Here is a 56,575-nt window from a genome sequence, read left to right on the forward strand (position 1 = left end):
AACCACGGCCAGAATATTGGCGATGCGGCGGGAGAGATCCTCGTAAGTGTGCATCTTGTGGGTATTGAGGAAGGGGGACAGTTCGTCCTTGGTGTCTTCGTCCTCTTCCAAAGTGGCATCCGCGTCAGGACCGGTCCCGTGGCTGTCTTCCGCAGCTTTGGCGCGCCATTGTTCCAATAAGCGCTGGCGGTGGAAAAAGCGTTCGATCAGATAACCGACGATGCCGTAAACCACGATGACTGTCAGCAGCACCAGATAGAAACCGGTGATCAAGGGCAGGCCAAGGGGTTGGGCCTCTATCAGGCGGTAGGTCATTTCCGCCCAAGCGATGAAGAAATAGGCGATCACCAGCGGCGCCCAAGCCTGTGATGCGATTCTGGTGGGCAGCGAGGCATCTTCATACCGTTCGCCGTTCAGAATTGCCTCGGACACCGCCTTGCGATTCACCAGCACCATCGCCACGTTCAAGAACACAACGAACAGCGTCAGGGTCGAGGTCAGCAGCGCGTGGATGTCATAGCTAAGGCCCAGTTCTTTCATCCATCCGCAGAAGTTCACGACAATGGCCGAAACCGACGCCACATTCAAAAGCCAGTAGAACAGCTTGCGCGCATCCTTGTCGGAAAAATGGGGGATGCGGTATTGTTCCAGATAGGGCGACAGGATCATCCGCCACAGGAACACCACAGAACGGGTGACAATATAGGTGAGGTAAATATAGGCCACAGTCAGGCGCACGGTGCCGTCTTCGGACTCCCCGAAAATGGCGATTCCAACACCGTAGGAAATCATCACCACCAGCGCGAGCCCAACCATTGCAAGCACAGTGCGCAGCAACAGGATCGGCAGTTTGTCAGTGTATCCTATCGGATTTGGGGTTTGTAGGTTGATAAACCACGGCCCGACCAGACGTTTGCCGTAGGTTTCCCGCACGATAAGTTCGGACAGGATCAGGCTGATCATCGTGGTTAGCAGAATGAAAAAGTAGATCGAATAATGCCCCGTAGGACTTTGCCCGTTCAAGATAAAGACGATCTCTTCAATCGCCTCGGGCGCACGGGCCACACGGTTGCGCAGGGTGGTGCGGAACGTATAGGCGCGCTCCTGCGTTTTCATCAACAAAGAGCCTTCGTATTGCTCTGCCTCGGTCAGTTCGTCTGATTTGGCCGGACCGTCGGGATTGATGACGATCACCTGCATCCCCGAATCCGTGGCGGATTTGATAATCTCGTCCATCGGATTGGACGCCGAGCTGCCGATGGATTGGGCCTGTGCAAATCCTGCCAATAAGGCAAACAGCGCAGTGATCAGGCACAGACGAAGGAAGTGGAGGATGGTCATAAGTGACCCTTTGTTATGAGCGTAACTGACCTTAGAGCGGTTTGGCGCACTGGGGAAGGGCGGAACCTGTTTCGATCCGACCGTCCGCCAATTTCCGCAAGGGCAAGTGAACCTAGTCTAACAGCGGATCTTGTAACACTGTCTCAAGTCACTGTGAGTCTTGGAATTTGCCACTGTTCTTTCGCGCACCCGTTGTTAAGTGCGCAAGTGTATCGCGGGGCATCTGGGTGCATTGGGGCTCTTGCCCTTTGCGCACGGGGGCTTTTACATGGAAAAACGTGGCGGAAGCCGGAAAAGGCGCGTAAATGTTTATTTGCAGGCTATATTTAGGTGCCACATGCAACAGATAGACGCAAAGGTCGGGTTAATATGAGTTCTGATGGATCGCGGCCTACAGAGTTGGGTCGGCGTGCGCCGCGCGTGTTGCTTTACAGCCATGATACTTTTGGTCTGGGCCACTTGCGCCGCTCGCGTACCATTGCTGGGGCTTTGACGGAACTTGATCCCAACCTCTCGGCGCTGATCCTGACCGGATCGCCTGTTGCGGGCCGGTTCACCTTTCCTGACAGGGTTGATCACATTCGCCTTCCCGGTGTGACGAAACTGACTGACGGATCCTATGCCTCGGAAGCGCTGGGTCTTGATATTGACGAAACCACAGCGTTGCGGGCCGGTCTGATCCGTGCGGCAGCCGAGAATTTTGAACCCGATCTGGTGATCGTCGACAAGGAACCCAACGGATTTCGCGGCGAGCTGATGGAAACGCTGGCATGGTTGCGGGCGAACACAAACGCAAAACTTGTGCTTGGTCTGCGGGACGTTCTGGACGAGGGCGAGACACTGGCCGCGGAATGGGACCGCAAAGGCGCCGTTGCTGCGATGCGGGATTTTTACCACGACATCTGGGTTTACGGGCTGGAGTCGATCTATAATCCGTTGCAGGGCGTGTCTTATCCCAAAGAAATTAACCACCGTATGCATTACACTGGATACCTGCGTCGCGAGACTTGGGACCACGGGCCGGATGTGGATGTAGAGCCTTATATACTTGTCACGCCCGGTGGCGGCGGGGATGGTGCAAAACTGGTGGATCAGGTGTTGCGCGCCTATGAGGCCGATCCGACACTCTCGCCCAAAGCCCATATTATCTACGGGCCGTTCCTGTCCGGCGATACCCGCACCCAGTTTGAAGATCGGGTTGCGAAGCTGGAGGGTCGGGTGATTTCGCTCGGGTTTGACAGCAAGATGGAAAACCTGATCGACAATGCGGTCGGAGTCATCGCTATGGGCGGATATAACACTTTCTGCGAAATCCTGTCCTTTGACAAACGGGCGATTATCATGCCCCGCAAGGTGCCCCGTCTGGAGCAATACATCCGCGCGGCACGGGCTGAACAGCTGGGGCTGGTGCGTATGCTTGACCCTGATCGTGACGGGCCGGGAACGGACGTAATGATAAACGCCATCCGCGCCCTGCCAGACCAACCGCTGCCCTCTACAGGGGAATATCCTGACCTTTTGGAAGGGTTGGATCATATCACTGCACGGGTCCGTGACCTGCTGAAGACATCGGACATAAAGGCCGCAGAATGAGCGAAGAAGACCCGAAACTGGCGGTTGTCGTCAAAGGCTGGCCACGGCTGTCTGAAACTTTCATTGCACAAGAACTCGTCGCGCTGGAGCGGGCAGGGCACAGCTTTGACATCTGGTCGTTGCGCTTTCCGACCGATAAGAAACGCCACCCCTTGCATGAAGAAACCCGCGCAAGGGTGCGCTATCTGCCGGAGTATCTGCACCACGAAAAGGCCCGTGTCGTGCGGGGCTGGACCAAAGCGCGCAAGATGCCGGGGTTCAAGAAGGCCCATCAGGTCTGGATGCAGGACCTGCGCCGTGATCTGACCCGCAACAGGGTGCGCCGCTTCGGTCAGGCCTGTGTGCTGGCGGCAGAATTGCCAGCGGGGACCAAGGGTCTATACGCTCATTTCCTGCACACACCGTCTTCTGTCGCGCGTTATGCCGCGCTGATCCGTGGGATCGACTGGTCCTTTTCCGCCCATGCCAAAGACATCTGGACCTCGCCTGATTGGGAAATTCGCGAAAAACTGGCGAATGACGGAACCGGGGCCGCCTTTGGTGTGACCTGCACAGGGTTCGGTGCCGCGCATTTGCAACAGATGGCGGAACCATCGGACCGTGTCAGCCTGCTCTATCACGGGCTGGATCTGGACCGCTTTCCGTTGCCCCCTGCGCAACGCCCTGATGACGGCGTGTTCCGGATGCTGTCAGTTGGACGTCTGGTGGAAAAGAAGGGGTTTGACCGGCTCGTCAAAGCGTTGTCGTTGCTTCCTGGCGATCTGGTCTGGCACTGGACCCATATCGGGGGTGGTGATCTGAAAGACGATCTGCAAGCGATGGCCAAGGCCGAGGATATCGACGATCGCATCACATGGAAGGGTGCGTGCGACCAACCCGAAGTGGTTGAGGCAATGCGCAGCCATGATTTGTTCGTGCTGCCCTCGCGGATTGCCGATGATGGCGACCGTGACGGCCTGCCCAACGTGTTAATGGAAGCGGCCTCGCAAAAGCTGGCGATCCTGTCCACACCCGTCAGCGCCATTCCCGAATTCATTACCTCCGGCGTTCATGGCCTGCTGGTCGAAGACACTCCGGAAACCCTGACTTTCGCGATTATGGATTTGGCCCGCAATCCAAAGCAGCGGACAAAATACGCAGAAGCAGCTTATGACCGGTTGGTGGCGGATTTCGGCGTGGATGCCGGAATTACGCAACTGTCCGCGCGTCTGAATACGCTGATCTCATGACCAAGGGGCACGCCCCGCGCATCGCCTTTTACGCGCCGCTGAAACCGCCAAACCACGATACACCAAGCGGGGACCGTACGATTGCGCGGGCATTGATGCACGCGCTAAAGGGGCTGGGCGCGGTGGAACTGGTCAGCAGCTTTCGCAGCCGCGAACCCGCCGGAGACGCCGCGGCGCAAGCCGCACTGGTGGCCAAAGCGGATCGTATCGCGAAAGATCTGATTGCCAAAGGTCCGGTGTGGGACGCTTGGATCACCTATCACAATTACTACAAAGCGCCCGACCTGATCGGCCCGAAGGTGTGCGCAGCGCGCGGCATCCCTTATCATTTGGTAGAGGCAAGCCGCGCTCCGAAACGGTTGCTGGGACCATGGGCAGATTTCGCCCGCCGTGCGGATGCCGCAAGCGACGCGGCGGCGGTTATTTTCTACTTCACCGGACGGGATTTGCCGGAACTGGAAAAGGCCCGTCCCGTGCCCCAAAAGCTGGTGCATCTGCGCCCGTTTCTGGACCGCGACACCCTGCCGGAAGAGTCTAAAAAGCCAGCGGGTAAGACACTGCTGGCGGTTGGTATGTTGCGCAAAGGCGATAAACTGGCGTCCTATCGAAACCTCGCAGCGGCGTTGCATTTCGTAAAGACAGACGGTTGGAGCCTGCGCATCGTTGGTGGTGGCCCTGCACAGGCAGAGGTGCGCGCTTTGTTTGCCCCCTTCGACGCGCGCATTACATATGTCGGGGCGCTGGACGCAGCAGGCGTTGCCGCCGAAATGGCGGCTGCGGATGTCTTCGTCTGGCCCGGCGTGAACGAGGCATTCGGTATGGTTTACATAGAGGCACAAGCTGCCGGTCTGGTGGTCGTCGCCGAGAATCGGGCAGGCGTGCGGGATGTGGTCGGCCCTGCGGGATTTCTGACGCCTCCGGATGATGCCAAAGCCTTCGGTGCGGCGATTGATCAGGCGTTTCACAGGGGTCCACAAGACACTTCTGTACGCCGTTATGCCCAACAGCATCTACGGGGCGCAGCGATAAAGACACTCGCCGGAGCGGTTCAATTCAAAGAGGCAACACAATGATCAGACTGGCGATTATCCGTCACGGACACACACCTTGGAACCGCGCAGGGCAGATACAGGGGCGCACAGATATTGCCTTGGAAAAACAGGCGGCGGCTGACCTTGCCGCGCTGAAACTGCCCCAAGGGTGGGCAAAGGCCGATCTGGTGGCGAGCCCGCTGAAAAGGGCGACCCAAACGGCTCGTCTGATCGCGGATCGTGACGCAACAGAAGTTCCGGCACTAACTGAAATGGATTGGGGTGATTGGGAAGGCAAAAAGGGTCTGGACCTAAAGGCCGATCCAAATTCCGGCTTTCAGGACATAGAACATTGGGGCTGGGATTATCGTCCGCCAAACGGGGAAAGCCCGCGCGATGTTGCTGCGCGCTTGAACCCCTTTGTGCAAGCGTTGCAACGGGACACGATTGCAGTCTGCCACATCGGTATCATGCGGGTTCTACTGGCACAGGCGACAGGCTGGGATTTCGACGGCCCCGCCCCGTTCCAGATTAAACGCAACCGGCTCTATGTGATGGACTGGGATAGAAGCACCCTGTCTGTTTCCGGCGATCCAATCCGGCTGGAGGCCCGTTAACCATGCGTGTGATGATCCTTGTGACCCATCTGCTCGGCACCGGCCATCTTAGCCGCGCCCTGACACTCGGCCGCGCTTTTGGTGGTGCAGGGCATGACGCCCATGTGGTTTCCGGCGGTGTGCCGGTTGAAAACCTGTCGGCCAAGGGGATCACTCTGCACCAGCTTCCGCCTGTAAAGTCGGACGGGATTAATTTCACCACGCTACTAACGGAACAGGGTGGGATTGCCGATGCAGACTACCTTGCCGACCGTAAGGCGGCTTTGTTGTCATGTCTGGAACAGATCGAGCCGGATGTGATTATCACAGAACTTTACCCGTTCGGGCGACGGGTTCTGAAGGGGGAATTTCAGGCCCTGCTGAACCGCGCACAAGAAGCGGTAGACCCGCCGCTGGTGTTCAGTTCCATCCGTGATATTCTTGCGCCCCCGTCGAAACCCGAAAAAGCACTGGAAACAGAGGCGGTTGCCGCCGTGTACTATGACGGGGTGCTGGTCCACTCGGACGCTAAACTCACCCCGTTGGAGGCAAGCTGGCCGGTTGGCGCAATGCTCGCCGATAAACTGCAATACACCGGATATGTGGCCCCGCCTGCCGCGGGTGAACATCCAGACGGGACGGGTTCGGGCGAGGTTTTGGTCACTGCAGGCGGTGGATCTGTGGGTCAAAACTTATTCGAGGCGGCTGTGAAAGCAGCCGCGTTAGACACTGAAAACCACTGGCGTTTGCTGGTGGGCGGGGCCGATAAAGCGCGTGTTATCGCTGAGTTACAGTCTAGAGTGAAGTGCAGCAACGTAACCATCGAACCCACCCGTCCCGATTTCCGGCAGATGCTGACAGGCGCTAGGATCGCTGTCTGTATGTGTGGCTACAACACGGCGATGGACCTGCTGCAATCCCGCACCCCTGCGGTTTTCGTGCCCTTCGATGCTGGTGGCGAGGTGGAACAGACCCTACGGGCAGAAAGCCTTGCAAAACAGACAGGCTTTACCGTTGTTCGGGCAGCTGATGCCACCCCCGAAGCCCTGCTAGAGGCGGTCCAAAGTCTGGCGGGGGCGGAGGTCCAGCCGCTTGACCCGAAACAGTTCGAAGGCGCAACGCAAGCTGTTGAAATCGTAGAGCAGTTTTTTGAGAAACACATAGGTCAGGAGCAAAGCGCATGAGCGATATTTGGGCGCCGTTAGACACTGAATTCGACGCATGGCGCGCCGCTGATATGCGTTTGCCGTTCTGGTGGCGGGATGATGATGCCTATCATGTAACGCCGGAGCTGGATCAGTTGAACGCCCTGTCTGAGCGGACCGGTGTGGATGTCTATCTGGCTGTAATTCCAAGTAAATTGCAGACGGATTTAACGGCTTATGTGACAGATCACCAAAACCTTATTCCGGTTACGCATGGCTATGCCCATCAGGATCACACGCCTGTGGGAGTGAAGAAATGCGAATTTGCCTCTGATCGGGATGCTGGTGCGGTCACACGAGAGCTGGAAGAGGGAAAACAGATTATGGAGGAGGGGTTCGGGACGGATTTTGTGCCGATGTTCGTGCCCCCGTGGAACCGTTTCGGGAATGACCACAAGTTTAAGCTGAAGGCTCTTGGTTACAAAGGGTTCTCCACATACGGCCCACGCAGCAACCGCTGGTCAAAGCGCGGGATGGAGCAGGTTAATACTCACGTGGACCCGATCAACTGGCGCGGCAGCCGTTCGCTGGACGAACCGACACAGATCATCGCACGGATGGTGGAGCAATTGACGGCGCGGCGGACAGGGCAGGCCGACAATTCTGAACCCTATGGCTATCTCACCCACCACAAGGCTCATGATGTTGATATCTGGGCTTTTTCCGAACAACTCCTGATGAAATTCAAAAGCGGACCCGCCGACTTATGGTCCGCGCAAGACATGGCAAAGAGGTAACAAGATGAGCAGATTAGACAGTATGCTGCGCCGGTTCACAGCACAGCGGGACGGGTTGAACTGGGCCGCGAAACTGGTGGAAAGCCACGCGGGTGACGGGCTGGATATGGGGCTTGGTAACGGGCGGACCTATGATCACATGCGCGAAACCATGCCGGACCGCCGCATCTGGGTGATGGACCGCGTTTTGCAGTGTCATCCGTCCTGTGTGCCACCGGAACTGGATTTCCTGCAGGGAGAGGCGGAAGAGGGTCTTGCGCGATTGGTGGAAATGGATGCGAAAATTGTGCTCGCCCATTATGATTTCGGCTACGGCGTAAAAGAAGAAGACGTTGCCGAGGCTGCGCGGCTCAGTCCGCTGATCGCCAAGATCATGGTGCGCGGTGGGATGATCGTGTCGGGGCAACCTCTGGCGGGGTTTGATCAGGTAGAAGGACCGGACCACATCGCGCCGGACCGGTATTATTTCTACCGGACCTGAAGGGGTTAGCCTGCGAGGTTAAGGAGCACACCGCCACAGGCCGCGAACGCGACCACGGCCCAAGGCGGTGTCTTCCAGATCATCAGCAACACGAAACACCCTACAGCCAGCGCCAGATCGGGCATCCCGCTGATCGCGCTGGTGAAGACGGGCGAATAGAGTGCCGCGCCTAATATTCCGACCACCGCTGCATTGGCCCCTTGCATCATATTTCGAACGCTCGGCCTGCTGCGTAGGCTTTGCCAGAACGGTAGCACGCCTGTCAGCAACAGAAAACCGGGCAGAAACAGGGCCGTTTGCGCGATTATTGCGCCTGTGATGCCGTTTGGCTGGGGGTTTAGCACAGCGCCCAGATAGGCCGCGAAGGTGAACAACGGGCCGGGAACAGCCTGTGCTGCGCCATATCCTGCCAGAAACGTATCCGCCGAGACCCATCCGCTTTGCACGACCTCTGCTTCCAGCAAGGGCAGCACAACGTGGCCGCCACCAAATACCAAGGCTCCTGCACGGTAGAAACTGTCAAACACGCTTAGGCTTGGGGCTAGGGGCGCGAGTAGGGGGAGTAAGCCCAGCAATCCGGCTGCGAGGATCAGGCAGGATATGGCTGTGGTGCGCGATACTGGCAAGTCGGGCGCTGTGGCTTGGCGTGCTGTGCTGTGGCAGAACAGACGCCCCGTTACCGCACCAAACAGGATTGCACCCACCATGCCGATTGCACCGGAGAACAGGGCAAGCATGCCGATAGCGCCGACTGCAATACTTGCGCGGGCGCGATCGGGACAAAGCGTGCGCGCCATGCCCCAGACAGCTTGGGCGACAATGGCAACGGCGACTATTTTCAAACCATGCAACGCGCCGGTTCCGACTGGGCCGGATAAGGTAGCTGCACCCAGCGCGAAGGTGAAAAGGAAAAGGACCGATGGGAAGGTGAAACCGGCGAAGGCTGCAAATGCACCGGCCCAGCCCGCCCGCATCAGGCCAAGCGCAAAGCCCACCTGACTGGACGCAGGGCCAGGCAGAAACTGGCAGAGCGCCACCAGATCAGCGTAATCTGTATCGCTCAGCCAGCGCCGCCACGTCACCAGTTCATCGCGGAAATATCCCAAGTGGGCCACCGGTCCGCCAAAGGATGTCAGACCCAGTTTTAGGAACACCGCAAACACTTCACCGGCATTGCTGTTTAAGGGCTTTGAGGAGGGGTTTGGCGTTGCGTCTGTCATGCAGTTAACTCGATACAAAAAAGGGGGCAGGCCAAACAGCCTGTCCCCCGATAGCATGGGCCCGTAACGGTATCATTAAAGGCCGCCGGTCAACGCCCGACGCTTACATAGGTCAGGCCGGATTTTGCAGCCTCTTCAGGGTCATAGACGTTCCTCAGGTCGGCCATTTTAGGTGTCTTCATGATGCTAACCAAGCGGTCTAAATCCAGCGCACGGAATTCGTTCCACTCTGTCATCAGGATCACCGCTTCTGCATCAGTCATCGCAGCATAGGCATCTTCTTCCCATGTCACGCCGGGCAGCAGATCCTTGCCTTCCTTATAGCCTTGGGGATCAACCACATGCACCGTGGCACCAGCCCCAACCAGAGCAGGCACGATGGTCAGCGACGGGCTGTCGCGCATATCGTCGGTGTTCGGTTTGAAGGTTACGCCAAGAACAGCGATTTTCTTGCCGTTCACGGTATCGCCGCAAAGTTCCATAATCTTGTCGATCATCCGCCGTTTTGTGGCTTCGTTAATGTCGATTACGGATTCAACGATTTCCATCGGGCTGGCATATTCCTGACCGATCCGCGCAAGCGCTTTGGTATCTTTGGGAAAACAGGAGCCGCCGTAACCGGGGCCAGCGTTCAGGAACTTGGACCCAATCCGGTTGTCCATGCCCATGCCTTTAGACACGGATTTCACGTCAGCACCAACTTTTTCGCACAAAGCGGCGATTTCGTTGATGAAGGTGATCTTGGTCGCCAGAAATGCGTTGGCGGCGTATTTGATCATCTCGGCAGATTCCAGATCGGTATAGACAATCGGGGCTTCGCGCAGGGCCAACGGGCGATAGATCTTGGCCATCACATCGCGGGCCTTATCGGTTTCTACGCCGACAACCACACGGTCAGGGCGCATGAAATCTTCAATCGCGGCCCCTTCGCGCAGGAACTCGGGATTGGACGCCACATCAAATTCCGCCTCGGGATTTTCTTCGCGAATGATCTCTTCAATCCGGCGGTTGGTACCAACGGGCACGGTGGATTTGGTCACAACAACGGTGTAACCGTCCATCGCGCGGGCGATTTCGCGGGCGGCGTCATAGACGTAGGTAAGATCGGCGTGGCCGTCACCGCGGCGTGTGGGGGTGCCAACGCCGATAAATACGGCATCTGCTTTGGAAACAGCTCCGGCGAAATCCAACGTGAACCCGAGACGCCCAGCCGCCACGTTGCGTGCCATCAAATCTTCCAGTCCCGGCTCAAAGATTGGAACGATGCCGTTTTCTAAAGCTTCAATCTTTTCAGGTAGCTTGTCGACGCAAATCACGTCATGGCCGAAATCGGAAAAACAAACCCCTGAAACGAGCCCGACATAGCCGGTGCCAATCATTGTTAACTGCATATTAAAGCCTTTTACTGGAAGATGACGCCCCTGATAATCGGTGGTTCTATCGAAAACGGGGCTTGGATCAAGCGAATTAGCCTGATTGCAGAGCCCGCTTGCGACAGGTAAGGGTTGGGTGTTTCTGCAAAAAGGCAAGTCATGGCAAAAATACTGATTACAGGCAGTGCAGGGTTTATCGGTTTCCATCTCGCACAGGTGATGCTGGATAAAGGGTGGCAGGTTCTGGGCGTCGATGCGATGACCGATTACTATGACGTAAATCTAAAACGCCGCCGTCATGCAATGTTGTCCCAGAACGAAGGCTTCAGCGCGCTTGAAGTGGACATTCTGGACTTTGCGGAACTGCAACCGCCGGTGATGGAATTTGCACCCGATGTGATTGTCCATCTCGCAGCGCAAGCCGGAGTGCGGTATTCGATTGAAAACCCCCGCGCCTACATCGAAACCAATTTGGTGGGCACTTTCAACATCATGGAGCTGGCCCGTGAACTGGCAGTGGACCATTTGCTGATGGCCTCTACGTCCAGCGTTTACGGCGCCAACGAGGTGATGCCTTTCACCGAAGTGGAAAAGACCGACACGCAGATGACGCTTTATGCAGCGACCAAAAAAGCCAATGAAAACATGGGGCATTCCTATGCGCATCTGTGGAAACTGCCTACTACCATGTTCCGCTTCTTCACGGTGTACGGCCCTTGGGGGCGTCCTGACATGGCGCTGTTCAAATTTGTTAAGGCGGGGCTGAATGGTGATCCGATTGATGTTTACAATCACGGCGATATGGAGCGGGATTTCACCTATGTGGTGGACTTGGTGCGCGCAATCAGCCTGCTTGTCGATGCGCCCCCGCCACTGCTAGAGGCCCGCGCGGACTGGACTCCGCTGGAAAATGACAGCCTGTCACCTGCTGCGCCCTTTCGTGTGATCAATATCGGCAATTCGGACAAAGTGCGCCTGCTCGACTTTGTGGAAGAGATCGAAACGGCAATCGGGCAAAAGATCGAGCGGAATTACATGGATATGCAACCCGGTGACGTGCCTGCCACATGGGCGGATTGCGAATTGCTCAAGCAGCTTGTGGGGTATACGCCCGAAACAAATGTTCACGATGGCGTGCGGGCCTTTGTCGATTGGTACCGGGACTATTATTCTGTGTGATGCACAGAAGGAAGCATTGCTATGTTGGATATGAAATCAGCCCGAATCGCCGTGATCGGTCTTGGCTACGTCGGGTTGCCGCTCGCGGTGGAGTTCGGCCGCCTGTTTCCCACGGTGGGCTTTGATTTAAATCCTGAACGGATCAGCGCGCTGCGCAAAGGTGAGGATTTCACCCGAGAGGTCACACCCGATGAACTGTCACAAGCGCAGCATCTGCAATTTGTCGATAATGTTAAGGATATTCGTGACTGCAATGTTTACGTGGTGACGGTGCCAACCCCTGTCGATGCCCACAAGCGTCCTGACCTAGGCCCATTGCTCGCGGCCAGCCGGTCAGTCGGCGGAGTGCTGTCGAAAGGCGATGTGGTGATCTTTGAAAGCACGGTCTATCCCGGCGCCACCGAAGAAGACTGCGTGCCTGTGATCGAAGACGCCTCCGGTCTGGTGTTCAACCGCGATTTCTTTGTGGGCTACAGCCCTGAACGGATCAACCCCGGCGACATGCAGCGCCGTTTGCCGAGCATTGTTAAAGTCACCTCCGGCAGCACGCCCGAAGCGGCGGATTTTGTGGACAGCCTCTATGCCGCGATCGTGCCGGTTGGCACCCATAAGGCCCCCTCTATCGCGGTGGCTGAGGCGGCAAAGGTGATCGAAAACACACAACGCGATCTGAATATTGCGCTGGTAAACGAGCTGGCGATGATTTTTCACCGGCTCGGGATTGATACCGCTGACGTGTTGGAAGCTGCCGGAACGAAATGGAATTTTCTGCCCTTCAAACCGGGTCTGGTGGGCGGCCACTGCATCGGCGTTGATCCTTACTACCTGACCCACAAGGCGCAGGCGGTGGGCTACAACCCCGAAGTGATCCTTGCGGGGCGGCGGATCAACGATGCGATGGGCAAAGTGGTTGCGTCTGAGTTGATCAAGGCGATGATCCGCAAAGGGGTCGCGATTGAAGGCTCAGAGATCCTTGTGATGGGGCTGACGTTTAAGGAAAACTGTCCAGACCTGCGCAACACCCGCGTGGTGGATGTGATTGCAGAGCTTCAGGATTACGGGGTGACGGTGCATGTGCATGACCCTTGGGCCGATCCCGAACAGGCCCGCGCGATCTATGGAATTGATCTGGTCGCAGCGCCGGAAAATGGCCGGTATGACGCGGTTGTGCTGGCTGTCGCGCACGACGAATTTTCCAAAGACGATCCAGCAAAAATAAGCGCGCTCTGTGCTTCCCCTAGCGTCATCTACGATCTGAAGCATATTTTGCCCAAATCAGCAGTCGATTTGCGTCTGTAACCCACCGCAGTCCTTGTTTTTTTCCTGCACCACGCGTTAACTGGAGCCGAGGCCTTGGGAGAGGCCGTGATCAAACGGGACACCAGAATGAACGCCGACACCGCGCCGCTCTTGCAGGTTAACGACCTGTCGATCGGGTTTGGAGACCAGCCCCCGATTATTACGGATGTTAACTTTTCGATTAATCGGGGCGAAACGCTTGCTCTGGTCGGGGAAAGCGGATCCGGTAAGACAATCACGTGCCGCTCGCTGTTGCGGGTGCTGCCCCGTGCTGCGGTGATCCATTCCGGCACGGCTGTATTTGATCCAAAGGCCTCTGCGCCGGTGGATTTGTTCAACCTCTCTGAAAAAGATTTACGCGATGTGCGCGGTGACCGGATTTCGATGATCTTTCAGGAACCGATGCACAGCCTGTCGCCGTTGCACCGTATCGGACATCAGGTGGCAGAAGTGCTGACCCTGCATCGTGGCCATTCCCGTACCAGTGCGAAGGTCGAGGTGTTAGAGAAATTCCGCCGTGTCGGCTTTGTTGATCCGGAACGGGCCTTCGCGGCCTATCCGTTCGAGCTTTCGGGCGGTATGCGCCAGCGGGCGATGATTGCGATGGCGATGATTGCGCGGCCCGAATTGTTGATCGCGGATGAACCGACTACAGCTCTTGATGTGACCACACAGGCGCAGGTGCTGGAGCTGATCAAGGGGTTGCAGGAAGAAACCGGTATGGCGGTGATCTTCGTGACCCATGATCTGGGGGTGGTGGCAAATATCGCCGATCAGGTCTGTGTGCTGCGCAAAGGGCGCGTGATGGAGAGCGGGCCGACCGACATCGTGATCGGCGCACCGGCCCATGGGTACACGAAAAAGCTTCTGGCGGCGGCCCCTGCCATTCCGCACAGCGCGGAACCCTCTAAGGCGCGGCCCGTCGTGGACCCGATCCTCCAGCTTGAGGGGATCAACAAAACCTTTGTGTCCCGCGCTGGCACGTTCTTTGGTAAAAACCGTGCGGTTCAGGCCGTTCAGAACGTAAGCCTGACGGTTGAGCGGGGTAAAACCTTTGCTATCGTGGGCGAAAGCGGGTCGGGCAAGTCCACCGTGGCCAACATCGCGCTGGGCGCAACGTCGGCAGATGCGGGCGGAGAAATCCGGTATTGGGCCGAGAAAGGCGCCTTGCCGGTAGATGTTGCACATCTGGATGCGTCAGAGCGGCGGTCCTTTCAGCGGGAAGCGCAGATGGTGTTTCAAGACCCGTTTAGTTCCCTGTCCCCCCGAATGCAGATCATCGATATCCTGACGGAACCGCTGCGGATTCACGGGATCGGGACACGCAAGGAACAAAAGGAACGTGCGGCGGAACTGCTAGAGAAAGTCGGGCTGGATAAAAATATGCTGCGCCGGTTCCCCCATGCCTTTTCCGGTGGCCAGCGCCAGCGCCTGTCTATCGCGCGGGCGCTCGCGCTTAATCCCAGCTTGCTGGTCTGTGACGAACCCACCAGTGCGCTCGACCTGTCGGTTCAGATGCAAGTGCTGGAATTGCTGGAAAAAATTCGGGACGATTTCGGACTGAGCTATCTGTTTATCAGTCACGATCTGGCCGTTGTGGCGCGGATCGCGGATGAGGTGGCCGTGATGCGGCAGGGACAGATTGTGGAGCAGGCCGCCCCCGATGTGCTGTTCACAGCGCCGCGTCATCCCTACACAAAGGCGCTTATCGCTGCCTGTCTAGAGGCCGACGTCAGCCAGAAAATTAACCTTCAAACTGTGGCGCTGGGCGCGGGTGATCCCCACACATGGCCCGAAGACTATGCGATGCAGGGCAGCAGCCTGCCGCCCCTGATCGAAACGGAGCCGGGCCATCTGGTTCGGGTGAACCCATGATGCTGAAGCCTGTTATTCGATCCCTATGTCTTGTCGCTTCACTGATCGCAGCGCCTTTGACGGCTATGGCAGACGACATTGTTATGCAGGAAACCGGATTTTGGGAAACAGAGGTCAAATCCGGCGCGCTCGACCCGATTGGCACGCGGATGCCGCGCAATCCGGTCGTGGTGGACATGGCCGCAAAAGGGCGGGCGTTCGGCCAGCACGGCGGCAACCTGCGGACGATGATCACGCGATCCAAAGATGTCCGTCAGATGGTCGTTTACGGCTACGGTCGGCTGGTCGGTTATGATGCGAAATATGACCTTGTGCCCGACATTCTTGAGGATGTGAAAGTCGCTGAGGAACGGATTTTCGTTCTGAAACTTCGCGAGGGCCACCGCTGGTCTGATGGTGCGCCTTTTACCTCGGATGATTTCCGCTACTGGTGGTATGACGTTGCGAATAATCCTGAACTCTCCCCCAGCGGGCCGCCGTCTTTTCTGCGGGTGGATGGGGAATATCCGCGCGTATTGTTCCCTGATGAGACCACCGTCATCTTTCGCTGGTCCAAACCCAACCCCGGATTTCTGCCACGTCTTGCACAGGCCAGACCGCCGTTTATCTATCGCCCCTCGGGTTACCTGAAACAGTTCCACGAAAAATATGCCGATCCGGCAAAGCTGGCCAAAGCTGTGGCAAAGAAAAAGGTTCGCGGGTGGGCGGCGCTGCACAACAAGCGCGACAATATGTATAAGTTCGACAACCCCAGCCTGCCGACTTTGCAGCCGTGGATACCGGCGGACACTGGCATGGACAGCCGCCGTCTTTTCGTGCGCAATCCCTATTACCACCGCATCGACAGTCGCGGTTTGCAACTGCCCTACATCGACACCGTCGAAATGAGCATCGTCGGTTCCGGTCTGGTGGCCGCAAAAACCAACGCCGGAGAGGTCGACCTTCAGGCACGGGGGCTCGATTTTAATGATGTGGCGGTGTTGAAGAAGGGTGAATCCGAAGGACAGGATTACACGGTGCATCTGTGGCCCAATGGCACGGCGAGCCAGATTGCGATTTACCTGAACCTCAACCACGCTGATCCGGTCTGGCGCGAAATACTGCGGGATGTACAGTTCCGTCGTGCGCTGTCCCTTGGGATTGACCGGCGGATGATCAACCGCGCGCTCTATTTCGGGCTGGCCTCGGAAGGGAATATGACAGCACTGCCCGCCAGCCCGTTTTTCAGCGAGGCAAACCTGAACAGTTATGCCCAATATGATCCGGAGCGGGCGAGCAGGCTTCTGGATGATCTGGGGTATACGAAACGCAGAGGGGACGGTATCCGCGTTCTGGAGGATGGCCGCCCCATGCGCATTCTGGTGGAAACCGCGGGCGAGCGTCAGGAAGTCGAAAACGCCCTGCAAATCATCGCTGACACATGGCGCGATATCGGGGTGGAACTGGTGATGCGTCCGCTTGACCGCGATATTCTGCGCCAGCATGTCTATTCCGGCCAGTCTATGGCTGCGGTCTGGTTTGGCTGGGACAATGGCATCCCCACACCCAACACCTCTCCGGGGTATCTTGCGCCGCGTGCGCAGGACTTTTTCGCTTGGCCGAAATGGGGGCAGTATTATCAGACGAACGCCGAAGCGGGGGAGCCTGTGGATATGCCCAAAGCGGCCCGCCTGATGGATTTGGCGGCGGAATGGGAAAGAACGGACAATCGCACGCGACGGGTGGCGATCTGGCAGGAGATGTTAAAAATCCACGCAGAAGAAAAATACGCTATCGGCATTCTGGCGGAAGCACCCCAACCGGTTGTCGTGTCTAACAAATTGAAGAACGTGCCGGACGCGGGGCTGTGGGCCTGGGATCCGGGGGCGCATTTCGGGATACACCGGATGGATGAGTTCTTCTTCGCGCCAGAGGTCACCAACTGATGCTAATACTGCGCTATTCGATCTATCGTTTCATCACGATGCTCGCGACCCTTGTGGTGGTGTCGGCTCTGGTGTTCTTCATAATGAACCTGCCGCCGGGGGATTACCTGTCGAACCTGATTGCCGAATTGCGGGCAACAGGGCAGGCGGACGGGATTTCCAAGGTGGAGTTCTTGCGGGTGGAATACTCGCTCGATCAGCCATTGTGGAAGCAATACCTGATCTGGATGGGCTTCTGGCCTGGCCCGCACGGGTTTTCCGGCATCATCCAAGGGGATTTTGGTTGGTCATTTGAATTCGACCGCCCCGTTGCGGAAATTGTCGGCGGGGCTCTGTGGTTGACGGTTTTGGTGAACGTGGCAGCGGTGCTGTTCGTTTATCTGGTGGCCCTGCCGCTGGGCGTTCTGGCGGCGGCGAAATCGAAAACATGGGTGGATTACACGTCGGCTTTTGTGGGGTATCTGGGACTGGCCACGCCGAACTTCTTGCTGGCGCTGATCCTGTTCTATTACGGGCACAAATATCTGAACCTGCCCATCGGCGGTTTGATGGCACCGGAGTTTGAGGGCCAACCCATGTCCCCCGAGAAGATAAAATCGGTCCTGCTGCACCTGATCATCCCAACCTTTGTGATTGGTACATCGGGCGCGGCAGCGATGATGCAGCGGTTGCGGGCCAATCTGCTGGACGAGCTGTCGAAACCCTATGTGGATACGGCAAGGGCCAAGGGGGTGCCGCCGGTGAAGGCCATTCTGAAGTATCCGTTCCGCGTTTCACTGAACCCGCTTGTTGCGGATATCGGTAATCTGCTGCCCTCTCTTATTTCCGGCTCGGTGCTTGTTTCCGTCGTGCTCGGCTTGCAGACGATCGGTCCGGCGCTGCTGACGGCGCTGAAATCGCAGGACCAGTTCCTCGCCGGTTTTATCCTGCTGTTTGTCGCGGCGTTAACCCTTGTTGGGACAATGATTTCTGACGTGTTGCTGGTGCTTCTTGATCCGCGCATCCGGTTTGGAGGGCGCGGAAAATGACCAACTTGCCAAACAACCACTACGTCGATGATGCGCCTTATGATCCGAACGAGGATATTAAATCCATCGACCGCCCTGATCTGGACGCGCCAAGCTGGCAGCTGATCTGGCGCAAATTCAAACGGCACAAGCTGGGTTTGTGGTCCGGTATTTTCCTGCTGGTGGCCTATCTTAGCCTGCCGTTCGTGGGGTTTCTCGTGCCCTACACCCCGAACGAGCGGAACGCGGATCACCTTTATGCGGCGCCCCAAATGGTGCGGCTGTTCCATGAAGGCGCGTTCATCGGGCCCTATGTCTATCCGATTACCGCCGAGGCGGATCTTGAAAACTTCCGCTGGAATTACGCACAAGACCGCGAAAATCCGGCGCGGCTGGAGTATTTCTGCAAAGGGGATGACTATAACTTCCTTGGCTTGTTCCGCGCCGATACCCATCTGTTCTGCGCACCCGAAGGCGCGACAGTGTTCTTGTGGGGGGCGGACCGGCTGGGGCGGGATATCTTCTCTCGTATCTTTTACGGCGCACAACTTTCCCTGACGGTGGGTCTGATCGGGATCACCGTGTCATTTATCCTAGGGATCACTATCGGGGGGCTTGCAGGGTACTTTGGTGGGCGCACAGATTGGGGCGTGCAGCGGGTGATTGAAGTTTTGCGATCCCTGCCGGAGCTGCCTTTGTGGCTGGCCCTGTCTGCGGCGGTGCCGAGCCACTGGGGGCCGGTGGCGGTGTTCTTTGTGATTTCGATCATTCTGGGGCTGCTGGACTGGCCCGGACTGGCGCGGGCGGTGCGGTCCAAATTTCTTGCCCTGCGGGAAGAGGAATTCGTGCGCGCGGCTGAAATGATGGGAGCGAAGCCGAACCGGATTATCCGAAAGCATCTGCTGCCCAATTTCGCCAGCCATTTGATCGCCAGCGCCATGCTGTCGATTCCGGCGATGATCCTTGGTGAAACGGCATTGTCGTTTCTTGGTCTGGGGCTGCGGGCTCCGGCGGTGAGTTGGGGGGTGATGCTGAACGATGCGCAGAACCTTGCCTCGATCGAGATTTATCCCTGGACTGCAATCCCGATGCTGCCGGTTATTATCGTGGTGCTGGCGTTCAACTTTTTAGGGGACGGTTTGCGGGATTCCCTCGATCCGTACTCGGACCACTAAAGACGGGGCGGTAGCCGGGGGCGCTGCCCCCGGACCCCCGGGATATTGTTCGCCAGAAGAAGCCTCAGGCGATGAGGGCTGTACGCTCCAACACCCAGTATGTGGCCATGATTGCGATCGCGGCCGAGGCGGGGACGACGATGCGGCTGTGATACCACTGTTTGTTGCGGAACCAGATGCCCACTGCAAGGAAACAGATGGCGATCACAGCGAGCTGGCCGATTTCGACACCAATGTTAAAGGCGATCAGTGCGGGGATGAATTGCGCTGTGGGCAGGCCGAAGTCGCCCAGAACAGATGCAAAGCCGAGCCCGTGCAGCAAGCCAAAGCCGAATATCAGGAAGGGCCGCCACGCGGTGAGCTTTTCGGTAAAGATGTTTTCCACCGCGACAAAGACGATAGAGGCGGCGATCAGCGGTTCGACGATGGAGCCGGGCACATTAACCCAGCCAAGTGCGCCAAGGGCCAGCGTGATGGTATGGGCCAGCGTAAACATGGTGACTTGCATCAGCAGCGGGCGCAGGTGGGCGGAAAGCAGAAACAGGCCGATTACGAACAGGATATGGTCGAGACCTTTGGGGATGATATGATCAAAGCCTGCCACGATATAATCCCAGACGACCTCTCCGGTGGATTGGGGGGCGATGTTGTCCAGATCAACGGTCGCTGTCGCACCGCTTGCCACATAGTCTGCGATCACCGGATCGACAGTATCTGGTAGCGACACCCGCAGGACGCTATCGCCGTAATCCGCAGGAAAATCCCATGTCAGCGTGCCGGAGGCCGAGGGCAGGGTCGCGCTGTAAGTCAGGGTGGAGACACGGGCGATGTCAGGGTCGCCGACTGGAGGAATGGTGTGATCCACATAACGCAGGTCCACCGGTGTTCCATCCAACGAGAGCCTGAGCGTTGGGTCAAAGGCAGGGCGCAAAGCGGCATATGCCTGTGCAAGTTCTTCAGGCGTGGTTTCGCGCAGGCGAAGGTATTCTTCCTCCCCTGCTTCGGCGTTCTCTGTGTTCGACTCATCCGCAACTCCGGCGATGATGGCTTCCAGATTTGTGTTGATCGACAGGGTTACTTCACTGCCGTTCAGGGCCATGTCGATGATCGACGGCGTGGCTTCATGGGCCCGTAAAGGACTGAGAGAGATAAAAAATGCGGCGAGCGTGGCTAAGAGGAGCAACGCACTATATGGTTTGGGAAAGGTCATGAGGGGATTTCTGTTATGAATTGGTTGAAGGCTTGTGTTGTGTCTATGGTATTTGGACTGTCGGGTCCATCACTGGCACATGAGTACTGGATCGAGCCACTGGATTTTACCGTGCCAGTGGACGGGCGTATGATGGCCTTTCTCAAGGTGGGGTCCGAGTTGAAAGGGTCCACATTTCCCTATATTCCTGCGCAGTTCCAGTCCTTTACTATTACGAATGGTAAGGGGACTTTGGATCACAAAGGGACCGTCGGGGACAGCCCAGCCTTGCAAGTTGCAGCGCCTGAGAACGGGTTGAACATCCTTGCCTATCATTCCAACGCGAACCGTTTAACCTATCGCGATCCCGACCTTCTGGAGAAATATCTAAAGGCCGAGGGGCTGGATTTTGTGCTTGAAGAGCATCGCGCCAATGGATGGCCCGAGATCAATATCACCGAGACCTACACGCGCAATGCAAAGGCGCTGGTGCAGGTCGGCCCTTATGACGGGGGCAGTGATCAAGTGCTCGGCTTGCCGTTTGAACTGGTGGTCGAAGGCTCTCCCTATGCACCCGATACAGATCGCGTGCGGGTGCAACTGCTTTGGCAGGGGGCGCCGGTGGCAGACTATCCGATCAATGTGTTTATGAAGGACGGCGAAGTCACCACTGGGCGGGTCCATACGGATGAGGCCGGATATGCCGAAGTAGCCGTCCCCGAGAGCGGTTTTGTCTTATTGAATTCCGTTCACATCGCGCGGCCAGACACCGGAGACGCACCGTTTTACGAAAGTTTCTGGGCTTCAATGACTTTCGGGCGCTGATCAGCTACCGCGCTTTAGAAGCTGGAGCAGGAACAACAATATCACAGCGCCAATCGTGGCGCTGATGATAGAGCCAAGCAATCCGCCGCCGACGGGCAGACCTATGGCGGGCAGCAGCAGTGTGGCGATGAAAGCGCCCAGGATACCGATCACGATGTTTCCGATCAGGCCAAAGCCGGAGCCTTTGACGATTTTTCCGGCCAGCCAGCCGGCGACCGCGCCGACGATCAAAAGAACAAAGACACTTGTGATACCCATGAAGCTATCCTTTTTTGTTGCAACCACCGTGACGTGGTTTCTGCCCTAACACAAGATATATGGCGCGGATTGCGGCCTTGGCAATTATGCTTCAACTCTGTCCGGTCAGAACTGCCATTGGGGCGGTAAAGCACCACAACAGACCGTCCGCCGCAAACTCGCGCTGCGTTTCACCTGATGTGGTAGTTTCCAGCAAAAGGCCTGTCACTTGCGACCCGAACCCAGATCCAGTGGGTGGCGTGACGGGGGGACCGCCGGTTTCATGCCAACACATTTTCAGATCAGGTTTTTCACCGCTGGTGATTTCCCATGACAGCTCTACCCTGCCGCTTTCTTGCGAGAGCGCGCCGTATTTCGCAGCATTCGTCACCAGTTCGAAAATCGCCATACCCACCGCCTGCGAGACAGATTCGTCCAGATGCACAGTTGGACCGGAGAGGCTGGTCTGGGTGTCAGCTACGTCGACAAGATGGGTAAACTGGGCCCGCGCCAGCTCTTCAAGATCTACATAAACGCTGCCGCTATTAAGTAGAATATCCTGATTGGACGCCAGACTCCGCAGCCGGTTGGAAAAGATCGGGAGAAAAGCTTCCCCGTGATAGCGCCTGCCGGTCTGGCGGGCGATCACTTCGACGATGGTCAGCAGATTTTTCGAACGGTGATTGATTTCGTGAAGCAGGGTTTGGATTTTCTTTTCGGATTCTTTGCGCACCGTGATGTCACTGTACATGGTGACAAATCCGGTATGGGTCCGGTTTTCATCCCGAATGGCAGCAAAGCTGCGTTCTACGTTAATTTTCTGGCCGTTCTTGTGCAGCCTGAAGGACTCACTGCGCAAAACTTCCCCCGCTATGACATCTGGAATACGCGCATCAAGGGCCGGCAATTCTTCGGCTGGCAGCAAAAGCTGATTGAACCGTTGGCCCAGTACTTCTTCTCTGGTGTAGCCGAACAAACGCTCTGCGGCGGGGTTCCAGGCGTGGATTTTAAAGTCCTTATCAGACGATACAATCGCATGGGGTGAGGATTCCACGAGACTTCTGAACTCGTCGCTGTCCCGCCTCCGGTCCACCAGTTCCCGTTCAAAGGCTTGGCGTTGCTCGTTCTTGAAGATGCAGAAGTAGGCTTCGCTCAACTCGCCGTCTGTGCGAACTGCACGCGCATTGACATAGACGCCGAAACGGGTGCCATCCGGTCTTTCCAAATCCAGCGATATTTCCGTGAACTCGCCTTCCAGCAAAAGGAGTGGGCGCAAATGGGTTTCAAAAAAAATGCGGCTTGCCCGTGTCAGGATGTCCACGACGCGGGTTTCCCCGTCGAGCGACACCTTATCCCGTTCCAACCAGGACCGCAGGGTTGCGTTCGTTGTGGTGATCACCCCGTCGCCGTTTATTACCATAAGACCACCGGGCCAGAGGTCCAGATCGGTGGGGGGGCGGATATTGTGGATCATTGCGCTGCGGTTGGCTGCAAAAAGGCCGAGATTGCGCGGGTGGTTTGGGCTGGAAAGCTCATGTGGGGGCAGTGGCCTGTCGCATCCAGCAGGACCTGTTCGCCCCGTTGCAGGTTTTCCTCAAGCCATGCACGCACCGTGTCTGGCACAAGGATGTCATCGCTGCACTGAAGCACCAGTGTGGGCTGCGCGACTTGCTTCACATCCTCACGGTGATCAGTCAAGAAGGTCACTTTGGCAAAGTGTTTCGCAATGTCGGGATCGGTCTGGCAAAAGCTCTCGGTAAGTTCTGCGCCCAGATCGGGACGATCGGGCGTACCCATGATCGCAGGGGCCATATCGCTGGCCCAACCCAAATAATTGACCTCTAGTATGTCAAGCAGCCCAAGCAGGTCGCTTTCCTCAAACCCGCCGGAATAATCGCCGTCATTCATGTAGCTCGGGGAGGGGCAGATCATGACATTCTTTGCGATCAGATCGCGGCGGCGGTTTGCAGCCAAAGCGACAGTCATCGCGCTGACCGAGTGGCCGACTGCAATCACATCGCTTAGTTCGAGTTCGTCAAGAATATCTATCAAATCGTCCGCATGACCGTCTAGCGTGGCATATCGCGCGCGGTCGTAGTGCTCAATTGCAGACTGTCCATAGCCCATCAGATCGTAGGTGATGACTTTGAAACGGGACTCAAACGTGGGGGCCATCTTGCGCCACATGCCGCTGTCACATCCATAACCGTGAAGAAAGATGATTGCGCTCTCGCCGGTGCCGGTCACTTTAACGGCGCAACGCTCAACTTTTGACATCTCACTCTCCCTTATTGGTCGTACAATTGATAAGTGATCGCATTTGGTCCCACCAGTCCGGTTGCATCTGACGACACAGGTCCACAATTGTTAAGCCTTCCCAATGCTCATCTTCCGATTGTGGGTGGCCAAGAGCGGTTTTCCGCCCGAATCTTTACCAGATTAGAAAAAAACTGTTGTGAATTTCAAGAATTAACCTTGGCTCACGGTTTGTTGAAACGATACGGCGCGCTTCGCGTAATCACCGGTTCAGAAGTTCCCAGAATTCAAGCGCTGGCCCGCGCAAGCTGTCCGGTTCCTGTTTGATCTTGCGCAACTCCCGCTGGCTTGGTGATTGTGCGGGCACGAAGAACTCTACCCCGTCGGGTTGGTTGCGCACAGCGTCGAAAGGCAGAATGCTGGCGCCGAAACCGCGTCTGACAAAGGACAGAATGGCGGTGGTGTTGCGTGCTTCCAGTACACTGGCCACGCGCAGCGCCTCAACCGTTGGATCGTTTACCAGATCACACAACGGGTTAGAGATTAGCGGCTCAAGTTGCAGCAAGTCCCAGCCGGAGGCCCCTTGCGTGTCGGAATGGGCCCGATGGATGGCGCCGTCTTCGGCACAAACAATCCCAAGATCATCTGATAGGATACGAACGCCCTCTAACGGATCGCCGGGCCTTGCAGAGACAATACCGATGTCGGCCTCGTCGCGGTGCAGTCGCGCGCGCACAGCGGCACTGTCCACATCGCTGATTTCAATGCGTACTTGGGGTCGCATTTTTCGAAAGGCGTCGATCACATCTGGCAGCAGCGCCACGGTGGCTGAAGGCACGGCAGCAATGCGAACGATACCCGCGGTGGACAAGGCGTGCCGCCGGATCGCATCAACACTGTTGTCAAAGGCTTCGGTGGCGCGCCGGGCCTCGTCCAGCACCAGTTGGCCAAGGGGGGTCAGACGGCTTTTGCGGTCGGTTTCAAACAGGGGGGCGCCGACCTCTTGTTCGAACTGGGCCAGCATCATGGAAATGGCTGATGGCGTGCGGCCCAGCACGGCTGAGGCACCGGATAAAGTGCCTTGCGCGGCGACAGTTGCAAACGTGCGGAGCATCTCAAGTTTTACTGACATTCAATTTTCCTGAAAGCAACTTCAATTTATTCATAGTGACTGAAATCCCCCTGTGGGTCTAGACCAGAGCCAAGCAAATAGGAGATTGTCATGACTGATCGTACGCAACTTTATATTGATGGTTCCTGGACCGACGGGGCGAGCGAAATAGAAAACCGCAACCCTTCTGATACATCCGATTTGATCGGCATGTATGCACAGGCGGATGCCGGACAGTTGGACGCAGCGCTTGCTGCGGCGCGTCGTGCCCAGCCCGCATGGTGGGTCGCTGGTATCCAGAAGCGTCATGATGTGCTGATGGCAATCGGTACAGAGCTGATGGCCCGCGCCGAAGAAATCGGCCGCATGTTGTCCCGCGAAGAAGGCAAACCGCTGGCTGAAGGCAAGGGCGAGGTTTACCGCGCCGGACAGTTCTTCACCTATTACGCCGCTGAATGCCTGCGCCAACATGGTGATCTGGCCGAAAGCGTGCGTCCCGGTATCGAAATCGACGTGCGCCGCGAAGCTGTCGGCGTGGTGGCGATCATTTCACCTTGGAATTTCCCAGTGGCAACGCCCGCATGGAAAATCGCCCCTGCGCTGGCATTCGGCAATGCGGTTGTGTGGAAACCGGCCAATGTGACACCGGCCAGTGCCATAGCCCTTACCGAAATCATCGCCCGTCAGGACATCCCCAAAGGTCTGTTCAACCTTGTGGCCGGTCCGGGCCGCGATGTGGGCCAGCGTCTGGTGGAAGGCGGGCAGGTGGATGCGATCAGCTTCACCGGTTCGGTTCCCGTGGGCCGTGGCATTGCCGCTGCTGCTGTGCAGAATATGACCAAGGTTCAGATGGAAATGGGATCGAAGAATCCGCTGATCGTGATGGATGATGCGGACCTTGATCTTGCCGTGACCCATGCTGCGGGATCGGCCTTTGGCGGGACAGGGCAGAAATGCACTGCGGCCAGCCGCCTGATCGTTCACAGCAGCCTGCACGATGCGTTCGTTGAGAAACTGGTCGCAGCCGCAAAGGCACTGAAGGTCGGTCACGCGCTGGAAGACGGCACGCAAATCGGTCCTGTCGTCAGCGAAAGCCAGTTGAACCAGAACCTCGAATATATCGAAACCGGCAAGGGCGAAGGGGCAGAATTGCTCTGTGGTGGTGAGCGTCTGGAGATGGCGACGCAGGGCTACTATCAAGCGCCTGCGGTATTTGCCAACACCCGCAACGACATGCGGATCAACCGTGAAGAAATGTTCGGTCCAATTACCGCCGTGCAAAAGGTGGACAGCTACGAAGAGGCGCTGTCGGTTGCCAATGACAGCCAGTTCGGCCTGACCGCTGGTATCATGACAACTTCACTGGCCCGTGCCAGCCACTTCCGCGCCAACATGCGGGCGGGAACCGTGATGGTGAACCTGCCAACAGCGGGCACCGATTACCACGTCCCCTTCGGCGGTCGTGGCGCGTCGAGCTTTGGTCCGCGCGAACAAGGCACCTATGCGGCCGAGTTCTACACCACTGTGAAAACGGCCTATGTTTCGGCCGGAGAGCCAGCATGACCTATCTGATCGACGGTCTGCAATATGCTAACTGGTCAGAGAAGATCTTTCGCGAGATGCGGGCAGGGGGCGTGGATGCTGTCCACGTCACCATCACCTATCACGAAACATTCCGCGAAACGGTTCTGGTAATAGAACAATGGAACCGCTGGTTTGAACAGTTCCCCGACCTGATCTTTCAGGGCCGCACCGCAGACGATGTGCGCCGCGCCCGTGAAACCGGCCGCACGGCAATCTTCTTCGGATCGCAAAATCCGTCCTGCATCGAAGATGACATCGGATTGGTTGAGGTGCTGCACACGCTCGGCCTGCGGTTTATGCAACTGACGTACAACAACCAATCGCTGCTGGCCTCTGGCTGTTATGAGGACGAGGACACCGGTCTGACCCGCATGGGGCGTCAGGTGGTGGCCGAGATGAACCGTGTCGGTCTGGTGGTGGACATGAGCCATTCGGGTGAGCGGTCGACCTTTGAGGCGATTGAACACTCGTCCCGACCCATCACCATCAGCCATGCAAATCCTGCAAGCTGGCACGCCGCCCTGCGCAACAAATCCGATGATCTGCTGCGCGCGCTGGGCGAAAGCGGCGGGTTTCTGGGGCTGTCGATCTATCCCCACCATCTGAAAGACGGTGGCCAATGTTCGCTGCAATCATGGTGCGATATGGCAGCGCTGGCGGTTGATCTGGTGGGCGCAGGGCAGGTCGGGATTGGCACGGATCTGTGTCAGGACCAGCCTGACAGTATCGTTGAATGGATGCGGGTCGGACGCTGGACCAAGGCCATCGACTATGGCGAGGGCAGCGCGGATAACGCCGGTTTCCCGCCCATGCCTGTCTGGTTCCATGACAACCGCGATCTGGCAGGTATCCGCGCCGGTTTGCGGGCCGCAGGACTGGACGAGGCCACAACAGACGGGGTGATGGGCGACAGCTGGTACGCCTTTTTTGATACAAGCTTCGGGGTGCAATCCGTCCCTTAAGACAATTATTTCGCGGCCAGCAGGCCATGTGCAATCGCTTTGTGGAGGACTATGATGAGCGATATAAACAGAACAACAGGCCAGCCAACCGGCCGGATAGACAAGGCGCTTTTCGCCATCACGGGAGGGTTCATCGCGCTGTTTTGCGCCTATGCTTTCTTTAATATCGACGGGCTGTCCGCGCTGGTAGACAGCAGCTTTGCCTTCTCGGCCAAGTATTTCGGGCTCTACTGGCAGATCCTTCTTCTGGCGACCTTTCTGATCGGTCTGGTGCTTTGCGTGTTGCCAGGATCAAAGACGGTCATGGGTGGTTTGACCCTGCCGGAGTTCAGCAGCTTTAGCTGGGGGTCCATGATCATGTGTACCCTGCTTGCAGGTGGCGGCGTGTTCTGGGCTGCCGGTGAGCCGATTGCCCATTTCCTGTCCACACCGCCCCTGTTTGGCGATCTGAGCGGTGACACAGAGGCCCGCGCCAACGTAGCGCTCGCCCAGAGCTTTCTGCACTGGGGCTTTCTGGCTTGGGCGATCCTCGGGTCGCTGACCACTGTGATGCTGATGCATTACCACTATGACAAAGGTCTGCCGCTGGCACCGCGTACCCTGCTGTACCCAGTCTTTAAAGAGCGTGCCTTGCATGGCCCAATCGGCCTGATTGCCGATGCGTCCTGTGTGATTGCGGTTGTGGCGGGCACAGTCGGGCCGATCGGGTTTCTGGGGCTGCAACTGTCCTACGGCCTGAACGAGCTGACCGGCATTCCGGATAATTTCGCCACCCAATCCATCGCCATTCTGTCACTGGTTGCGATCTATACGGTCTCTGCGATCACGGGGTTGGCCAAGGGCATCAGACTGTTGTCGCAGATTAACGTGATCCTTGCTGTATTCCTGTTGGCATTCATGCTGATTGCTGGCCCGACCACAGAGATTTTCGCCGGTTTCTTTGGCGGTATGCAGGTCTATGTGACCCATTTCTTTGATCTGACCTTGTATCGCGGTGATGCCGGACTGTTCGGGGATGCGGGCTGGCTTGGCTGGTGGACTGTGTTTTTCTGGGGCTGGTTCATGGGATATGGTCCGCTGATGGCGATTTTTATTGCCCGTATCAGCCGCGGTCGCTCTATCCGTCAAATCATCCTGACCCTGTCAGTCATGGCGCCGCTGATCACGAACTTTTGGTTCACAATCATCGGCGGCTCCGGCATCTTCTTTGAGATCGCAGAACCTGGTGTCATCTCCGGCCCGTTTGAAGGCTTCAACCTGCCTGCCGGACTGTTGGCGATTACCCAAGCGATGCCAATGGGAATGATCCTGTCGGTTCTGTTTCTGGTGCTAACCATGTGTTTCGTGGCTACGACCAGCGACTCCATGAGCTATGTGATCTCGACCACTATGTCAGACGGGGAGCCGTCCAGCGCGATGCGGGCCTTTTGGGGGCTGGCGATGGGCGTGATGGCACTGATCCTGATCTCGACAGGGTCGGGGGGTATCGGCAAGCTGCAAAGTTTCATTGTTGTAACGGCTGTGCCTGTGTCCCTTCTGCTGCTACCGTCATTGTGGGACGCGCTGCGGATCACGTGGATGCTGGGGCGCAAAACGAAGGCCGCCGCCGCGCAAGCTTAGACTAAATGGTATGGCGCAGGCACGCGCCATACCCTCACCGAATTTGTGACGTAGGGGGGAAACACGATGTCAGTTATTACACCGATGAACACACCGGACGTGGCCCGCTTCATGCGCCCTGCCGCAGAAGTGATGCGTCTGGCGCGGATGGGATGTGGCCACCCGACACGGTTGTCTTTCCTGCGCGTGATGCTGCGTCGCCTGAAATGCGCTGACTGGCAGATCGACCGTCCGGTCTGGAATGTGGATGCCAAAGGCGTTGGCCACGGCGTTTACCGCGTCCGCAGCGCAGATCGCAGCTACAGCCTTGTGGCGTTCGCCCATGACCTGCCGCCCGAAATGCGGTCGGACAGGGTGATCGCCACCGCTTGGGATGCAACCTTCGCCCTGTTTGACGGAGAGCCAAGCGCGGAAGATATTGCACGGCTGGCTGAAAATGTCCCCTATCAGGAAGCCGGTCGCGTCACGTCAAAAGAGCTGACGCTCGCCCGCGCCAACCGTTCCGTGCGTCTGTTTAACCATGTGGTTGAGGCACTTTCAGAAGGTCTCCAGCCCGATCCGGCGGAAATCCGATCCGTGGGCTATCTGATGCGCACAACCGCAGTCTATGGTTCTGGAAAATTCGGCGCATCTGATCGGAGTTATATCGCAGAGCGCCCCGAACTCGCAGCGCCGTTTCAGGTAGAGATGCTGACCGTTTGGCTGATCCGCGCCTTCACGGTGGATATCGTCGAACACATTGCGGCTGCAAAAGGCGGGGCGCAGGCGGTGAAACTTGCGCAGGAAACCCGCCGTAGCCTTGGTGTGGGAAACTCCACCGGGCTTGGTATGGCCCCGTTTATCGTGCGCCATCCCGTGCTGCTGAACAACTGGATGATGGCCCGCGAAGAAGCACTGGCGCGGGTGCGGGCGCAGGGAATTGCTGACCCGCAGGCGGTTCACGGGCTGACCAGCGCACTGCACTGCGCAATAGAAAATGCCAAAATATGGCAGTCCGAACACCCCGTGCAAAAGGGCAAACTGGAAGAATTGCGCCGCGATCTGGGCGTGCTGGAAGACGGTCTCGGGACTTGGGACTGGTCGGTAGAACTGCCTTGGAATGCACTCTGGTTGTGGGGGGCTGCGACGCTCGGCCTTGAAGGGCAAGAGGCACTTTTGTCTTTGATGCTCGAACCCCATGGCGCATTGATCGACGATCTGGCGAACCACATGGGTGCGGATGAAGCGGCAAGTTTTCATATCAACGGCGCCATGTCGGTAGCCAAGCTGCGCGATATTATCGAAACCGATTACGGCTGGGCGCTCAAGATCGACTTTACCACCCCTGAAAACGTGGCGCGGTTCTGGTATGTCTCCGAAGAAAAACTTGAACCCCGACTGGGCGAACGCGCCACTGAAGAAGGCGCAACACTGGAACAACCGTTGTGTATCGCCCGATTGATTTCCGAACTTTATGACACGGTCAAAAATTACGACGCAGCCAAACCGGTGGCAGCTTTGTTGTTGTCCCATCCGGACCATCGCTATGCCGTCCGGCGCGCCCAGATTGCGCTATCCCATCCTTATGCAGAGGTGCAGGACAACCTGATCGCAGCCGATATGCTGCCAATTGACCTGCTGCGCTGCAAGCTGGCGTTTTTCGGGGCGAGCCAGTTCGATCCCCGGTCTGACAGATGGGTGCGGATCAACCTGTTTGCGGGCGCCCCTTTCCCCGACGAAATCAAAGAGGAGGCCAGCGCATGAGTGTCGATCCCCACGACCAGACCCGCGGCGAAACCGCCCCGCAGTTCGCAGACAGCGAACATGCGCCCCTGTCTTGCAACGAGGCCGCCGCGCTGTGCACAAAAGCCGCCCGAGGCGTCGGAATGAGCTGGGGCATGGCCGAAGAAGCAGGTTTCGCTGCCTCGTGGTTGGTGTCCCACGGTATCGACGGCCCGACCCAGTTGCGCAGCCATCTGGAGCAGGCTGACGGGTTGGAGTGGGAAGACCTCTGCCCCGCAGTTACGCCCGGTGCATGGCAGAATGCGAAAGGGCAGGCGGCCTGCCCGATCATTCTTGGCGCGACGCTGTGTGACTATGCGGATCTGCCGGAAGGGCCAGCGCCGGACTGCGAGATTTCTCTGGGTACGGTTAATTCTCCGATCCTTCTGGTGCCGTTCCTGTCCGAGCTTGGCCGTAAAAACGACCTGTCGTTTATGCTATGCTGGGACGGAGGGCAATTGCGCATCGACGGAACGGAAACATGGCTCAGCGCGGCGGAAAAATCCTTAAGCGTTGCGAAACTTGCGCTGACTCTCGCCGTGGATAGCACGCCCTGTCACCAACCGTGCCCAAACGAAACGCCCAACGCCCAAACCACCGCTGCAACCGTTGCAGCACTGGCGAATTTTGCCATGCGCACCACTGTGCCAGCCACAGAAGAGTCGCGCGCTGGCGCCGGATCAACCCTCAGTGACAATGATTAATAAAGGACCTGTCATGACACTCTCCCGCCTCAACCCCGGCCCCCGTATGAGCCAAGCCGTCACCATCGGAAACATCGCGTTTCTGGCTGGGCAGGTGCCCGACGATCTGACCGCGGACATTACAACCCAAACCCGTCAAGTGCTGGCGAAACTGGATAAAGTTGTAGCCGATCTTGGCGCATCAAAGGCCGATATCGCATCCGTGCAAGTCTGGTTGGCCAATATGGAAGACTTTCAGGGCATGAATGCTGTCTGGGACGAATGGGTTTCAGCCGAAGCCCCGCCTGCACGGGCCACAGGCGGCACATCCCTCGCCCGCCCCGGCATGCGCGTCGAAATGATCGCCGTCGTAGCCCTGCCAGACGCTATGGCAGCCTAAATAAAAAGAAAAAGCCGGAGCAGCAAAATCCGCTGCTCCGGCTTTTTGGTGACCCCGGCAGGATTCGAACCTGCAACCTGCCCCTTAGGAGGGGGCTGCTCTATCCAGTTGAGCCACGGGGCCAGTGGTCGCTTGAAGCCATATTTGGGCGGCGGGGGCAAGTTGCAAGCGGTTTTTTGGGTGAGAATTTGCCGTGAAGAGGACTGGAATCATCTTTCAAGCCTATCGCTCACAACTTTCGAATTGGGGCTATAATGTGTCACGAACGTAGCTGAGTGTTTCCAAATAATCCGACAAATGCGCTGCACTTTTAGACAGGCGACCTATACCGCGTGTTTTTGAAAAACTTATTAAGTTAATAGAATCCGCGCCTTGCGACCTGTTGGATGAGACCAAGAGCCTGCGCGAATTACGAAGAATTGTTTGTATTCCTGCCTCTATTGTTTCCGAAACGGCGCTTATCCGCCGTAATTTCGCCCTGCATCTCAGGCATATTGATCAAGCTTAAATAGTATTCACGGCCTCGGGTGATTCCCCTGGTCCGTTCTGAGCGTGTATCAGAGAAAGGGGTGTCACATGTTGGCGTCATTGAAAAAGAAACTGGTTAAACACGAGTATAAAGATGATGAGAAAGGTTCCATCATCGTATTTGTACTCGTCGTATTCTCGGCAATGTTCCTTGTTGGCGGCACGGCTGTCGATCTCGCCCGCCATGAAAACCTGCGCTCTTCGATCCAGTACAACTTGGATCGTGCGGTTCTTGCAGCGGCTTCGCTAAAGCAGACACAGGACCCTGATACTGTGGTGCAGGACTATATGTCTAAAGTGGTCACGATCGATGCCTTCACAGTGAATGTGGAATCAATCGTCGCCACCAACGCACGTACGGTTTCAGCGACAGCCACCGCCAATCTGGATACGTGGTTTCTTTCGATGGCTGGTATCGACGAGATGCCAATCACTGCAAGCAGCGCCGCTTCCGAGCGTATCCCAAACCTTGAAATTTCCCTAGTGCTTGACGTGTCCGGATCAATGGCCGGCAGTAAACTGAGCAATCTGAAAACGGCTGCGAAGGAATTCGTGACGACCATGTTGACCGGTGTGGACCCTGACACTGTCTCGATTTCGGTCGTTCCGTTCAATCACAATGTCACCCCGCCGGATTCGATCTTTAGCCGCCTGAATGTCGCGGTCACGCACACTCTTTCAAATTGTCTGGATTTTTCCGATGCCAGCTTCAGTGAAGTTGCCGTCGATCCTTTGGATAATCTGGGGCAAGGAGTATTCACCGCGCTTTATGGTGGCTTTCAGGATTTCAACGAAAGTTATGAAACCTGCATGGGCGATGCAAAATATGAAATTATGCCCTACGAAAGCAATGAAGCCGATCTACACAGCAAGATCGACGGTCTTACTACCAGCGGTTGGACCGCGGCGCATCTGGGGATGAAGTGGGGACTGGCTCTGCTTGATCCGTCCTTCCGCACGATCGCTGATGGCCTTATTGCTGACGGTGATATCAGCCCTGGCTTGTCCGGTATTCCGGCGGATTACACCGATAACGAAACCCTGAAAGTTGTTATCTTGATGGGGGATGGTGCGAACACATACGAATTCCGCTTTAAGGATGAGTATCGGACCGGATTTTCGGACCTGTGGGAAGTCGTAGAAGAAGAGCCAGGTGATTTTACCCACCTGACCTACTACGGCAAAACCTACACTGGTAGCGGTTACGAAAAATACTGCGGTCAATATGGCATCACTTGCTATTATGGTGATCCGGTTGAGGTAACAAATTTCTACCTGCGCAAACCCTCTACCGGCAGTCTGTTTGACATCTCGGACAACTCTTGGATTTCATCCACGGTGTTCAACCTTATCAAAGTTGCGCTGGGCACAGTATCTTATCGTCAACTGCCGTGGGACGAGGCTTGGGGCAAGATGCCTGCCGATTATTACGACGACGTCACCAATCAAAACGCTTTCAACGATCTGGTAAATGTTTCCAGCCGGAACATGAGCGAGGCCGACACGGTGATGTCATCGGCCTGTACCGCAGCTGAAAACGCCGGGATCGTTGTTTATACCATCGGCTATGAGACCAACAACACGACCTCGGGCAAGTTGAAGGATTGTGCCAGCACCGAAAGCCATTTCTATCCGGCTGCCGGTACAGACATTACCACCGTGTTCGCCTCTATCGCGGCGTCCATCCAAAAACTGAAGCTGACACAATAATCAAAAGCAAAAAGCGAGCAGGTCATGTTTAAGTTCTTAAACAAAATCAGGGGGTTCCGCGAAGACGAGCGCGGATCCTCCACAGCAGAATTTGTAATCGTGGCGACGACGTTTCTCACCGGTTTTTTCTGGGTGTTTGAAACCGGACTCATCATGACAAAGCAGATGATGCTGGAGCGGGCGCTTGACATCACGGTGCGCGAGTTGCGCCTTTATGCCAGCCCGCTTTACACCCACGATTATATCAAGGAAGAAATCTGCGATAAGGCGCTGGTGTTCAACGACTGCTCCGATATGCTCTTCCTTGAGATGGATGAGTTCGATCCGTCTGTTGGCTATGCCAAGAACTATAAATGCTATGACAAGGAAAACGAAATAGCACCGGTGACGACATGGTCCCCGGGTTCCCGCAACGAGATCGTTTATATCCGTGCCTGCATTATCATCGACCCGCTGATGCCCAATGGCATAGCCCTGTTTCCGGGCACTTCTGAAACCGGTGTTCCCCTTGTTGCGGACACTGCCTTTGTGAACGAGCCTGACTGATGCGACTGCTGAAACAGATAACAAACCGCCTGAATGCCCTGAAACGGGACGAATCCGGTGCGACAATGGTCGAATTCATGTTCGTTCTGCCGCTGATCGCCTTCTGGTTTGCAGGTACGTTCACTTTCTTTGATGCCTACAGCACTTGGACCCGTTCAGTGAAGGCAACCTATACAGTGGCGGATATTCTGTCCCGCCAAACTGAAGTGGATGACGAGTATATCTCGGATATGAACACGCTGTTTGCTTCTATTATGGGAACGGACAGCAGCGAGACTTACATGCGGATCTCTAACATTAATCGCACTGAGGACGGGCTGGAAATTGACTGGAGCGTTGGCACAGGCACTTATCCCGAACTCACGCGGAATCAGGACATCCCAGATGAGATTTTTCCGAACCTTCAAATCGGCGAAAGCACAATTCTGATCGAAAGTCACATCCCGTTCGTTCCCTTTCAGGAATATATCGGGATCGAAGCGCGGTTGCTGGTTAAAAAGTTGGTCATGAACCCACGGTTCACATCAAAGCTGGCGAATTCGGATCATCCGTCAGGCGAATCCTCGTAAATCGCGACGTGAAAGATATAAAATGGCGCTAGCGTAGGCTGGCGCCATTTTCCTTTTGAAAAGCATGCGTTTGTGCAAATCCGCAAAGTCTCTTCATACATGCTCTTCGAAAAGTCGGGCGAAACTCGTTTTCAAAAGCGTGATTTGCGTCACCTCTTCGCCTGTTATTTTTATTGCTTTCCCGCGGTTTCGTGGAATGGTTGAGCCATTCAATTCATTGCGGAGATTTTTACTATGGAAATATCAATTATCCTGAAAGAGAAGAAACTGCCATTGCACGGGCCGGAGGTAAGCAACAACCTTCCCAAGGGCTTTGGCGTAAATTACAACGTGAACCTGCTGGATGAGATTAAATCGGCTATGGTGGCGGCCACCAAGGCGAAGGCGATAGCAAATGCGTTGCAATCGGCGGAGTGGAAGTCAGAGACATCTTCAATTAAGAACGGTCTAAAGTCTGAACCGGCTAACGGAGTGGTCGGGAAACACACGATCAAGTTCAAGGTGGACGGAACGGCCCTGTCTCTTAAGCCCCGCTGCCTGATTGCCGCGCCGAGTTCTGACAAGCTGGAACCGCCGACCAAGACGAACAGTGCCGCCGTGTCCAAAGCCTTGAAAGAACTAAAGGCGCTAGAGGCGAAATATGGTAGTATCATCACCACCAAAAAAGGTGATGGCCAGCATAAAACGAATACGATCTATTCAATGCAGCTTGGGGACAAGAAGATCATCCACTCCATCCCCAGTGCAGCGGATACCCATATTAAGGAAGGCAGCAAGAAAGCGGCCCTCGTGGATTGGGCGAAGGCGAAAAAGCAATTGTCGGCTTACTTGAAATCGCAAAAGTAACTGGATCTCCGGCGGCGGTGCTGCCGCCGGAGGATTTCTTGCATTATGGGAGTATGTCGCTCAGCCGGAGAAGGGCGATCCGTTCTACCTGCTTGCAAGCCGTTGCCAGTTCTGTGTCGCGGTCGTTGTGGATACGGGTTTTAAAGGCTGTCAGGATATCGTCCTTGGTCAGCCCCTTCACCGCAATGATGAACGGAAAGCCGAATTTTCCGGTGTATTCCTTGTTAAGCGCCTGAAAGGTTTCCCGTTCCTCATCCGTCAGCGCGTCCAACCCTGCCGAAGCCTGCTCTGATGTGCTCTCTGCGGTCAGTTGTTTGGCAGCGGCCAGCTTGCCCGCCAGATCGGGGTGCGCTTGCAAGACGCCAAGGCGCAGTTCGTCACTGGCACTGCGGAACACACGGCAGAGGGCAGAATGCAAGCCAATGGCGGTGTTGTGGGCGGGGCCAAGTTCCAGCCCGTGCGCGCCTTCAGCGATCCAGGGGGAGTGTTCAAAGATGCTGCCGTAGTGGGACACGAATGTGTCTTTGTCCATTTCGGTGGGGACTGTTTCGGCGTGGACAGGGGGGTGGTTTTCTTGCCAGTGTCGCGCGATGTCGATGCGCCTTGCGTACCAGACGTCCTGCTTGGCTTTGACATACTCCACAAAGCGTTTGAGGGACTGGATGCGACCGGGCCGTCCAATCAGCCGACAATGCAGGCCGATGCTCATCATCTTCGGCGCGCCCGCTTCGCCTTCGGCATAAAGCGCGTCGAAACTGTCTTTGAGATAGGTGAAGAACTGGTCGCCCGAATTGAACCCCTGCGCAGAAGCAAATCGCATGTCGTTGGCATCAAGCGTGTAGGGAATGATCAGTTGGTCACGCCCCTGATGTTCGCGCCAGTAAGGCAGATCGTCATCATAGGTATCCGAACAATACTCAAACCCGCCTTCTTCGGACACGATATCCACGGTATTTGCCGAACAGCGCCCCGTATACCAGCCGCGGGGACGTTCGCCGGTGACTTCGGTGTGAAGGCGGACGGCCTCTTCCAGATCGGCCCGTTCCGACTCCTTTTCGTAATCCTTGTATTCGATCCATTTCAATCCGTGGGAGGCGATCTCCCAGTCTGCGGATTGCATGGCTGCAACTTGATGCGGGGAACGCGCCAATGCGGTGGCGACGCCGTAGATGGTGACTGGAATATCCGCTCCGGTGAACAAGCGGTGCAGCCGCCAGAAACCGGCGCGGGCGCCATATTCATACATGCTTTCCATGTTCCAGTGGCGCTGTCCCGGCCACGGTTGCGCGCCGACCACTTCGGACAGGAAGGCCTCGGAGGCCGCATCACCGTGCAGCAGGCAGTTTTCGCCGCCTTCTTCATAGTTCATCACGAATTGAACCGCGATTTTGGCGTTGTTCGGCCAGTTTGCGGCAGGCGGATTAGGGCCGTAGCCCTGCATATTGCGTGGATATCGGTTCATGATCAGACTTCTTTTTGATGTTCATTTCCCAAACTATACGAAAGTGTTGTCGAGTTTTATCAAAAAAAGATTGAAACTGCTGTTCTGTTTGCTGGCAGAAATGCCTTTGCGCCATCGCCCGCGAGGTGGTTGAATGGGCCGTAGGGTTTGAGATTTTCAAGGAAGGAACCGGCATGGCTGGATGGCTATCGACACATGTTTTGGACACGGCACGCGGGGTTCCCGCCGAGGGCATCAAGATCGTGCTGTATCGTTTGTCCGGCGACGCCCGCGAACAGGTGGTTGAGATGGCCACCAATGATGACGGCCGTACTGACGCGCCGATCCTGCCCGCCGAGAGCTTTCAGACCGGAACATATGAACTGGTGTTTTATGCGGGTGACTACCTGCGGGCTTGCGGCGTTGCAGGGGGCGATGTTCTTTTTCTGGACGAGATTCCGATCCGCTTTGGCATGGATGACGCAGAGGCCCATTATCATGTGCCGCTGTTGCTAAGCCCGTTCGGCTATTCCACCTATCGCGGCAGCTAGGCGCGCGGGACAAGGGAATGCTGGTCAAGACGGGTAAACCTGCGTAAGCCTTCGCGGAAATGTTCTGTTTTTCAACGGTTGCCCGATGTCCTTGCCCATCCCCCAAAACGCAGAAGAGATCACGCCGGACTGGTTGTCAGTCGCGATGGGCCGGACTGTCACCGGCTGCACAGCGCAACGGATCGGGCGAGACGAAAGTTTTACCGGCGGCAGTCTGATCCGGTTGGGTCTGGACTATTCCGAGACGAAGGGTCCTGAGTCGATTATCGCGAAACTCTCTGCCAAACGTCCCGCATTCCGCAAGGCTCTGGCAGAGGCCAACAGGCGGGAAGTGGGGTTTTATTCTAGGAAGGCTGACCGCCGAAACCTTCCCGTCCCCCGATGCTGTTATGCCGACTTCGACGAAAACTCCGGAGACAGCATCGTGCTGGTGGAAGATTTTGCACAGGCGCGTTCTGGAGATTTTGTTAAAGGGTGTTCGCTGAAAGATGCGCAGGCGGTGATCGCTGCGATGGCAAAGGTTCACGCCAGTTATTGGGAGGAGGGACCGGCCGAAAACAGCTGGTTGCCGGAGTTTGATTTCGCACAGTGTTGGACCGATTACCCCGCACGGCTTTCACAGATTTTACCGGACCAGCACCTGCCGGCCGGGTTTCGTAGGCTTGGCGACCATCTGGCAGATAACCCGCATTTGTATGCGCAGTTGTTGGGGCAGGGGCCGCAGACCTGCATTCATCGGGATTTGCAGGTGGATAATGTTCTGTTCACGCCCAAAGGCGCTGTCGTGCTGGACTGGCAGTTCACTGGATATGGTAACGGGACGAGCGATCTGGGGTATTTCCTGATCAGTTCGCTGTCGCCGGAACAGCGGCGCGGTGCGGAGCGGGGATTGGTCCGAGCCTATCACAAAGCGCTGTTAGGGCAGGGTTTGACCGGTTTTGCATTGCCGGACTGTCAACGCGGGTATGTTTTGTCCGTTTTGGGAAAGCTGTTTTTGACGGTGGTTGCAACCGTGCTGTTCGATAACTCGAGCGCCCATAAGAGAGAGTGGCGTCGTGCAGATCTGCAGCGGTTGCTGTCATTTTGCGATGATCACGAGATTGCGCCTGAACTGTGGACGGAACAGTGCTGAACACCCTGCAAATATGAAGCTTCATTTTAGACGCCTCTTGTATGACGCTTCATATTTGCAGGGTCTTAATCATGTTTACTCCGTAATATCAGTGTCTTAAAATTTCGCTTCAAAGCCTCACTAACGAAAAAGGGCGCCGATATCGACGCCCCTTTGTTACTCTTTTTACCGAGATTACTCACCGGTAAACAAACCCCCGTATTCCTCGCGCAGCGCCTTTTTCTGCACCTTACCCATCGTGTTACGCGGCAATTCCGGCAGCACGATCAGCCGTTGCGGCTGTTTGAACCGGGCCAGCGAAGTGCCGACACTGGCTTTGATTGCTTCGAGGTCCAGATCCTTCCCTGCCTGCGGTACCAAAACCGCCACAACTGTTTCGCCAAAGTCTGGATGGGGCACGCCGATCACAGCGCTTTCCAGTACGCCGGGCTCTTCATCCAGCAGCAACTCGATCTCTTTGGGGTAAATGTTGTACCCGCCGGAAATGATCAAGTCTTTGTTGCGCCCAACAATCTGAATGTACCCGTCCGCATCGAACTGCCCCAGATCGCCCGTGATGAAAAACCCGTCCTCGCGCAGTTCCTCGGCGGTTTTTTCCGGCATCTGCCAGTAACCTTTGAACACGTTCGGTCCGCGCACTTCGATTTGGCCGATCTCGCCTTGGGGCAGGGTTTCGCCAGTGTCTGCATTGGTGATCTTCACCTCAACACCCGGCAGGGCAAAGCCAACAGTCCCTGCACGGCGTTCCCCGTCGTAGGGGTTCGACGTGTTCATATTTGTTTCGGTCATGCCATAGCGTTCCAGAATCCGGTGGCCGGTGCGCTCTTCAAAGGACACATGGGTTTCCGCCAGCAAGGGCGCGGACCCTGACACAAACAGCCGCATATGTTGGGCGAGGTCTTTGGTAAACCGCGCATCATCCAACAGACGCGTGTAGAACGTGGGAACGCCCATCATAGTCGTTGCAGCTGGCAAGTTAGCCACAATCTGGTCGAGATCGAACTTGGGCATAAAGATCATCTGCCCGCCCGCGAACAGGGTGATATTGGTCGCCACAAACAGCCCGTGGGTGTGAAAGATCGGCAGCGCGTGCAGCAGCACATCCTGATCGGTGAAGCGCCATTCTTCGGCCAGCGTTTTCGCATTAGACAGTAGGTTCGCCTGCGTCAGCATCGCACCCTTGGAGCGACCTGTCGTGCCAGAAGTATAGAGGAAAGCTGCCAGATCGTCCGCCTCCCGCGCCACGGTTTCGAAAGCCACTGGATAATCCACAGCTTTGGTTGTGAAAGACCCGCTGCCATCCCCGTTCAGGGTTTCCAGTGTTGCACCGGCACTTTTGGCGACGGGGGCCAGATCGGAGGCGTGGCCTTCATCGCATAACACGACGCGTGCGCCACTGTTTTCGACGAAATAGGCCACTTCATCGGCGGTATAGGCGGTGTTAAGGGGCAGGAAGATAATACCCGCCTGAACACAGGCGCAATAGACTGCCAGTGATTGCGGGGATTTGGCGATTTGCACTGCGATCCTGTCGCCTGCAGTCACGCCCAGAGCATTAAGTAGATGGGCGTATTGTGCGGCTGTTTGCAGGAAACCGTCATGGGTGATCACTGTGCCATCAATAAGGCGCAGGAACGGCGTGGTCTTTCCCTGATGTTTGCCGAATAGCGTGTCATAGAGCGGGTTTGTCATGATGGGTCTCCTGTCTTTATCGCGGCTCCGGAGGCGGCCAACTGGCGCACCTCGCCCGAGGCGACAACAGTTTTTTGTCCTACGAATTGCTCGTGGTTTTGCGAAATTTTCTGAATATCGTAAAGGTAATTCACCATGGTTCCGCCCGATTGCTTTAACCCGTTATCCGAAGTATCCGCACCTGCGTGAACCTTATGCACCAATGCGCCATTTCCAAGATGGAACCGTGCGACTGGATCGTATGGCATTCCGTCCGCCCGTTTGGCGTCAAGCAGGTAATGGGCAGCGGTGGCTGCCGGATTTTCTTTCGCAAAGATTATATCCGCTTCCTGTTTCTCAAGCCATTTGTTCAACGTCGGTATGGGCGAAAGCGTCACAAAATTCGACAGCCCCGGCAGTTCCTGTGACAGATCCGAGACCACCTGTTTGATCAGGGAGTTGCCAAAGGAAATCCCTGCAAGGCCCGATTGGCAGTTGGAAATCGAATAGAAAACAGCCGTGTCTGCGTCCTCAGCTTCGATCGTTTCACGCCCGTCTGCCAATAGATCCTGAATGGAATCCGGCACACCGCGGGTCAGGGCGACCTCAACGAAAATCAACGGCTCTTCGGCCATTGCCGGATGGAAAAATCCGAAACAACGCCGGTCTGTGGGCTTCAGGCGGCGGCGCAGATCGTCCCAACTGTCGATGGCATGGACCGCTTCATAGGCGATGATTTTCTCCAGAATATCGGCGGGGCTGCTCCAGCTTATTGGGCGCAGCACCAGAAAACCGCGATTGAACCATGACGAAAACAGGTGTTTGAAATCCACGTCTACGGGTTCAAGCGCGGGGTGTTTGCGCATCAGTTTCAGCAAGTCGTTTCGCATGGCCACCAGCTGCGCCGTCGCACCGGGTACTTGATTCATTCGCCGTGCGAGTTCTTGACGGCGGGGTTCACAAGCTGTGGCGAAGTCCCGATAGCTTTGCTTGGAAGGTGCGGTTTTGTAAGCTTCCAGAGTGGTAACAACGGCATCAGCCTCTATTTCCAGACCTTCGGCCATAAAGGTGAAGAAGTCGTGTTTCTCATCCGTCGACAGGCGGGTGTATCGATCCAGAATGCTCCGCGCGAGTGTGGCGCCTGACACCTCGCCCTGACTGCTCAGCAACGCTTCGGATAGGTCCTGCATGGATCGCCCGTCCGCATCTTTCAAAAGGCCGCGTTTGTAGCGCCTTTCAAATACGGTCGATACCATTTCAGAGAAAAAACTCATCGTGCAACTCCCATTACAGCGTCGGGCAGCCATGTGGCAATTCCGGGAAACAGGCACAGCAGAATAATCGCCAGAACCATACAGCCCACATAAGGAAGCGAGCCCATAAGGATGGTTTTTAGCGAAATTTCAGGCGCGATGCCGTTGATAACATAAAGGTTCAGACCCACCGGCGGGGAAATCAGGCCGATCTCCATATTGATGGTCAGCACTACCGCGAACCAGATCGGATCAAACCCGGCGGCGGTGATAATCGGCAACAGAATCGGTGCGGCCATCAGGATCACTGCAACAGGGGGCAGGAAAAAACCGGCGATCAGCAGGAAAACATTTACCGCGGCCATCAAAACCCAGCGGTTCACATCGAGGGTGCCGATCCATTCGGCAATGGACTGGGTGATGAACAGGCTCGACAGCATGTAGGAAAAGACGCCAGCTGCGGCGATGATAAACAGGATCATCACGCTTTCACGTGTACTGTCCCGCAACACGACCCACAGGTCTTTCGGGTTCCACAGTTTGTAGATCACCATCGCAATGACCAGACACATAAGCGCGCCCACTGCGGCAGTTTCCGATGGCGTAGCGACGCCGCCGTACATGGCGTAGAGCACACCCAGAATGATCAGCAGAAATGGCACAACGCGGGGCAGAATTTCGAACTTTTCTTTCCACGAATAACTACGCGTGCTGAGCAGGGACTTATTGCCAGAGGCCCATGTGGAATAGAGCGACCAGATCATAAATAGCAGAACCAGCATGAATCCCGGGATCACCCCCGCCAGAAACAACCGCCCGATAGAGGATTCTGTGGCGATGCCGTAAACGATCATTGTGACAGAAGGTGGGATCAGGATGCCAAGGGTGCCCCCAGCTGCGATGGAACCGGCGGCCACGCCGTCAGGATAGCCCCGTTTGCGCATCTCTGGGATACCCATTTTGCCAATAGCGGCACAGGTGGCAGGACTGGAGCCAGACATGGCGGCAAACAGCGCACAGGCCCCGAGGTTGGAGATCACCAGACCGCCCGGCAACCGTGTCAGCCAGCGTTCGAGCGCTTCATAAAGATCAGCACCCGCGCGGGTGGAGGCGATAGAAGAGCCCATGATGATAAACATAGGGATGGAAAGCAGTGCAAAGTTATCGAGCTTTCCAAACAGGATTTCCGGCAACAATTCAAGCGAGCGAACGCCGTCAAAAATCAGCAGGAACAGGGTGGATACCAGCAGTAGACCGATGGCGACTGACACACCGGAGAACAGGATCAGGATTGTCGAGATGGCGACGATAGCGCCGAGGATTAACGGGTCCATTAGTTGTCCTCCAGTCCGAAAGGTTGGTCGATTTTTAGGATGACAGCCACGAGATCGGCAATCAGTTGGAGCAGGAACAGCGCAAAGCCCACCGGCAGTGCAAGGTAGGGAATCCACAGTCGCACACCCCAGATCGTGTCGGATTTCCAGTTGCGTTCAAACGCCAGATGCCAGAACTCGAACCCGTACCACAGCATGACGCAGACCATCGCAATGGTCAGGCTGAGCGTACAGATACACAGGACAAACCGCGCCTTTTTCGGTAGCGCCAGCGGGACCAGATCCACATTCACATGGCCGCGCAGCCTTTGAACATAGGGCAGGCCGATCAGGGTTGCGGAAATGGCGAGATAGATCACCGCCTCTGTTTGCCAGACGGTTGAACCGTTCAGCACAAAACGCACGACGATCATCTGGCAGGTGATCACAACAGCCGCAACGATCATCGCGGCAGAGCACCAACCTGACAGGGTGGAAAGGGCGGCGACAACGCGCAGGAAGGCATTGTTGCCCACATGGGAAGTCGCAGCAGAGGGGGTATGGCCAGCCATAGAAAGAGCGTCCTCGGGTTAATTGGGGAAATGCTTGGGATGGTGTTCCGGCAGCAGCGGGGCCGCTGCCGGAAGCCGTGGACTACTCTACAGCGAGAGCCATATCCAAAAGAGCCTGGCCATCAGGCACTTCGGTCACGAACTTCTTGTAGGACGTTTCCTGTGCAATAGCGCGCCATGCCTCGAAATCCTCCGGCGACATTTCGGCAATTTCCACACCGGCATCAGCGAAGACCTTCACAGAAGCAGCGTCCTGTTTCTTTGCCTCTTCCAGATAGTAAGCTTCGGCTTTGGCGGATGCGTCGAGCAGGGCTTTCTGCTGCGCTTCGTTCAGGTCTTCGAAAGTGGATTTGTTCATCAGCAGCGGCTGGTACATGAACCACAGCGCTACGTCACCCGCGGGGGTATAGCATTTCACCTGTTCGTAAATTCGATAAGACACAAATGAAGACGAAGATGTATTAGCTGCATTCAAAACACCGGTTTGCATGGCGTTGTAAATCTCGGACGACGCCATAGATGCGATGGATGCACCAGCACCGGCCAGCATCTGTTCAAAGGCCTTACCGGCCGCGCGGGTTTGAAGCCCTTTCACGTCTTCGGGTTTGGTGATGCATTTGTCTTTGCCGACAAACCCACCGGCCAGATAGCCGTGCACCAGAACCATCACGTCATCTTCGGCCATCTTTTCTTCCAACGCGTCCATAAAGGGAGAGTCGGACAGGCGCGCGGCATGATCGTGATTTTTCACCAGACCGGGCATCAGTGTCAGGTTAAAGGCCGGTTGCTGGCCACCGGCATAACTTAGCGGAAGCACAGTCATATCAAGCTGGCCACGGCTGAGCGGACGGTACTGCTCGCGCGGTTTGAACAGCGACTTGGAGCCGAAAATCTTGATGTCCAGATCCACATCAGCTGCGGCGACTTCATTGGCAACAATCTCCGCCACCTTGTGGCGCACGTCTTTGTTAGACCATTGATGAGACAACCGCAGCTCTTTGGCTTGTGCTGCTCCGCCCAGACAAAGTGCTGCCAGCGCAGCGGCGGTCGTTAAAAAATTCGCTTTCATCGTATTCCTCCCGTTAGATGTGCAGGTCTCCGGTATCCACCGGAGATCCGTTGCAGACGGTTGCCCGTTGCTTTTGGTATTAGCCACACTATTGCATTCAGGGTCAACATTTTTGTATACAAGAACTATAATCTGGCACTCAATCTTAGGGGCGACGCTACATTGGACACTGAACTGACCCGCGCCGAAAAGATCGCGGACACTCTGGAGCAGCTTGTTTTCAGCGGAGAGTATAAAGACGGTGATCGGCTGGACGAGATCAAGCTGGCCGAGAGCTTTGCGGTTTCGCGCACTCCGATCCGTGAAGCCCTACAGCGGTTGGTGTTGTCGGGATTTGCAGAACAGATCCCCAGGCGAGGTGTTTTCGTGCGCTTGCCCGGACCGGTGGATTTGATGGAGATGTTTGAAACCATGGCCGAGATCGAAGCTGCTTGCGGGCGATTGGCGGCCTCTCGGATCAGTGACGACGGGCTGGCATTGCTTAGGTCCACAAATACCAGGTGCCAGGAAGCTATCGCCGCGCTGGATGTTGAAGCCTACTATGGTGAAAACGAATTATTCCACCAGACGATCTATCGCGGGTCGGCAAACAGCTTTTTGGAGAAAGAGGCGCGGCGGTTGCAAAATCGTCTGAAACCCTACCGCCGGACCCAATTGCGATTTCGCGGGCGGATGCCGCAATCCATGGCGGAGCATGAATTGATCGTCGCGGCGTTGCAAAACGGAGACGGAGACGCTGCCGCCCGTGCGTTGCGGGATCATGTGGCGGTGCAGGGTGAAAAGTTCCAGCAATTGATCGCCAGTTTGAATGCCTGAGGTGTGCTATTCCAAGCGTGCGGCACTTCTGTAGGTTGCAGTTTTTTAATTTCTGATTATTTTACTCAGAGATTTGACGAGCAAGACGTGACCTTCCGATGATTCCAAACCGAACCCGTGTCGATACACCTGCGATCAAACATGCGCAGCTCCATCGTAGCCGTGAGCAAACGTGCCGTCTGAACCGCTTACGCCTATCGGCCATGCGCTGCCGTGCCAGTGCCCGTGTCGATGTCTCTGAAGCTTGTAATCTGCTTTGCGTGGATGAAACCCAGAGCGAACACCGCTTTGAAGAGGCGCTCCTGCGCAGCCTCCATCAGGGGGTGGGCCGCAAGCCAAGATTCTTTGCGGTTGGCGCAGCAGAAGAAAGCTTTGACGAACGTTGGTTGTTGCAGGTGCTTACTGTGGCACAGCAGGGGGATATGGCCTCGGTGGAGTTTCTGGTGCGTAGTCGTGTTAACAAGACTATGCAGCGCTCTATCCGGTTTCTTATTCGCGGTGCAGTAGGGCGGTTTGGCGGTCGCTTCACGCTTTAGTGTAGTGTTGGTTCATTTTAGAATGATTCTAAACCATTGCAGTCCACTCGGATTTGTGCTTTATCTTCCTTCAGGGACGCCAGCCTGATGCCAGCCACCCGTTTGCTCTCCCGTATCCCCGCTTGTTGCATGAAGAAGGATAAATGATGACACAGACCGCTACAGACCTGACCCCCTCCGCCAGAGAAGCCATCGCCGATGCGCTGAACCAAAGCGTTGCGGAAACTGCCGTGACCACGATGCTGGCGCAAAACTTTCACTGGAATGTGACAGGTATGGCCTTTGGCCCGCTGCACGATCTGTTTCAGAAAATCTATGAAGATCACTTTATTGCGCAGGATGATCTGGCAGAGCGTGTGAAAGCCCTGAACGCCCACGCTGAAGGCACTTTGTCCGGAATGATAAAACGGTCCAAAGTGTCCGAATACGAAGGCAAAGCGACCGATAAGGAGATGATCGCAGCGCTGCTGGAAGCACAAGAAACACTGGCCGCGACTTTGGCGGGATGTGGCGCATTGGCTGCCGAAGCGGGTGATACGCTGACAGAAGATCTGTGCATCGCGCGTGGCCAGACCCACGAAAAATTCGCGTGGTTCCTGCGCTCACACCTCGCCTGAGGTCAATGCTTCCAAAGGATTGGGCGCGCCCTTTTTGCGGCACTTGGCGCGATAGGCATCGGACCAGTGTCCGAATTTGCCAAGGTGCGCCTGTTGGGACACCAGCATGTCAATAAAGGCGTGCTGGTGTTTTTCTTTTTTCAGCGATTTGAACATGGATTTCTGCTCTTTGGTCATGGAACAGCCGATACAATGGCCCCCGCGTTTGAACTTGCAGACATCAATACAGGGGGAAGGGGTCTTTGGCATTTCGGTCACTCTGGCTGGGGCTTGACTGCTGCGAGCGTCGGCGGTCTGGCTTACTTGGTGAGGATGAGCTTTCCTTGACGGGTCAATCGCAGGATGTAGGTCTGGTCGTCCAGTTGGATGCGCGCGGTCGTGTTACCCGCAAGCATTTTGTGTGCATCATAGACTGGAAGGCCGTCGTCCGGCAGGCTATTGGGCGCCGGCTCGCGCCTGGTGGGTGGCGTGGTCATGGAAGAATACGTCCAAGGTTAGTGGTTTTTTACGATTGCTGTCATTACTTACTAAAACGCTCAACAATGTCAATTCCGACTTAATAGGTTGGTTTATTCAGGCGGCATTGTGGTAATCTGGTAAGATCATCAGGGGGCTTTCGCCTGTTTTTTGGACAGAAATGGGTGTGGCATAGACCTCTGACAGGGTTTGTGCGGTGAAAACCTCTCCTACCTTGCCGGAGCTTGCCACCCTCCCGTTTCGCATAAGACAGATCGAATCGGCAAAGGCGGCGGCGAGGTTCAGATCATGCAGCACCACCAGCACGCCAGCCCCGCTGCGCGCCATAGTGCGCGCGGTCTTCATCACCTCGATCTGGTGAAGAATATCAAGGCTTGCGGTGGGCTCGTCCAGAAACAGATACCCTGGTCCAAACAGGTTGCGATTGGCTGTCAGCTGCGCCAGAACACGCGCGAGATGGGCGCGGTGCCTCTGTCCGCCGGACAGGTTTGGTACCGGAGTATCCGCAAAAAGCTCCAGTCCCAGTAGCGCAATGACCTTTGCGACAAGAACCTGCGTGTCTGTGGGGGGGTATTCGATCGGGATCGACAGGCGGACCACTTCGGCAACGCTGAATGCTGCCGAAAGGGTCGGGGATTGTTCCAGCACAGCGCGGTGGCGGGACAGGTCTGCTGCATCCATGTGGCGCAGTTCTGTGTTGCCGTAGTGGATTTCTCCCCGCGCTGTCGGTACATCCCCGACCAGCGCCGATAGCAACGTTGATTTTCCCGCTCCGTTAGGCCCGCATAGCGCGACCAGTTTGCCAAAAGGTACGTCCACATCCACACCGCGCAGGATGGTCTTTGGCCCGAAGGCCACGTCGATATTGCGTCCTGTGATCATAATTTACCTGTCCGCAGCAGAAGGTACAAAAAGAACGGCCCGCCGATCAGCGATGTGGCCAATCCGATGGGCAGTTCCTGTGGTGGCGCAACGTTGCGCACGATCAGGTCGGCCCCCAGTAACAATACCGCCCCTGTTAAGGCTGAGGCTGGCAGCAACGCGCGGTGGGCGCCCCCGACCAACATGCGGGCGATATGGGGTGCGACCAGCCCGATAAAACCGATTGGTCCGGCAATCGACACACCGGCCCCAACGGCCAGCGCACAAATTCCGCAGGCGGTAAATTTAATCCGCATCACATCAAGACCGGAATGAAAGGCCGCCCGCTCGCCCAGTTGAAACAAGTCCAGCGCTCGGGTGAAGCGCAGCAGGGCAAGGCTACTGACCGCCATAATCGCAACGCTGATCAGCACAGCCAACCAACCGGATTTGGCAAGGCTGCCCATTGACCAGAACGTCAGGTCCCGCAGTTGGGTATCGGTGGAAATATAGGTCAGGAACCCGATGCCAGCCCCGGCAATGGAATTGATCGCAACCCCCACAAGGATCAGCCGCCCGACAGACATCTCGCCGTTTTTCTTGGAAAGGCCAAGGATCAGCGCTGTGACCAGCAGCGCACCGAAGAAGGCAGCAACCGGCAGAAGGTAGGGGCGCAAGGCGGCGGGAAGTTCGCCGATAAACAAATCACCAAGCACGATAACGATCACAACCGCCGCAGAGGCACCGCCAGAGATCCCGATCAGACCGGGATCTGCCAGCGGATTGCGCAAAAGCCCTTGCAGCACCGCGCCACACATCGCCAGCGACAAGCCGACCCCCAGTCCCAGCACCATACGCGGCGCGCGAATTTGGGTGACAATCGCAGTTGGCATCGGGTCGGCTTGGCCTGTCACGGTGTCGATCATCTCAGACAGCGACAGGGGCACCGGCCCGATTGCGATTTCTGCCAACGCGATGACAATCACCGCGCAGACCAGTCCGACAAAAACGGTTTGTTGCCGGCTCAGGGTCCGGACCTTGCGGGGGGATGTCTCGGCGAGGGTCACGGCTTACTTCCCGATTGGATGCAGGTGGTTCATCAATTCTGCAACCGCTTCCGCAGTGCGCGGCCCGAAGCCGAGCAGCTTCATGCCGTCCATCTTAACCAGATTGCCCGCTTTGCCCGCCGTCGTCTGCTGTACATCGGGACGGTTCATGACCTTGTCGTCCCCTCCGATGTTGTCCGCATGAACGCCCGACATCAGAATGAAATCCGGATTGGCAGCGATCAGGGCCTCTGCGTTCATGGGTTTCCAACCCGCAAAGGCTGCGGCTGCGTTTGTGCCGCCTGCCAGTTCAATGATGTCACTGGCAGAGGTTTCCTGCCCGCCCACCAATGGGGCCCCATCCCTGAGCGAAAGAATAAAAAGCACTTTGGGGCGATGCTCCAGCGCATCGACGCGGGCCTTCAGCTTTGCCATGTCCGCTGTGTATTGCGTGATCAGCGCATCGGCCTGATCACGCAGTCCCAAAGTTTCGCCAACAAAGCGCATCTTTGCAGGCACCCGATCTGCCCCCTGCCCAAGCGGGGCGAGCGCCACAGCTAGGCCCGCAGATTTCAGCGTGTCGATCACATTGGGGGGACCGGCATCATCCGCACCGATCAGAAGGTCCGGCGACAGGGAAAGGACACCCTCGGCGGAGAGCGCACGGACATAGCCGATCTGCGCTTTGGTCTTTGTATTCGCTGGAAAGCCCGAAGTGCTGTCGACTGCGACGATCCGGTCTCCTGCACCAAGGGCGTAGATGATTTCAGTTATGTCGCCACCGGCAACGGCGATCCGTTCGTAGTTTTGCGACAGTGCCGCCGTGGTGGTCGTCAGACATAAGGCAGCGGCAAGCGTGAGGGATTTCAGCATGTTACGCGCGTCCCAGACCGTTAAGAATGCTCCGCCATCCTTCAAGTTCCGCGTTACCTTCGCCCCGTTCGCCGAACATGAGAAAAAAGCTCTGGCCGTTTTTATCAAAGGCTTCAAGTGAGGTGACGATCCCGTCCTTAGAGGGTTTGCGCACGATCCATGCGTGGGCCACATGGTCCTGTCGCAGGTGCATGTGGAACTTTTTGTCTAGCACGTTAATCCAAGGCCCCATCGCCTTAATGTTCTCGATCTCGCCGGTGTGAATCTGGATGCACCCAGAGTTTCCGATAAACACCATTACCGGCAGTTTTGCTTCGGCGGCGCGCTCCAGCGCCCAAGTTACGGCCTCATTTGGAACGCGGTAAGCCATATCCTCGCCCACCAAACGCAGGGCTTGCATTCGGCCCACTTTGTGTTTTTTCAGCATGCCAAAGAACTGGTGCACATCGGTCATGGCGTCCCAGTCTGCGCGCAAGGCGGCTGTGTCCACATCACTGTCTGCCCCGTCAACAGGGGCGGGATCAGCGATTTGCGTTTTGATCTTGGCGGGCGTATCGTCGATCCAACCCTCCACCAGCGCGTCGAATTTGGCGCGGTCGGTGTTCTCGGTCGGATAGATTTTGTGAACCGCACGACCGGATTTATCAAAGAACTGTAAGGAAACTCGCAGGCCGGAGCTGACTTCTTCTTCGATCACATATCCAAAGGCCCAGCGGTTCATGAAAATCCGCAGGTCGATGGTGCGGTTTAAGACCAGCCCCATCACCTTACCGATTTTCACATTGTCGAATTCCCCATAGCGTTCATGCACGGCGTGTTCATTGCGGGTCAGACACATGACTTCGCCAAGGCCCACCATGCCTTCAAGCAGTGCGGCAAACCCGCGGGTGTCGTCGCGGCGCAAGCGTTTTGCTGCGCCGCTGACCTGTTTGGCCTCTACCAATTCCGCTTCGCTGATGCCCAGTTCCCGTGCCGCATCAACAGCGCGCATCGCGCCCTTTTCTTGCGTCAGGCTCTGAAAGCTTTGGAACGTTTCGGTTACAGTTTGGTCCAGCATAGCGGTCTCCGGTTTAAAAGGTTTTGGCGAGGGAAAGTTTGAAGTTTCGCCCTTTGGCGGATTGCGACAGATAGGTCGCGGGCTGGTAGGTCGCATTCGCGATGTTATCGACGCCAAGGCGCACCTCCAGCCCTTCGAGGGCGCCATGATCAGGGATGTAGGTGGCGTAGATATTGTGGACGGTATAGCCGTCGTATTCGCCACGGGACTGACTGCGATCTGCCGCAAAGACACTGTTAATGCCGATCTTTAGCTCTGGCATAAGCTGATAGCCAAAACCGAGTGTCAGCGTGTTATTGGCAATCGTATCCAGTTTGGCCCCGTCCGGCCCTTCACCGTCCAGCACCGACAGCCCCGCAGAGGCCGAGAAACGACCCGCAACATAACGCCCTTCGGCTTCGATGCCTTTGATGATCGCGGAGTCGATGTTGTCAAAGCCGATCACACCAGCACCGCCTCCGGTGCGGATGATCTTGTCTTCGATGTCATTGTAAAAGGCGGTCAGTTTGAAATCGACTGCATCATCGGCGCGAAACAGACCTTGGCCGCTGTAAGACACACCGATTTCATAGTTCATGCCTTTTTCGGCTTTCAGGCCCAGATTAGGCAGACCGCCGCTGAAGGCATCGTAGATTTCGTCGTCTGTGGGCAGGCGGTTTACGCGGGACAGCGACCCAAAGACGTTCCAGTTATCATTCAACCGGTAAAGCGCGGCAATCTGCGGTTCGATGGCCGTCGCAGTTGTCGTTTCCGTCGCAGCGGTAAATGTGGACTTCGGGGAAATTTTCTGGTGATCAATGCGCAAACCGGTGTTGATGGTCAGGCGGTCGTTCAGGGTCAGCTCGCTCTGCGCGTAAAGCTCATAGGTGTCAGTGATCGCTTCTGCATGGGACGTGGACGCCGGATCAGCCGAACGGTCCTTGCGGGACGCTGCAACACCGAAAGTCAGGTAGTGATCGAACCGTTCTGTGGACAGATCGGCCATGTTTTCGACCTTCAGTTTCCACAACTCGTATGATCGTTCGCCAAGCAAGGTGGCGCTGATCGGTTCTTGCGCGACGCTGCCTTGCTCTACCAGTTTGGAGGAGTTGGTGTAGGATAGCGTGGCTGTCAGATCCCAGAAAGGTTTGTCCTCGGGGGCGAAGCCGTATTCCAGACGTGCCACTTGGGCTTCTGTGGTGATGTCGCCAACACCCCAACCTGTAAATCCGGGGAAACGCCCGATTTGCGGTCCGTCCAACTGGTTAAAGTCCTGATCTTCCCCGTCACTGTAAAGATGCTGGTAAGAGGCGCCAAACCTGTGCGCGCCCTCGCTGTAGTTTGCCTTGCCCAAGAAGTTGGCGATGTTGGCATTGGTGCGGATCAGAGTATTGCCGTCTCCGTCCTCGCTTTGGCCGATGTCAGAATACGTCAGTGCCAATAAGGCGTCGAATTTGTTGTCCGGTTTAAAGGACATGATTGTAGAGGACTGGAATTTATCCTCGTTGGATTCAAAGGTCAGCTTTTGGCGTACTGAAAATGTGTCGTCCCCTTCCAGAAAGTCGGTGGCATCTTTGGTTTCCATCAGGATGACGCCGCCCATCGCACCGGAGCCATAAAGCGTGGATGATCCCGGACCGCGCAGCACTTCGACCCGTTTCAGCAGTTCGGGTTCTACAAACAGCGATCCCTGACGGTAGCTTTCATAGTAAAGCTCCTCGCCGTCGACGAGTGTCAGGATCGAGGATTCCGCGGCGTTCAGACCGGCCCCAACGCCGCGAATGTTAAAGGACTGGCCAAGCGGGCTGCTGGACCCAACGCCAGAAACGCCGGGCACCTGGGCGAGAATATCGCCAATGGTGGCAGCTTGGGTTTCATCGAGCCGTTCCTGATTGACCACCGTCACGGACTGCGGCACGTCGGAGGCCACTTTGTCCTGACCGGCATTGATGACAATCGGATCCACTTCGGTGGACTGTTGGGCATGGGCGCCCTGCGCTGTAATTGCGGCAACAACCGCCAGCATAAATCTGTTGGATTTCATGATCCATTCCCTCTCGCGTTTTTTGTTGTTCACTTCCTAACGCGAGTCGGGTGGCTACTTTGGACTGTGTATTTAGATTCTTAGTGTTTTTGTCAACTAATGAATTTTCTAAGGATTGAAGATGATCGGAATGCGGAAACTGTGTTTCGAAACGGACACACCTCGTACCGCGCGGGGGGCCCGCACGCCGTTCACAGCGCGCAATGCCGCCTTATCCGCCTTGCCGTTGCCCGAAGATTTCACGATCCGATAGCTGAGCACCTGACCGTTCGCAGCAACCGTGACCTGCAACACCAGAGAGGCGCGGCGGCTTAGCCCGCGCACAGGGCGTTTGCGCCGCTCAATGGCGCGGCGCACCTGCGCGCCCCAAACATCCAGTGCCCGTGCTGCGGATTTTGCTGTGCCGGATTTGACTTTGGCCTTGCCGCCGGTCCCTGTTGTGCGGGTTTTGCCTGCTCCGGCTGCTTTTTGTTGCTGCTGACCGGCTTGGGCCTTTTGCGCCTTTGGTGCTGCTTTGCGGGCCGGTTTCGGGGCGGCATTCGTGGTTGGCTTCTTAGGCTTCGGTTTAACCTTTTCCGCCCGCTTTGGGGCGGGGCGGGGTTTGGGCCGCACCTTTGGTGGTGGGTCAACTCTCGGGGGGGGCGGGCTGCTGTGCGTATTGATTGCCGGCGCTTTCAGCGTCGGAGCATTTGCCTGCGTGCGGTGCGGTGCTTGCAGTTGCACCGGCGCAAACGGGGATGGGGCAAGACCCGGGGCAGGGCTAGCCTGCGCAGTTTCTAGCGGCCGCGACAATTGCGGCGCCGGTGCTGGCAGATCCGTCTGAACCTCCGGCGGGCGTGTCCACTGCTCTACCATCGCTTCGATTTGCGGGGTGACACCGTGAAGCGACATCATCATCTCCCCCTGCTGGCCACCGCCATCTTCGCCCGTTTCCGGTGCGGCGAGAAAACCCGCCGCGTGAACAGACACGGCGATGGCCCCGAAAAACAGTATCTCGGCATAGGCTTTCATTTCTGCACCGCGACTATTTCAACCGAAGCGGCACCAAGCGGAGTGAGCCGCTGTAGAAGTTTGGCCAACTCCGGTGCGGGCAACGCCGCATCAATCCGCAGTTTCAGTATAGAGTTTGCATCTATCTGCCCGCCAAGACGCGCCCATGCCGTATCCCCTTGGAAGTCATCAAACCGGATTGTGGCCTCTTTGGAGACATGAAGGGTCAATTCAGACTCCGGCACGCTTAGTCTGTCAGCGGTGGGCAGGGAAATTTCAAAAGGTTCCGGCGCTTTAATTTCTGAGGTCATCAGAAAGAAGATCAGCAGCAGAAACACCACGTTGATCATTGGAACGATGGACTCGCCGGTTTTACGTTGGGGGGGCGGTGCGAAATCCATCCGATTAGTCCACCAACACGACAGCCGTAAAACCGGCACTTTGCAGATGGCCAAGCACGTCGAGAATCCGTTGCGTTGTGGCGGTGCCCTGTCCTCGCAAAATAACCGGATCGTTCAAAGAGTCAGTCAGGCTGTGCAGGGCATCGGGTAATTCATCAAGTAGCGTTTCAATCCCGTTCAGGCGCAGCCCTTCGGGCGCGATCGACACCAGCCTTGGCGGGCCGGAATAGTTCTTCGCGCCGTCTCCAGCAGCGGCAAGGGGGAGGCGGATGACCTGATCTAGCCCGAACTGGGACGCCAGCATAAAAAACACCAACAACAAAAACACCACGTCGATCATTGGTGTCAGGCTTGGCTTGCGCCGTGGCTGTAGGGGGGGCGTGAAGTGCATTACTCTGCCGCCAGTCGAGAGTTGTCCGGGCGCGATGCGATGGAAGGTTCGAATTCCTGTTGGATCACAAAGACCTGCGTCGCAATATCCTCCAGATCGCGGCGTAGGCTGTCCACGACGCTTTCAAACCATGTCAGCGCGAAAGAGGCGGGGATTGCTACGGCCATACCGGCGGCGGTGGTCAACAATGCCTCCCAGATGCCACCAGCGAGGATCGCCGGATCAGCGCGGCTGCCGCTTTCTTGCAGGGCTTGAAACGCGGCGATCATGCCAAGAACTGTGCCAAGCAGGCCCAGCAAGGGCGCGATAGTTGATACCAGTTCCAGCAAGCGCAGCCCGGATGCGGCGCTGGCGAGGTGGCGTTTGGCGATCCGCGCGGTTTCGTCTTTTGCGTCTTTCACAGGAAGGATGCGGCGGGCTTCTATGGCGTCAAACAGAAACCGTCCCCGCACCCCACGCAATCGCCCCGTCAGGGACAAGGCTGCTTTGGTATTGCCGTTGCGCAGTTCTAACATTGCGCCCGATATGCCCCGACGGCTCCACGCGCCAATTAGGATAAATCGCCATGTTTTCCAAAGTGCAAGCGTCAGACCCAGCACTGAAAGCGCGAAAATCGCCCAGATTGACGGGCCGCCATCCAGCAGAAAACGCGCAGCAGCCGAGAATGTTTGTGTATAGGTGGCTTGAAGGGTCGCCAGCATCGCAATCACCAAATTTTGTGCAAATGGTCGCTGGCAGGTCGCTGGCTGTCGGGCACCCGTATAATATTACCCGACTTAATAAGTCAACAAATCAATATAAACGGAGCTAAATGTAACACAGGCGCAGAGATACTCTGCGCCTGTGTCATAGGTTTAGGTCTCAATCAGTCAGAGAACTTGCGAATCTCGCCTGATTGCAAGCGGCTGGCATAGGAGTGCAGTTCGCTTTTTACCAGCTTCATCAGGAAGTAGAGCGCGAAGATGTTCACCACCGCCATAGAGAAGATCGCCGCATCGGAGAAGTCGATGACCGGACCGAGCGATGCTGCTGCACCGATCACGATGAACACGCAGAAGATCACTTTGAACACCAGTTCTGAAGTCTGTCCTTCGCCAAACAGGTAGGTCCATGCCTTCAGCCCGTAATAGGACCATGAAATCATGGTGGAGAAAGCAAACAGGATCACCGCAATCGCCAACACGTATGGAAACCAGCTAAGCCCCGCTGCAAAAGCGGCAGAGGTCAGGGCAACGCCCGAAACATCGTTCACAGTGGCAACGGCTGTCCCTGCTTCATTCAGCACATAGTTTCCGGTGGCCGGATCCATGATCATCTGCTGTGAAATGGTAATCACCAGCGCGGTCATGGTGCAGATCACAACCGTATCAATCAGCGGCTCCAGCAGGGATA

At 56.5% G+C, this 56,575-nt stretch carries 55 protein-coding genes and 1 tRNA gene (2 of these 56 only partly in view); 29 read left to right on the forward strand and 27 right to left on the reverse strand.

Translation table 11 applies throughout. The features are described 5' to 3' along the window. Positions 1-1,341 carry the 5' portion of a mechanosensitive ion channel family protein gene (locus IEX10_RS10450; RefSeq protein WP_188674336.1) on the reverse strand. Its footprint begins 1,002 nt before the window's first position, so 1,341 of the gene's 2,343 nt are visible here — the first part of the coding sequence; its start codon is at positions 1,339-1,341; its stop codon lies off the left edge, out of view. Positions 1,342-1,710: 369 nt separating this feature from the next. On the opposite strand from IEX10_RS10450, the gene IEX10_RS10455 reads away from it, so the two are divergent. Genes IEX10_RS10455 through IEX10_RS10485 form a run of 7 tightly spaced genes read left to right on the forward strand, consistent with a single transcriptional unit; the run spans position 1,711 to position 8,213 of the window. Then, a complete protein-coding gene (locus IEX10_RS10455; protein ID WP_188674339.1) occupies positions 1,711-2,934 on the forward strand; it encodes a glycosyltransferase family protein in 1,224 nt (407 codons plus the stop codon). Continuing rightward, positions 2,931-4,163: a glycosyltransferase gene (locus IEX10_RS10460; RefSeq protein WP_188674342.1), complete on the forward strand. Its 1,233-nt coding sequence runs from the start codon at positions 2,931-2,933 to the stop codon at positions 4,161-4,163. The genes IEX10_RS10455 and IEX10_RS10460 overlap by 4 nt, the downstream gene beginning before the upstream one ends. Continuing rightward, positions 4,160-5,236, forward strand: a complete 1,077-nt coding sequence (locus IEX10_RS10465; RefSeq protein ID WP_188674346.1) for a glycosyltransferase family 4 protein — start codon at positions 4,160-4,162, stop codon at positions 5,234-5,236. Before IEX10_RS10460 ends, IEX10_RS10465 begins: the two co-directional genes overlap by 4 nt. After that, entirely contained in the window at positions 5,233-5,811 is a 579-nt protein-coding gene (locus IEX10_RS10470; RefSeq protein WP_188674348.1) for a histidine phosphatase family protein, read from the forward strand. The genes IEX10_RS10465 and IEX10_RS10470 overlap by 4 nt, the downstream gene beginning before the upstream one ends. Before the next feature lie 2 nt (positions 5,812-5,813). Next, positions 5,814-6,974, forward strand: coding sequence for a glycosyltransferase family protein (locus IEX10_RS10475; protein WP_188674351.1), 1,161 nt, complete (start codon positions 5,814-5,816; stop codon positions 6,972-6,974). Continuing rightward, the gene (locus tag IEX10_RS10480) at positions 6,971-7,732 is read left to right on the forward strand and encodes a polysaccharide deacetylase family protein (RefSeq protein ID WP_188674354.1); all 762 of its coding nucleotides are present in this window, start codon (positions 6,971-6,973) and stop codon (positions 7,730-7,732) included. The genes IEX10_RS10475 and IEX10_RS10480 overlap by 4 nt, the downstream gene beginning before the upstream one ends. Before the next feature lie 4 nt (positions 7,733-7,736). Further along, a complete protein-coding gene (locus IEX10_RS10485) occupies positions 7,737-8,213 on the forward strand; it encodes a class I SAM-dependent methyltransferase (protein ID WP_188674357.1) in 477 nt (158 codons plus the stop codon). 5 nt (positions 8,214-8,218) lie between these two features. Here the strand turns inward: IEX10_RS10485 and chrA are convergent, their stop codons facing one another. After that, complete coding sequence (chrA, locus tag IEX10_RS10490; RefSeq protein ID WP_188674360.1) at positions 8,219-9,433, reverse strand: chromate efflux transporter; 1,215 nt, start codon at positions 9,431-9,433, stop codon at positions 8,219-8,221. Between the two features lie 89 nt (positions 9,434-9,522). Continuing rightward, positions 9,523-10,824, reverse strand: coding sequence for a UDP-glucose dehydrogenase family protein (locus IEX10_RS10495; protein ID WP_188674362.1), 1,302 nt, complete (start codon positions 10,822-10,824; stop codon positions 9,523-9,525). Between the two features lie 141 nt (positions 10,825-10,965). Between IEX10_RS10495 and IEX10_RS10500 the strand changes: the two genes are divergently transcribed. From IEX10_RS10500 to IEX10_RS10525, 6 genes are all read left to right on the forward strand, one after another. Continuing rightward, positions 10,966-11,985, forward strand: coding sequence for an NAD-dependent epimerase/dehydratase family protein (locus IEX10_RS10500; RefSeq protein WP_188674365.1), 1,020 nt, complete (start codon positions 10,966-10,968; stop codon positions 11,983-11,985). Between the two features lie 21 nt (positions 11,986-12,006). Then, entirely contained in the window at positions 12,007-13,284 is a 1,278-nt protein-coding gene (locus IEX10_RS10505) for a nucleotide sugar dehydrogenase (RefSeq protein ID WP_229678507.1), read from the forward strand. A gap of 87 nt (positions 13,285-13,371) precedes the next feature. Beyond that, complete coding sequence (locus IEX10_RS10510; RefSeq protein WP_188674368.1) at positions 13,372-15,159, forward strand: ABC transporter ATP-binding protein; 1,788 nt, start codon at positions 13,372-13,374, stop codon at positions 15,157-15,159. Continuing rightward, entirely contained in the window at positions 15,159-17,084 is a 1,926-nt protein-coding gene (locus IEX10_RS10515; protein WP_188674776.1) for an ABC transporter substrate-binding protein, read from the forward strand. The genes IEX10_RS10510 and IEX10_RS10515 overlap by 1 nt, the downstream gene beginning before the upstream one ends. Continuing rightward, a complete protein-coding gene (locus IEX10_RS10520) occupies positions 17,084-18,112 on the forward strand; it encodes an ABC transporter permease (protein WP_188674370.1) in 1,029 nt (342 codons plus the stop codon). The genes IEX10_RS10515 and IEX10_RS10520 overlap by 1 nt, the downstream gene beginning before the upstream one ends. Then, positions 18,109-19,266, forward strand: coding sequence for an ABC transporter permease (locus tag IEX10_RS10525; protein ID WP_188674372.1), 1,158 nt, complete (start codon positions 18,109-18,111; stop codon positions 19,264-19,266). The genes IEX10_RS10520 and IEX10_RS10525 overlap by 4 nt, the downstream gene beginning before the upstream one ends. Positions 19,267-19,330: 64 nt before the next feature. Here the strand turns inward: IEX10_RS10525 and IEX10_RS10530 are convergent, their stop codons facing one another. Then, a complete protein-coding gene (locus IEX10_RS10530) occupies positions 19,331-20,476 on the reverse strand; it encodes a HupE/UreJ family protein (RefSeq protein WP_188674375.1) in 1,146 nt (381 codons plus the stop codon). A 15-nt stretch (positions 20,477-20,491) separates the two neighbouring features. Here IEX10_RS10530 and IEX10_RS10535 point away from each other — a divergent pair, with 15 nt between their 5' ends. Continuing rightward, positions 20,492-21,280 carry a DUF4198 domain-containing protein gene (locus tag IEX10_RS10535; RefSeq protein ID WP_188674377.1) on the forward strand — a complete coding sequence of 263 codons (789 nt, stop codon included), beginning with the start codon at positions 20,492-20,494 and terminating at the stop codon, positions 21,278-21,280. On the opposite strand, the gene IEX10_RS10540 is transcribed toward IEX10_RS10535, so the two are convergent. From IEX10_RS10540 to IEX10_RS10555, 4 genes are all read right to left on the reverse strand, one after another. Beyond that, the gene (locus IEX10_RS10540; RefSeq protein WP_188674380.1) at positions 21,281-21,538 is read right to left on the reverse strand and encodes a GlsB/YeaQ/YmgE family stress response membrane protein; all 258 of its coding nucleotides are present in this window, start codon (positions 21,536-21,538) and stop codon (positions 21,281-21,283) included. Positions 21,539-21,629: 91 nt separating this feature from the next. Then, positions 21,630-22,991, reverse strand: a complete 1,362-nt coding sequence (locus tag IEX10_RS10545; RefSeq protein ID WP_188674383.1) for a PAS domain S-box protein — start codon at positions 22,989-22,991, stop codon at positions 21,630-21,632. Beyond that, entirely contained in the window at positions 22,988-23,794 is an 807-nt protein-coding gene (locus tag IEX10_RS10550) for an alpha/beta fold hydrolase (protein ID WP_188674386.1), read from the reverse strand. The genes IEX10_RS10545 and IEX10_RS10550 overlap by 4 nt, the downstream gene beginning before the upstream one ends. Positions 23,795-24,035: 241 nt before the next feature. Then, positions 24,036-24,905 carry a LysR family transcriptional regulator gene (locus IEX10_RS10555; RefSeq protein WP_188674389.1) on the reverse strand — a complete coding sequence of 290 codons (870 nt, stop codon included), beginning with the start codon at positions 24,903-24,905 and terminating at the stop codon, positions 24,036-24,038. 90 nt (positions 24,906-24,995) lie between these two features. On the opposite strand from IEX10_RS10555, the gene IEX10_RS10560 reads away from it, so the two are divergent. From IEX10_RS10560 to IEX10_RS10585, 6 genes are all read left to right on the forward strand, one after another. Next, a complete protein-coding gene (locus IEX10_RS10560) occupies positions 24,996-26,447 on the forward strand; it encodes an aldehyde dehydrogenase family protein (RefSeq protein WP_188674394.1) in 1,452 nt (483 codons plus the stop codon). Then, positions 26,444-27,430, forward strand: a complete 987-nt coding sequence (locus IEX10_RS10565) for a membrane dipeptidase (protein WP_188674397.1) — start codon at positions 26,444-26,446, stop codon at positions 27,428-27,430. The genes IEX10_RS10560 and IEX10_RS10565 overlap by 4 nt, the downstream gene beginning before the upstream one ends. 54 nt (positions 27,431-27,484) lie before the next feature. Next, a complete protein-coding gene (locus tag IEX10_RS10570) occupies positions 27,485-29,050 on the forward strand; it encodes a BCCT family transporter (protein ID WP_188674400.1) in 1,566 nt (521 codons plus the stop codon). Positions 29,051-29,116: 66 nt separating this feature from the next. Next, positions 29,117-30,793, forward strand: coding sequence for a hypothetical protein (locus IEX10_RS10575; protein WP_229678508.1), 1,677 nt, complete (start codon positions 29,117-29,119; stop codon positions 30,791-30,793). Further along, the gene (locus IEX10_RS10580; RefSeq protein WP_188674403.1) at positions 30,790-31,515 is read left to right on the forward strand and encodes a DUF3726 domain-containing protein; all 726 of its coding nucleotides are present in this window, start codon (positions 30,790-30,792) and stop codon (positions 31,513-31,515) included. The genes IEX10_RS10575 and IEX10_RS10580 overlap by 4 nt, the downstream gene beginning before the upstream one ends. 13 nt (positions 31,516-31,528) lie before the next feature. Further along, the gene (locus IEX10_RS10585) at positions 31,529-31,894 is read left to right on the forward strand and encodes a RidA family protein (protein WP_188674407.1); all 366 of its coding nucleotides are present in this window, start codon (positions 31,529-31,531) and stop codon (positions 31,892-31,894) included. Between the two features lie 46 nt (positions 31,895-31,940). On the opposite strand, the gene IEX10_RS10590 is transcribed toward IEX10_RS10585, so the two are convergent. Then, positions 31,941-32,017 (reverse strand) — tRNA-Arg (locus tag IEX10_RS10590). Between the two features lie 453 nt (positions 32,018-32,470). Here IEX10_RS10590 and IEX10_RS10595 point away from each other — a divergent pair. The 4 genes from IEX10_RS10595 (at position 32,471) to IEX10_RS10610 (ending at position 36,093) form a co-directional block, all read left to right on the forward strand. After that, on the forward strand, positions 32,471-34,132 hold the full coding sequence (locus tag IEX10_RS10595; RefSeq protein WP_188674410.1) for a VWA domain-containing protein: 1,662 nt from the start codon (positions 32,471-32,473) through the stop codon (positions 34,130-34,132). Positions 34,133-34,156: 24 nt separating this feature from the next. After that, positions 34,157-34,678, forward strand: coding sequence for a TadE/TadG family type IV pilus assembly protein (locus IEX10_RS10600; protein WP_188674413.1), 522 nt, complete (start codon positions 34,157-34,159; stop codon positions 34,676-34,678). Further along, positions 34,678-35,247 carry a TadE/TadG family type IV pilus assembly protein gene (locus IEX10_RS10605; protein WP_188674416.1) on the forward strand — a complete coding sequence of 190 codons (570 nt, stop codon included), beginning with the start codon at positions 34,678-34,680 and terminating at the stop codon, positions 35,245-35,247. Before IEX10_RS10600 ends, IEX10_RS10605 begins: the two co-directional genes overlap by 1 nt. Positions 35,248-35,481: 234 nt before the next feature. After that, the gene (locus IEX10_RS10610) at positions 35,482-36,093 is read left to right on the forward strand and encodes a hypothetical protein (RefSeq protein WP_188674419.1); all 612 of its coding nucleotides are present in this window, start codon (positions 35,482-35,484) and stop codon (positions 36,091-36,093) included. 43 nt (positions 36,094-36,136) lie between these two features. Here the strand turns inward: IEX10_RS10610 and puuE are convergent, their stop codons facing one another. Then, positions 36,137-37,555, reverse strand: coding sequence for an allantoinase PuuE (gene puuE, locus IEX10_RS10615; RefSeq protein ID WP_188674422.1), 1,419 nt, complete (start codon positions 37,553-37,555; stop codon positions 36,137-36,139). Between the two features lie 173 nt (positions 37,556-37,728). On the opposite strand from puuE, the gene uraH reads away from it, so the two are divergent. After that, on the forward strand, positions 37,729-38,085 hold the full coding sequence (uraH, locus tag IEX10_RS10620) for a hydroxyisourate hydrolase (RefSeq protein ID WP_188674425.1): 357 nt from the start codon (positions 37,729-37,731) through the stop codon (positions 38,083-38,085). A gap of 85 nt (positions 38,086-38,170) precedes the next feature. Further along, positions 38,171-39,217: a phosphotransferase gene (locus tag IEX10_RS10625; RefSeq protein WP_188674428.1), complete on the forward strand. Its 1,047-nt coding sequence runs from the start codon at positions 38,171-38,173 to the stop codon at positions 39,215-39,217. 174 nt (positions 39,218-39,391) lie between these two features. Here the strand turns inward: IEX10_RS10625 and IEX10_RS10630 are convergent, their stop codons facing one another. The 5 genes from IEX10_RS10630 to dctP form a co-directional block, all read right to left on the reverse strand. Then, a complete protein-coding gene (locus IEX10_RS10630) occupies positions 39,392-40,909 on the reverse strand; it encodes a malonate--CoA ligase (RefSeq protein WP_188674431.1) in 1,518 nt (505 codons plus the stop codon). Beyond that, the gene (locus IEX10_RS10635; protein ID WP_188674434.1) at positions 40,906-42,162 is read right to left on the reverse strand and encodes a malonyl-CoA decarboxylase; all 1,257 of its coding nucleotides are present in this window, start codon (positions 42,160-42,162) and stop codon (positions 40,906-40,908) included. The genes IEX10_RS10630 and IEX10_RS10635 overlap by 4 nt, the downstream gene beginning before the upstream one ends. Next, positions 42,159-43,475: a TRAP transporter large permease gene (locus tag IEX10_RS10640; protein WP_188674437.1), complete on the reverse strand. Its 1,317-nt coding sequence runs from the start codon at positions 43,473-43,475 to the stop codon at positions 42,159-42,161. Before IEX10_RS10640 ends, IEX10_RS10635 begins: the two co-directional genes overlap by 4 nt. Continuing rightward, positions 43,475-44,026, reverse strand: coding sequence for a TRAP transporter small permease (locus IEX10_RS10645; RefSeq protein ID WP_188674440.1), 552 nt, complete (start codon positions 44,024-44,026; stop codon positions 43,475-43,477). Before IEX10_RS10645 ends, IEX10_RS10640 begins: the two co-directional genes overlap by 1 nt. 82 nt (positions 44,027-44,108) lie before the next feature. After that, a complete protein-coding gene (gene dctP / locus IEX10_RS10650) occupies positions 44,109-45,095 on the reverse strand; it encodes a TRAP transporter substrate-binding protein DctP (protein ID WP_188674443.1) in 987 nt (328 codons plus the stop codon). Between the two features lie 162 nt (positions 45,096-45,257). On the opposite strand from dctP, the gene IEX10_RS10655 reads away from it, so the two are divergent. From IEX10_RS10655 to IEX10_RS10665, 3 genes are all read left to right on the forward strand, one after another. After that, positions 45,258-45,911: a GntR family transcriptional regulator gene (locus IEX10_RS10655; protein WP_188674446.1), complete on the forward strand. Its 654-nt coding sequence runs from the start codon at positions 45,258-45,260 to the stop codon at positions 45,909-45,911. A gap of 98 nt (positions 45,912-46,009) precedes the next feature. Then, positions 46,010-46,447: a hypothetical protein gene (locus tag IEX10_RS10660; RefSeq protein ID WP_188674449.1), complete on the forward strand. Its 438-nt coding sequence runs from the start codon at positions 46,010-46,012 to the stop codon at positions 46,445-46,447. Between the two features lie 146 nt (positions 46,448-46,593). Beyond that, positions 46,594-47,064 carry a Dps family protein gene (locus tag IEX10_RS10665; RefSeq protein ID WP_188674453.1) on the forward strand — a complete coding sequence of 157 codons (471 nt, stop codon included), beginning with the start codon at positions 46,594-46,596 and terminating at the stop codon, positions 47,062-47,064. Here the strand turns inward: IEX10_RS10665 and IEX10_RS10670 are convergent. From IEX10_RS10670 to IEX10_RS10725, 12 genes are all read right to left on the reverse strand, one after another. Then, positions 47,050-47,313, reverse strand: coding sequence for a DUF1289 domain-containing protein (locus IEX10_RS10670; protein WP_188674455.1), 264 nt, complete (start codon positions 47,311-47,313; stop codon positions 47,050-47,052). The genes IEX10_RS10665 and IEX10_RS10670 overlap by 15 nt on opposite strands. Positions 47,314-47,363: 50 nt before the next feature. Beyond that, positions 47,364-47,540 carry a hemin uptake protein HemP gene (gene hemP / locus IEX10_RS10675; protein WP_188674458.1) on the reverse strand — a complete coding sequence of 59 codons (177 nt, stop codon included), beginning with the start codon at positions 47,538-47,540 and terminating at the stop codon, positions 47,364-47,366. 97 nt (positions 47,541-47,637) lie between these two features. Then, entirely contained in the window at positions 47,638-48,423 is a 786-nt protein-coding gene (locus IEX10_RS10680) for a heme ABC transporter ATP-binding protein (RefSeq protein ID WP_188674461.1), read from the reverse strand. Continuing rightward, positions 48,420-49,469: a FecCD family ABC transporter permease gene (locus IEX10_RS10685; RefSeq protein ID WP_188674464.1), complete on the reverse strand. Its 1,050-nt coding sequence runs from the start codon at positions 49,467-49,469 to the stop codon at positions 48,420-48,422. Before IEX10_RS10685 ends, IEX10_RS10680 begins: the two co-directional genes overlap by 4 nt. Positions 49,470-49,472: 3 nt before the next feature. Next, positions 49,473-50,321: a heme/hemin ABC transporter substrate-binding protein gene (locus tag IEX10_RS10690; RefSeq protein ID WP_188674467.1), complete on the reverse strand. Its 849-nt coding sequence runs from the start codon at positions 50,319-50,321 to the stop codon at positions 49,473-49,475. Between the two features lies 1 nt (position 50,322). After that, the gene (locus tag IEX10_RS10695) at positions 50,323-51,378 is read right to left on the reverse strand and encodes a hemin-degrading factor (protein WP_188674470.1); all 1,056 of its coding nucleotides are present in this window, start codon (positions 51,376-51,378) and stop codon (positions 50,323-50,325) included. Positions 51,379-51,391: 13 nt separating this feature from the next. After that, positions 51,392-53,401, reverse strand: a complete 2,010-nt coding sequence (locus tag IEX10_RS10700; RefSeq protein WP_188674473.1) for a TonB-dependent receptor domain-containing protein — start codon at positions 53,399-53,401, stop codon at positions 51,392-51,394. 108 nt (positions 53,402-53,509) lie between these two features. Beyond that, complete coding sequence (locus IEX10_RS10705) at positions 53,510-54,412, reverse strand: TonB family protein (RefSeq protein WP_188674476.1); 903 nt, start codon at positions 54,410-54,412, stop codon at positions 53,510-53,512. Continuing rightward, the gene (locus tag IEX10_RS10710) at positions 54,409-54,792 is read right to left on the reverse strand and encodes an ExbD/TolR family protein (RefSeq protein WP_188674479.1); all 384 of its coding nucleotides are present in this window, start codon (positions 54,790-54,792) and stop codon (positions 54,409-54,411) included. Before IEX10_RS10710 ends, IEX10_RS10705 begins: the two co-directional genes overlap by 4 nt. A 4-nt stretch (positions 54,793-54,796) precedes the next feature. After that, entirely contained in the window at positions 54,797-55,183 is a 387-nt protein-coding gene (locus IEX10_RS10715; RefSeq protein ID WP_188674481.1) for an ExbD/TolR family protein, read from the reverse strand. Then, on the reverse strand, positions 55,183-55,884 hold the full coding sequence (locus tag IEX10_RS10720) for a MotA/TolQ/ExbB proton channel family protein (protein ID WP_188674484.1): 702 nt from the start codon (positions 55,882-55,884) through the stop codon (positions 55,183-55,185). Before IEX10_RS10720 ends, IEX10_RS10715 begins: the two co-directional genes overlap by 1 nt. Positions 55,885-56,048: 164 nt before the next feature. Then, positions 56,049-56,575: the final stretch of an alanine/glycine:cation symporter family protein gene (locus tag IEX10_RS10725; protein WP_188674486.1), read on the reverse strand. 1,027 nt of this gene lie beyond the right edge of the window; only the last 527 of its 1,554 coding nucleotides appear in the window; the start codon falls outside the window, past its right edge; it ends in the stop codon at positions 56,049-56,051.

This window comes from Neptunicoccus cionae, from assembly GCF_014643735.1.
GTDB lineage: Bacteria > Pseudomonadota > Alphaproteobacteria > Rhodobacterales > Rhodobacteraceae > Amylibacter > Amylibacter cionae.

Bases quoted from the DNA above. Each gene is read 5' to 3' on its own strand.
- IEX10_RS10455 (WP_188674339.1), top strand. From the start codon at position 1,711: ATGAGTTCTGATGGATCGCGGCCTACAGAGTTGGGTCGGCGTGCGCCG.
- IEX10_RS10460 (WP_188674342.1), top strand. From the start codon at position 2,931: ATGAGCGAAGAAGACCCGAAACTGGCGGTTGTCGTCAAAGGCTGGCCA.
- IEX10_RS10465 (WP_188674346.1), top strand. From the start codon at position 4,160: ATGACCAAGGGGCACGCCCCGCGCATCGCCTTTTACGCGCCGCTGAAA.
- IEX10_RS10470 (WP_188674348.1), top strand. From the start codon at position 5,233: ATGATCAGACTGGCGATTATCCGTCACGGACACACACCTTGGAACCGC.
- IEX10_RS10475 (WP_188674351.1), top strand. From the start codon at position 5,814: ATGCGTGTGATGATCCTTGTGACCCATCTGCTCGGCACCGGCCATCTT.
- IEX10_RS10480 (WP_188674354.1), top strand. From the start codon at position 6,971: ATGAGCGATATTTGGGCGCCGTTAGACACTGAATTCGACGCATGGCGC.
- IEX10_RS10485 (WP_188674357.1), top strand. From the start codon at position 7,737: ATGAGCAGATTAGACAGTATGCTGCGCCGGTTCACAGCACAGCGGGAC.
- chrA (WP_188674360.1), bottom strand. From the start codon at position 9,433: ATGACAGACGCAACGCCAAACCCCTCCTCAAAGCCCTTAAACAGCAAT.
- IEX10_RS10495 (WP_188674362.1), bottom strand. From the start codon at position 10,824: ATGCAGTTAACAATGATTGGCACCGGCTATGTCGGGCTCGTTTCAGGG.
- IEX10_RS10500 (WP_188674365.1), top strand. From the start codon at position 10,966: ATGGCAAAAATACTGATTACAGGCAGTGCAGGGTTTATCGGTTTCCAT.
- IEX10_RS10505 (WP_229678507.1), top strand. From the start codon at position 12,007: ATGTTGGATATGAAATCAGCCCGAATCGCCGTGATCGGTCTTGGCTAC.
- IEX10_RS10510 (WP_188674368.1), top strand. From the start codon at position 13,372: ATGAACGCCGACACCGCGCCGCTCTTGCAGGTTAACGACCTGTCGATC.
- IEX10_RS10515 (WP_188674776.1), top strand. From the start codon at position 15,159: ATGCTGAAGCCTGTTATTCGATCCCTATGTCTTGTCGCTTCACTGATC.
- IEX10_RS10520 (WP_188674370.1), top strand. From the start codon at position 17,084: ATGCTAATACTGCGCTATTCGATCTATCGTTTCATCACGATGCTCGCG.
- IEX10_RS10525 (WP_188674372.1), top strand. From the start codon at position 18,109: ATGACCAACTTGCCAAACAACCACTACGTCGATGATGCGCCTTATGAT.
- IEX10_RS10530 (WP_188674375.1), bottom strand. From the start codon at position 20,476: ATGACCTTTCCCAAACCATATAGTGCGTTGCTCCTCTTAGCCACGCTC.
- IEX10_RS10535 (WP_188674377.1), top strand. From the start codon at position 20,492: ATGAATTGGTTGAAGGCTTGTGTTGTGTCTATGGTATTTGGACTGTCG.
- IEX10_RS10540 (WP_188674380.1), bottom strand. From the start codon at position 21,538: ATGGGTATCACAAGTGTCTTTGTTCTTTTGATCGTCGGCGCGGTCGCC.
- IEX10_RS10545 (WP_188674383.1), bottom strand. From the start codon at position 22,991: ATGATCCACAATATCCGCCCCCCCACCGATCTGGACCTCTGGCCCGGT.
- IEX10_RS10550 (WP_188674386.1), bottom strand. From the start codon at position 23,794: ATGTCAAAAGTTGAGCGTTGCGCCGTTAAAGTGACCGGCACCGGCGAG.
- IEX10_RS10555 (WP_188674389.1), bottom strand. From the start codon at position 24,905: ATGTCAGTAAAACTTGAGATGCTCCGCACGTTTGCAACTGTCGCCGCG.
- IEX10_RS10560 (WP_188674394.1), top strand. From the start codon at position 24,996: ATGACTGATCGTACGCAACTTTATATTGATGGTTCCTGGACCGACGGG.
- IEX10_RS10565 (WP_188674397.1), top strand. From the start codon at position 26,444: ATGACCTATCTGATCGACGGTCTGCAATATGCTAACTGGTCAGAGAAG.
- IEX10_RS10570 (WP_188674400.1), top strand. From the start codon at position 27,485: ATGAGCGATATAAACAGAACAACAGGCCAGCCAACCGGCCGGATAGAC.
- IEX10_RS10575 (WP_229678508.1), top strand. From the start codon at position 29,117: ATGTCAGTTATTACACCGATGAACACACCGGACGTGGCCCGCTTCATG.
- IEX10_RS10580 (WP_188674403.1), top strand. From the start codon at position 30,790: ATGAGTGTCGATCCCCACGACCAGACCCGCGGCGAAACCGCCCCGCAG.
- IEX10_RS10585 (WP_188674407.1), top strand. From the start codon at position 31,529: ATGACACTCTCCCGCCTCAACCCCGGCCCCCGTATGAGCCAAGCCGTC.
- IEX10_RS10595 (WP_188674410.1), top strand. From the start codon at position 32,471: ATGTTGGCGTCATTGAAAAAGAAACTGGTTAAACACGAGTATAAAGAT.
- IEX10_RS10600 (WP_188674413.1), top strand. From the start codon at position 34,157: ATGTTTAAGTTCTTAAACAAAATCAGGGGGTTCCGCGAAGACGAGCGC.
- IEX10_RS10605 (WP_188674416.1), top strand. From the start codon at position 34,678: ATGCGACTGCTGAAACAGATAACAAACCGCCTGAATGCCCTGAAACGG.
- IEX10_RS10610 (WP_188674419.1), top strand. From the start codon at position 35,482: ATGGAAATATCAATTATCCTGAAAGAGAAGAAACTGCCATTGCACGGG.
- puuE (WP_188674422.1), bottom strand. From the start codon at position 37,555: ATGAACCGATATCCACGCAATATGCAGGGCTACGGCCCTAATCCGCCT.
- uraH (WP_188674425.1), top strand. From the start codon at position 37,729: ATGGCTGGATGGCTATCGACACATGTTTTGGACACGGCACGCGGGGTT.
- IEX10_RS10625 (WP_188674428.1), top strand. From the start codon at position 38,171: ATGTCCTTGCCCATCCCCCAAAACGCAGAAGAGATCACGCCGGACTGG.
- IEX10_RS10630 (WP_188674431.1), bottom strand. From the start codon at position 40,909: ATGACAAACCCGCTCTATGACACGCTATTCGGCAAACATCAGGGAAAG.
- IEX10_RS10635 (WP_188674434.1), bottom strand. From the start codon at position 42,162: ATGAGTTTTTTCTCTGAAATGGTATCGACCGTATTTGAAAGGCGCTAC.
- IEX10_RS10640 (WP_188674437.1), bottom strand. From the start codon at position 43,475: ATGGACCCGTTAATCCTCGGCGCTATCGTCGCCATCTCGACAATCCTG.
- IEX10_RS10645 (WP_188674440.1), bottom strand. From the start codon at position 44,026: ATGGCTGGCCATACCCCCTCTGCTGCGACTTCCCATGTGGGCAACAAT.
- dctP (WP_188674443.1), bottom strand. From the start codon at position 45,095: ATGAAAGCGAATTTTTTAACGACCGCCGCTGCGCTGGCAGCACTTTGT.
- IEX10_RS10660 (WP_188674449.1), top strand. From the start codon at position 46,010: ATGATTCCAAACCGAACCCGTGTCGATACACCTGCGATCAAACATGCG.
- IEX10_RS10665 (WP_188674453.1), top strand. From the start codon at position 46,594: ATGACACAGACCGCTACAGACCTGACCCCCTCCGCCAGAGAAGCCATC.
- IEX10_RS10670 (WP_188674455.1), bottom strand. From the start codon at position 47,313: ATGCCAAAGACCCCTTCCCCCTGTATTGATGTCTGCAAGTTCAAACGC.
- hemP (WP_188674458.1), bottom strand. From the start codon at position 47,540: ATGACCACGCCACCCACCAGGCGCGAGCCGGCGCCCAATAGCCTGCCG.
- IEX10_RS10680 (WP_188674461.1), bottom strand. From the start codon at position 48,423: ATGATCACAGGACGCAATATCGACGTGGCCTTCGGGCCAAAGACCATC.
- IEX10_RS10690 (WP_188674467.1), bottom strand. From the start codon at position 50,321: ATGCTGAAATCCCTCACGCTTGCCGCTGCCTTATGTCTGACGACCACC.
- IEX10_RS10695 (WP_188674470.1), bottom strand. From the start codon at position 51,378: ATGCTGGACCAAACTGTAACCGAAACGTTCCAAAGCTTTCAGAGCCTG.
- IEX10_RS10700 (WP_188674473.1), bottom strand. From the start codon at position 53,401: ATGAAATCCAACAGATTTATGCTGGCGGTTGTTGCCGCAATTACAGCG.
- IEX10_RS10705 (WP_188674476.1), bottom strand. From the start codon at position 54,412: ATGAAAGCCTATGCCGAGATACTGTTTTTCGGGGCCATCGCCGTGTCT.
- IEX10_RS10710 (WP_188674479.1), bottom strand. From the start codon at position 54,792: ATGGATTTCGCACCGCCCCCCCAACGTAAAACCGGCGAGTCCATCGTT.
- IEX10_RS10715 (WP_188674481.1), bottom strand. From the start codon at position 55,183: ATGCACTTCACGCCCCCCCTACAGCCACGGCGCAAGCCAAGCCTGACA.
- IEX10_RS10720 (WP_188674484.1), bottom strand. From the start codon at position 55,884: ATGCTGGCGACCCTTCAAGCCACCTATACACAAACATTCTCGGCTGCT.